The organism is Senegalia massiliensis (genome assembly GCF_009911265.1).
GTDB classification, from domain to species: domain Bacteria; phylum Bacillota; class Clostridia; order Tissierellales; family SIT17; genus Anaeromonas; species Anaeromonas massiliensis_A.
In genome coordinates, this window is the sequence record NZ_QXXA01000003.1 from 1 (window position 1) to 57671 (window position 57671).

General features: G+C 26.4%; 61 protein-coding genes and 2 riboswitches (1 of these 63 running past the window's edge). Of the genes, 16 read left to right on the forward strand and 45 right to left on the reverse strand.

The features are described 5' to 3' along the window. Positions 1-731, reverse strand: a 731-nt coding sequence (locus D3Z33_RS01260; protein WP_160195989.1) for a CapA family protein, incomplete at its 3' end; no start/stop codon positions are given. Between the two features lie 15 nt (positions 732-746). Then, positions 747-2450 (reverse strand): MASE3 domain-containing protein, encoded by a 1704-nt coding sequence (locus D3Z33_RS01265; protein ID WP_160195990.1) that lies wholly within the window; start codon positions 2448-2450, stop codon positions 747-749. A 192-nt stretch (positions 2451-2642) separates the two neighbouring features. On the opposite strand from D3Z33_RS01265, the gene D3Z33_RS01270 reads away from it, so the two are divergent. Further along, a complete protein-coding gene (locus D3Z33_RS01270) occupies positions 2643-3788 on the forward strand; it encodes a fused response regulator/phosphatase (RefSeq protein ID WP_160195991.1) in 1146 nt (381 codons plus the stop codon). An 18-nt stretch (positions 3789-3806) separates the two neighbouring features. Here the strand turns inward: D3Z33_RS01270 and D3Z33_RS01275 are convergent, their stop codons facing one another. From D3Z33_RS01275 to D3Z33_RS01295, 6 genes are all read right to left on the reverse strand, one after another. Next, complete coding sequence (locus D3Z33_RS01275; protein ID WP_160195992.1) at positions 3807-4358, reverse strand: rubrerythrin family protein; 552 nt, start codon at positions 4356-4358, stop codon at positions 3807-3809. Between the two features lie 100 nt (positions 4359-4458). Next, complete coding sequence (locus D3Z33_RS16855) at positions 4459-4593, reverse strand: hypothetical protein (RefSeq protein WP_279279049.1); 135 nt, start codon at positions 4591-4593, stop codon at positions 4459-4461. A 30-nt stretch (positions 4594-4623) separates the two neighbouring features. Beyond that, the gene (locus D3Z33_RS01280) at positions 4624-5541 is read right to left on the reverse strand and encodes an ABC transporter permease (protein ID WP_160195993.1); all 918 of its coding nucleotides are present in this window, start codon (positions 5539-5541) and stop codon (positions 4624-4626) included. Then, positions 5528-6544, reverse strand: coding sequence for an ABC transporter ATP-binding protein (locus D3Z33_RS01285; RefSeq protein ID WP_160195994.1), 1017 nt, complete (start codon positions 6542-6544; stop codon positions 5528-5530). Before D3Z33_RS01285 ends, D3Z33_RS01280 begins: the two co-directional genes overlap by 14 nt. Next, complete coding sequence (locus D3Z33_RS01290; protein WP_431768824.1) at positions 6537-7523, reverse strand: ABC transporter ATP-binding protein; 987 nt, start codon at positions 7521-7523, stop codon at positions 6537-6539. Before D3Z33_RS01290 ends, D3Z33_RS01285 begins: the two co-directional genes overlap by 8 nt. Before the next feature lie 284 nt (positions 7524-7807). Beyond that, positions 7808-9100 carry a helix-turn-helix domain-containing protein gene (locus D3Z33_RS01295; RefSeq protein ID WP_160195996.1) on the reverse strand — a complete coding sequence of 431 codons (1293 nt, stop codon included), beginning with the start codon at positions 9098-9100 and terminating at the stop codon, positions 7808-7810. A 174-nt stretch (positions 9101-9274) separates the two neighbouring features. Between D3Z33_RS01295 and D3Z33_RS01300 the strand changes: the two genes are divergently transcribed. Then, complete coding sequence (locus D3Z33_RS01300) at positions 9275-9988, forward strand: LytR/AlgR family response regulator transcription factor (protein WP_160195997.1); 714 nt, start codon at positions 9275-9277, stop codon at positions 9986-9988. A gap of 314 nt (positions 9989-10302) precedes the next feature. Beyond that, positions 10303-11262, forward strand: a complete 960-nt coding sequence (locus D3Z33_RS01305) for a sensor histidine kinase (protein WP_160195998.1) — start codon at positions 10303-10305, stop codon at positions 11260-11262. 4 nt (positions 11263-11266) lie between these two features. Here D3Z33_RS01305 and D3Z33_RS01310 read toward each other — a convergent pair whose 3' ends face one another. From D3Z33_RS01310 to D3Z33_RS01325, 4 genes are all read right to left on the reverse strand, one after another. Further along, a complete protein-coding gene (locus D3Z33_RS01310) occupies positions 11267-11776 on the reverse strand; it encodes an accessory gene regulator B family protein (RefSeq protein WP_160195999.1) in 510 nt (169 codons plus the stop codon). Positions 11777-12000: 224 nt separating this feature from the next. Continuing rightward, positions 12001-13314 carry a sensor domain-containing diguanylate cyclase gene (locus D3Z33_RS01315; protein WP_160196000.1) on the reverse strand — a complete coding sequence of 438 codons (1314 nt, stop codon included), beginning with the start codon at positions 13312-13314 and terminating at the stop codon, positions 12001-12003. A gap of 113 nt (positions 13315-13427) precedes the next feature. Then, positions 13428-15911 carry a DsrE/DsrF/DrsH-like family protein gene (locus D3Z33_RS01320; RefSeq protein WP_160196001.1) on the reverse strand — a complete coding sequence of 828 codons (2484 nt, stop codon included), beginning with the start codon at positions 15909-15911 and terminating at the stop codon, positions 13428-13430. Positions 15912-15990: 79 nt separating this feature from the next. Continuing rightward, positions 15991-16272: an ArsR/SmtB family transcription factor gene (locus D3Z33_RS01325; protein ID WP_160196002.1), complete on the reverse strand. Its 282-nt coding sequence runs from the start codon at positions 16270-16272 to the stop codon at positions 15991-15993. A 190-nt stretch (positions 16273-16462) separates the two neighbouring features. Between D3Z33_RS01325 and D3Z33_RS01330 the strand changes: the two genes are divergently transcribed. The 5 genes from D3Z33_RS01330 (at position 16463) to D3Z33_RS01350 (ending at position 19230) form a co-directional block, all read left to right on the forward strand. Beyond that, positions 16463-17728, forward strand: a complete 1266-nt coding sequence (locus D3Z33_RS01330) for a DUF1576 domain-containing protein (protein WP_160196003.1) — start codon at positions 16463-16465, stop codon at positions 17726-17728. Between the two features lie 2 nt (positions 17729-17730). Further along, positions 17731-18072 carry a hypothetical protein gene (locus tag D3Z33_RS01335; protein ID WP_130807817.1) on the forward strand — a complete coding sequence of 114 codons (342 nt, stop codon included), beginning with the start codon at positions 17731-17733 and terminating at the stop codon, positions 18070-18072. A gap of 108 nt (positions 18073-18180) precedes the next feature. Next, on the forward strand, positions 18181-18360 hold the full coding sequence (locus D3Z33_RS01340; protein ID WP_130807818.1) for a spore coat associated protein CotJA: 180 nt from the start codon (positions 18181-18183) through the stop codon (positions 18358-18360). Positions 18361-18375: 15 nt separating this feature from the next. Then, complete coding sequence (locus D3Z33_RS01345; RefSeq protein WP_160196004.1) at positions 18376-18645, forward strand: spore coat protein CotJB; 270 nt, start codon at positions 18376-18378, stop codon at positions 18643-18645. Positions 18646-18657: 12 nt separating this feature from the next. Beyond that, complete coding sequence (locus D3Z33_RS01350) at positions 18658-19230, forward strand: manganese catalase family protein (RefSeq protein WP_130807820.1); 573 nt, start codon at positions 18658-18660, stop codon at positions 19228-19230. A gap of 107 nt (positions 19231-19337) precedes the next feature. Here the strand turns inward: D3Z33_RS01350 and D3Z33_RS01355 are convergent, their stop codons facing one another. From D3Z33_RS01355 to D3Z33_RS01395, 9 genes are all read right to left on the reverse strand, one after another. Beyond that, positions 19338-20018 carry an HAD family hydrolase gene (locus tag D3Z33_RS01355; RefSeq protein WP_347561179.1) on the reverse strand — a complete coding sequence of 227 codons (681 nt, stop codon included), beginning with the start codon at positions 20016-20018 and terminating at the stop codon, positions 19338-19340. Then, a complete protein-coding gene (gene ribH, locus D3Z33_RS01360) occupies positions 20003-20464 on the reverse strand; it encodes a 6,7-dimethyl-8-ribityllumazine synthase (protein WP_160196005.1) in 462 nt (153 codons plus the stop codon). The genes D3Z33_RS01355 and ribH overlap by 16 nt, the downstream gene beginning before the upstream one ends. After that, positions 20465-21676 carry a bifunctional 3,4-dihydroxy-2-butanone-4-phosphate synthase/GTP cyclohydrolase II gene (locus D3Z33_RS01365; RefSeq protein WP_160196006.1) on the reverse strand — a complete coding sequence of 404 codons (1212 nt, stop codon included), beginning with the start codon at positions 21674-21676 and terminating at the stop codon, positions 20465-20467. It lies immediately after the preceding gene. A gap of 14 nt (positions 21677-21690) precedes the next feature. Beyond that, the gene (gene ribE, locus D3Z33_RS01370; protein WP_160196007.1) at positions 21691-22341 is read right to left on the reverse strand and encodes a riboflavin synthase; all 651 of its coding nucleotides are present in this window, start codon (positions 22339-22341) and stop codon (positions 21691-21693) included. Next, on the reverse strand, positions 22342-23442 hold the full coding sequence (gene ribD, locus D3Z33_RS01375) for a bifunctional diaminohydroxyphosphoribosylaminopyrimidine deaminase/5-amino-6-(5-phosphoribosylamino)uracil reductase RibD (RefSeq protein WP_160196008.1): 1101 nt from the start codon (positions 23440-23442) through the stop codon (positions 22342-22344). Positions 23443-23625: 183 nt separating this feature from the next. Then, a riboswitch (FMN riboswitch) is annotated at positions 23626-23747 on the reverse strand. A 239-nt stretch (positions 23748-23986) separates the two neighbouring features. Then, the gene (locus D3Z33_RS01380) at positions 23987-24667 is read right to left on the reverse strand and encodes a hypothetical protein (protein WP_160196009.1); all 681 of its coding nucleotides are present in this window, start codon (positions 24665-24667) and stop codon (positions 23987-23989) included. A 121-nt stretch (positions 24668-24788) separates the two neighbouring features. After that, positions 24789-25169: a YbaN family protein gene (locus D3Z33_RS01385; RefSeq protein ID WP_160196010.1), complete on the reverse strand. Its 381-nt coding sequence runs from the start codon at positions 25167-25169 to the stop codon at positions 24789-24791. Positions 25170-25312: 143 nt separating this feature from the next. Then, positions 25313-25888 carry a rubrerythrin gene (gene rbr / locus D3Z33_RS01390; protein WP_160196011.1) on the reverse strand — a complete coding sequence of 192 codons (576 nt, stop codon included), beginning with the start codon at positions 25886-25888 and terminating at the stop codon, positions 25313-25315. Between the two features lie 36 nt (positions 25889-25924). Further along, positions 25925-26326, reverse strand: coding sequence for a Fur family transcriptional regulator (locus D3Z33_RS01395; protein WP_160196012.1), 402 nt, complete (start codon positions 26324-26326; stop codon positions 25925-25927). Between the two features lie 236 nt (positions 26327-26562). Between D3Z33_RS01395 and D3Z33_RS01400 the strand changes: the two genes are divergently transcribed. Beyond that, a complete protein-coding gene (locus D3Z33_RS01400; protein WP_160196013.1) occupies positions 26563-27051 on the forward strand; it encodes a hypothetical protein in 489 nt (162 codons plus the stop codon). A 74-nt stretch (positions 27052-27125) separates the two neighbouring features. On the opposite strand, the gene galE is transcribed toward D3Z33_RS01400, so the two are convergent. The 5 genes from galE to D3Z33_RS01425 all read right to left on the reverse strand — a co-directional run bounded on the left by galE (position 27126) and on the right by D3Z33_RS01425 (position 31110). Next, positions 27126-28142 carry a UDP-glucose 4-epimerase GalE gene (galE, locus tag D3Z33_RS01405; RefSeq protein WP_160196014.1) on the reverse strand — a complete coding sequence of 339 codons (1017 nt, stop codon included), beginning with the start codon at positions 28140-28142 and terminating at the stop codon, positions 27126-27128. Positions 28143-28222: 80 nt separating this feature from the next. Continuing rightward, positions 28223-28999: an acyl-CoA dehydratase activase gene (locus D3Z33_RS01410; protein ID WP_160196015.1), complete on the reverse strand. Its 777-nt coding sequence runs from the start codon at positions 28997-28999 to the stop codon at positions 28223-28225. 10 nt (positions 29000-29009) lie between these two features. Beyond that, entirely contained in the window at positions 29010-29261 is a 252-nt protein-coding gene (locus tag D3Z33_RS01415; protein ID WP_201750389.1) for a DUF3343 domain-containing protein, read from the reverse strand. 10 nt (positions 29262-29271) lie between these two features. Next, the gene (locus tag D3Z33_RS01420) at positions 29272-30564 is read right to left on the reverse strand and encodes a double-cubane-cluster-containing anaerobic reductase (protein ID WP_160196016.1); all 1293 of its coding nucleotides are present in this window, start codon (positions 30562-30564) and stop codon (positions 29272-29274) included. A gap of 105 nt (positions 30565-30669) precedes the next feature. After that, on the reverse strand, positions 30670-31110 hold the full coding sequence (locus D3Z33_RS01425) for a metal-dependent transcriptional regulator (RefSeq protein ID WP_160196017.1): 441 nt from the start codon (positions 31108-31110) through the stop codon (positions 30670-30672). Positions 31111-31208: 98 nt separating this feature from the next. Here D3Z33_RS01425 and D3Z33_RS01430 point away from each other — a divergent pair, with 98 nt between their 5' ends. Both D3Z33_RS01430 and D3Z33_RS01435 read left to right on the forward strand, forming a co-directional pair. Beyond that, a complete protein-coding gene (locus D3Z33_RS01430; RefSeq protein ID WP_160196018.1) occupies positions 31209-31760 on the forward strand; it encodes a manganese efflux pump in 552 nt (183 codons plus the stop codon). A gap of 88 nt (positions 31761-31848) precedes the next feature. Then, on the forward strand, positions 31849-32058 hold the full coding sequence (locus D3Z33_RS01435; protein ID WP_130807836.1) for an alpha/beta-type small acid-soluble spore protein: 210 nt from the start codon (positions 31849-31851) through the stop codon (positions 32056-32058). Between the two features lie 50 nt (positions 32059-32108). Here the strand turns inward: D3Z33_RS01435 and D3Z33_RS01440 are convergent, their stop codons facing one another. The 4 genes from D3Z33_RS01440 to D3Z33_RS01455 all read right to left on the reverse strand — a co-directional run bounded on the left by D3Z33_RS01440 (position 32109) and on the right by D3Z33_RS01455 (position 37607). Next, positions 32109-32612 carry a ferritin gene (locus D3Z33_RS01440; protein ID WP_160196019.1) on the reverse strand — a complete coding sequence of 168 codons (504 nt, stop codon included), beginning with the start codon at positions 32610-32612 and terminating at the stop codon, positions 32109-32111. Between the two features lie 111 nt (positions 32613-32723). After that, the gene (locus tag D3Z33_RS01445) at positions 32724-33449 is read right to left on the reverse strand and encodes a L,D-transpeptidase family protein (protein ID WP_243153386.1); all 726 of its coding nucleotides are present in this window, start codon (positions 33447-33449) and stop codon (positions 32724-32726) included. A 101-nt stretch (positions 33450-33550) separates the two neighbouring features. Further along, positions 33551-35542, reverse strand: coding sequence for a hypothetical protein (locus D3Z33_RS01450; RefSeq protein WP_160196020.1), 1992 nt, complete (start codon positions 35540-35542; stop codon positions 33551-33553). Positions 35543-35546: 4 nt separating this feature from the next. After that, positions 35547-37607, reverse strand: coding sequence for an efflux RND transporter permease subunit (locus tag D3Z33_RS01455; protein WP_160196021.1), 2061 nt, complete (start codon positions 37605-37607; stop codon positions 35547-35549). Positions 37608-37864: 257 nt separating this feature from the next. Between D3Z33_RS01455 and D3Z33_RS01460 the strand changes: the two genes are divergently transcribed. Both D3Z33_RS01460 and D3Z33_RS01465 read left to right on the forward strand, forming a co-directional pair. Next, positions 37865-38440, forward strand: a complete 576-nt coding sequence (locus tag D3Z33_RS01460; protein ID WP_242620541.1) for a TetR/AcrR family transcriptional regulator C-terminal domain-containing protein — start codon at positions 37865-37867, stop codon at positions 38438-38440. A 245-nt stretch (positions 38441-38685) separates the two neighbouring features. Continuing rightward, positions 38686-39090, forward strand: coding sequence for a hypothetical protein (locus D3Z33_RS01465; RefSeq protein ID WP_160196022.1), 405 nt, complete (start codon positions 38686-38688; stop codon positions 39088-39090). Positions 39091-39367: 277 nt separating this feature from the next. Here the strand turns inward: D3Z33_RS01465 and D3Z33_RS01470 are convergent, their stop codons facing one another. The 7 genes from D3Z33_RS01470 to D3Z33_RS01500 form a co-directional block, all read right to left on the reverse strand. Next, complete coding sequence (locus tag D3Z33_RS01470) at positions 39368-40609, reverse strand: ABC transporter permease (RefSeq protein ID WP_160196023.1); 1242 nt, start codon at positions 40607-40609, stop codon at positions 39368-39370. Then, the gene (locus D3Z33_RS01475; RefSeq protein WP_160196024.1) at positions 40609-41523 is read right to left on the reverse strand and encodes an ABC transporter ATP-binding protein; all 915 of its coding nucleotides are present in this window, start codon (positions 41521-41523) and stop codon (positions 40609-40611) included. The genes D3Z33_RS01470 and D3Z33_RS01475 overlap by 1 nt, the downstream gene beginning before the upstream one ends. Positions 41524-41540: 17 nt before the next feature. After that, positions 41541-42215, reverse strand: coding sequence for a LiaF transmembrane domain-containing protein (locus D3Z33_RS01480; RefSeq protein ID WP_160196025.1), 675 nt, complete (start codon positions 42213-42215; stop codon positions 41541-41543). Between the two features lie 39 nt (positions 42216-42254). Further along, on the reverse strand, positions 42255-43817 hold the full coding sequence (locus D3Z33_RS01485) for a MutS-related protein (RefSeq protein WP_160196026.1): 1563 nt from the start codon (positions 43815-43817) through the stop codon (positions 42255-42257). 139 nt (positions 43818-43956) lie between these two features. Then, on the reverse strand, positions 43957-45210 hold the full coding sequence (locus D3Z33_RS17080) for a peptidoglycan DD-metalloendopeptidase family protein (protein WP_160196027.1): 1254 nt from the start codon (positions 45208-45210) through the stop codon (positions 43957-43959). A gap of 348 nt (positions 45211-45558) precedes the next feature. Continuing rightward, entirely contained in the window at positions 45559-46131 is a 573-nt protein-coding gene (locus D3Z33_RS01495; protein WP_160196028.1) for a DUF421 domain-containing protein, read from the reverse strand. A 46-nt stretch (positions 46132-46177) separates the two neighbouring features. After that, the gene (locus D3Z33_RS01500; protein WP_160196029.1) at positions 46178-46951 is read right to left on the reverse strand and encodes a patatin-like phospholipase family protein; all 774 of its coding nucleotides are present in this window, start codon (positions 46949-46951) and stop codon (positions 46178-46180) included. 146 nt (positions 46952-47097) lie between these two features. Here D3Z33_RS01500 and D3Z33_RS01505 point away from each other — a divergent pair, with 146 nt between their 5' ends. Next, complete coding sequence (locus tag D3Z33_RS01505; protein WP_201750391.1) at positions 47098-47811, forward strand: phosphatase PAP2 family protein; 714 nt, start codon at positions 47098-47100, stop codon at positions 47809-47811. 33 nt (positions 47812-47844) lie between these two features. Here D3Z33_RS01505 and D3Z33_RS01510 read toward each other — a convergent pair whose 3' ends face one another. Next, positions 47845-48099, reverse strand: coding sequence for an SHOCT domain-containing protein (locus D3Z33_RS01510; protein ID WP_160196030.1), 255 nt, complete (start codon positions 48097-48099; stop codon positions 47845-47847). A gap of 195 nt (positions 48100-48294) precedes the next feature. Then, the gene (locus tag D3Z33_RS01515; RefSeq protein ID WP_160196031.1) at positions 48295-49572 is read right to left on the reverse strand and encodes an MFS transporter; all 1278 of its coding nucleotides are present in this window, start codon (positions 49570-49572) and stop codon (positions 48295-48297) included. Positions 49573-49918: 346 nt separating this feature from the next. Between D3Z33_RS01515 and D3Z33_RS01520 the strand changes: the two genes are divergently transcribed. After that, positions 49919-51229 (forward strand): helix-turn-helix domain-containing protein, encoded by a 1311-nt coding sequence (locus D3Z33_RS01520; protein WP_160196032.1) that lies wholly within the window; start codon positions 49919-49921, stop codon positions 51227-51229. Positions 51230-51287: 58 nt separating this feature from the next. On the opposite strand, the gene D3Z33_RS16615 is transcribed toward D3Z33_RS01520, so the two are convergent. Further along, positions 51288-52229 carry an FMN-binding protein gene (locus tag D3Z33_RS16615; protein WP_160196033.1) on the reverse strand — a complete coding sequence of 314 codons (942 nt, stop codon included), beginning with the start codon at positions 52227-52229 and terminating at the stop codon, positions 51288-51290. Positions 52230-52413: 184 nt separating this feature from the next. Here D3Z33_RS16615 and msrA point away from each other — a divergent pair, with 184 nt between their 5' ends. Next, entirely contained in the window at positions 52414-52887 is a 474-nt protein-coding gene (msrA, locus tag D3Z33_RS01530) for a peptide-methionine (S)-S-oxide reductase MsrA (RefSeq protein ID WP_160196034.1), read from the forward strand. A 38-nt stretch (positions 52888-52925) separates the two neighbouring features. Here the strand turns inward: msrA and wrbA are convergent, their stop codons facing one another. The 5 genes from wrbA to D3Z33_RS01555 form a co-directional block, all read right to left on the reverse strand. Further along, positions 52926-53540 (reverse strand): NAD(P)H:quinone oxidoreductase, encoded by a 615-nt coding sequence (gene wrbA, locus D3Z33_RS01535; protein WP_160196035.1) that lies wholly within the window; start codon positions 53538-53540, stop codon positions 52926-52928. 85 nt (positions 53541-53625) lie between these two features. Beyond that, positions 53626-54996: a sensor histidine kinase gene (locus tag D3Z33_RS01540; protein WP_160196036.1), complete on the reverse strand. Its 1371-nt coding sequence runs from the start codon at positions 54994-54996 to the stop codon at positions 53626-53628. A gap of 6 nt (positions 54997-55002) precedes the next feature. Continuing rightward, a complete protein-coding gene (locus D3Z33_RS01545) occupies positions 55003-55677 on the reverse strand; it encodes a response regulator transcription factor (protein ID WP_160196037.1) in 675 nt (224 codons plus the stop codon). Between the two features lie 244 nt (positions 55678-55921). Beyond that, complete coding sequence (locus tag D3Z33_RS01550) at positions 55922-56770, reverse strand: YitT family protein (protein ID WP_160196038.1); 849 nt, start codon at positions 56768-56770, stop codon at positions 55922-55924. A gap of 372 nt (positions 56771-57142) precedes the next feature. Then, positions 57143-57327: riboswitch (cobalamin riboswitch) on the reverse strand. A gap of 70 nt (positions 57328-57397) precedes the next feature. Continuing rightward, on the reverse strand, positions 57398-57671 hold the end of the coding sequence (locus D3Z33_RS01555; RefSeq protein ID WP_160196039.1) for an anaerobic ribonucleoside-triphosphate reductase activating protein. Its footprint extends 407 nt past the window's final position; the window shows 274 of its 681 coding nt (coding positions 408-681); the start codon falls outside the window, past its right edge; its stop codon occupies positions 57398-57400.

A 57671-nucleotide genomic window follows, 5' to 3' on the forward strand; every position in this document is an offset into this window, starting at 1 on the left:
CCCCAATGTATAAAAACCACTACTTTATCTGATACATTTTTAGCCTTTTTGATATCTTCTTGCATTTTATCCTCATCAATTAAATTAACCATATTATCTAACTCGTTAGAGTTTAATCTACTATCATTTCCATTTAATCCATAAGTATATGATAAAAATGATAATGTAATATCATTCTTTTCTTTTAATATAAATGCTCTATACTCTTCTTCACTAGTACCTATATAATCTATCCCATTATTTTCTATGTTTTTTATAGTATTTACTATTCCTATTTTACCAGTATCTAAAGAATGATTATTTGCAGTTGTTAATATATCAATCCCCGAATATTTTAAAGCATCTACAGTAGAATCTGGACTATTAAATGAGGGATAACTAGATATAGGCATTTCACTTCCTGCAGTAGTAGTTTCAAAATTGGATATTGCTATATCTGAATTTTCTAAGTGGGGTTTTACATTTTCAAATACTCTTTTAAAATCATATTCTTTTGTATTATTATTATATGCAGATTTAAGTTGAGCACCATGAAACATAATATCACCTGTAGCAGATAGTGAAAGTTCACTATATTTTTCTATTTCTTCTTCTACTATATTATTTTCATCTTGTTCTTGATTCTTACTTTCATTCTGTTCTAACTTTTCACTATTATCTAAGTCTGAACAACTAACAGTTATTGTAACAGTAAAGATAATTATAAACAAAGTTAATAAAACTTTTTTCAAATATATCACTTTCCTTTATCTTTTAGTAAAGTCCATAATGTACATGGTAATATCATCTTCCATATGAGCTTCTCCCCTAAATTCAGTTAAATCATCACATATTTTTTTCAAAAGCCCCTTAGAATTGAGATAATATTTATCTTTAATTAAAACTTTAAGCCTTGAAAGACCATATTGTTCATTAGTATTATTAGTTTCTTCTATTACACCATCAGTGAAAAATAAAATTCTATCTTCTAGTCCTAATTTTATTGTTTCATTATGGTAATCAGGTACGAAAATACTTCCTAATTTACAGATTGGAAATCCATCTTTAAGTTCTAACAACTGTATTTTTCCATCATTTTTAATATGAATAGGATTACAATTAAGTCCTGCTGAAGAATATGTAAACTCACTTGTCTCTATATTTAAAACTCCATATAACATAACCATGTGAGTTTCTTCTGGAAAGTCTGATTCATTAAATACTTCATAAAAATCCTTTAACACTTCTTTAGGATTCAAATAAAACTCCTTATCTTCCTCACCTTCAGCATCAAAAGGTGTTAATACTCTATCTGCAAATATAGTAAGCATTGCAGAAGATACACCATGTCCTGATACATCTATTAAAAACATACCTAAATTTTTTTCATCTATTTTAAAATACTTATATGAATCACCACTTAACTTACCCCAAGGAATATATTCAGAATAAAATTTAACACCTAAATGATTCTCATATTTTTTAGGAACTAATGCCATTTGTATTTGTTTTGCAGCATCCAATTCTTTTAACATCTTATTATTCATATTTTTAAGCTTATAATTTGCTATAGCCATTTCCTTTGTTTTCTGCTTTGCAATATCTTCAAGTCTAATTACATGATTGTTAAGTTGTTCTCTCATTTCAGAAGCTTTCCTATATGGATCTTTAATATTTTCAATAAACAAAACTCTAAATATAAGGAAATAAGAAATAACTTTAAATACATGTCCTAATAAATTTATACTATCATGTACATTTATATACATAGTAAATGTTATTTCAGATGCTATTGCTATAGTTATAGCTATTAACATATGTTTAGTTAATATGCTATTTTTTTCTTTACTAGTTTTATAAATCAAATACATACTTACAACTAAAAGTAAAACCACAATATATTCTAAGACTATTTTTGTACTAGTAAGTCCTGTCTTTTCATCAAAAAAAGTAGGAATTATACTTGAATTGTATATAACTAGATAACCTAGTACAATTGTAAAAATAGTACTTAATAAAATAAAGTATCTTTTATTTATTTTAGATATAGTTTCTTTCTCAAAAATATTTGCAAATAATAAACCTAATGCCATTATAATTCTTGCAAATATCCAGAATGCTGTAGCTTTTTGTGATAAATTTTCAGTTAAAAACATAGGCATACCATTATAGGATAAGAAATGCATTATATCTAAAAGACCTACTATATAGAAAGTATTAGCAAATATAACATTTCTTATGCTATTAGTGAAATCATAAATATTATATAATGCTAAAAATATAGAAAATGATACTAACACACTTAATATTTCAAATATTGTATGTAAAACTAAAAATAGTTGTTGATCTAAAAAAACATTAAATAAACTACTAAATCTCACAAACATTATAATAATCATGCATAATATTGCAATAATTATAGTGTGAAATTTAGTGCTACTTGTATCTATATTTAATTTCTTTGCGAACATTTACTGCCTCCCCAAATCTCAAAATTATATACCCCCACTAATACTACATTTATTATATCAGAAAAAAATACAGAACAACAGTTTTTTAAAATTAAATTTTATACTTAATAAACTTTATCAATTGATAATTTAATGTTATAATTAATAATTAATGGCTATTTAATTGCAATATTATAACATAGGGGGAATGTTATGAGAAATGATGTAATTATTATAGAAAATAAAGAAGACAATATTAATATTATTGAAAATTTAATTTATGAAGAACTGGGAAGAAAAAGTACTTCTGTACATTTAGGTGTAACTGTTGAGAAAATATTATATATTGTAAAAAATAATTATATTGACTTAATAATTTTAAACTTAGATTCAACTTTAAAAGATATATTTAAAATCTTGGATAAAATAAATTATTTAATCAATAAACGCGAATTTAATATTCCAATAATTGTCTATTCTAATTCATTTAATAAAGATACTGTTGAGAAATTATTTGAATTAGGTGCAATAGATTATTTCATTGACCCATTATCTTCAGATGAAAAATTGTCAGTTCTTTCTTTTAAAATAAAAAATGCATTAAAAAATTATAAATATAATAAATATCAGCTGAAAATTAATGCTGAAAATAAAAAGCAATTGAGATTAGGTACTATACTTCAAAAATCTTTAATGTTTAAATATAAAGAACTTCAAAATATAAAAATTTCAGGAAGATATATACCTTCAACTGGTTTAGGTGGAGATTGCTATGATTCAATAGAAACAAACGGTAAAACATGGTTTATGATAGCTGATGTTATGGGACATGGAGCAAGTGCTGCCATGGTTTCATTTATGGTAAAAGCACTTTTTAATCAATTAGCAACTATGTATAAAACTCCTAAAAAGTTATTAGAAGAAATAAATACTACTTATTATAAAATGTTTGAAAATAAAAGCGATATTATCTTTTCTATATTCATAGGTACAATTTATAAAAATAAATTAACCTATTCTTCTGCTGGTCACCCTTATCCCATCTTTTATGATCATGAAACTAAAAATACTCAATTTCTATCCAATAATAATATATTAATAGGTATCACCCCAAATTCAAATTTTTCTCAAAAAACAAGAATTATAAATGAAGGAGATATTATATTTTTATATACTGACGGTTTATATGAACAAATTCCTGATATGCGTGATATAAATTTAATAAATATGTATATTAAAACTAATAAAGATATTCTCATAAAAAACCAAGAATTATTTATGGATAATATAATAAAGCAATTCAATGATACTGAACAATTTGAAGATGATGTAGCTATTTTAACAGTAAAAAAGAAGTAAGGATTCCTTACTTCTTTTTTACTTTGTAAATGCTGTAAATTTTTCTCTTTTTGCTCCACATATAGGACATACATCTGGAGCTCCATCTATAGCTGTGAATCCGCACACATCACAAATGTGTACATCTTCTATATCATAATCTTCACCTTTATCTACTGATTTTTTTGCTTCTAAATATAATCTTTCATGTACTTTTTCTGCCTCAAGTGCATAATGCATTGAAGTTATTGCTGATCTTTCTTTTTGCATCTTAGCAACTTCTAGGTATGCAGGATACATTTGATGAATTTCAAAATGTTCACCATCTGCTGCCCCTTGTAAGTTTTCAGAAGTAGTCCCTATGCCAAATCCACCCATTGATGCAACTAAATGATCACCATCTACATTTGCAAGTGCAGTAAAGTGGTTAGTAGCATGTACTTCTTCTGCATAAGATATTGCAATAAATAACCTTGCAACATTTGGGAAACCTTCTTTTTCTGCTTTATCAGCCCATATTCTATATCTCATATGTGCTTGAGATTCCCCACCATAAGCAGATCTTAAATTTTCAGCTGTCATTTCATTCATAATAAAACTCCTCCCTTTATTGTTAATAATATATCTTGCCAATAATCTTATACCCAGAATATCTTTATAAAAACATATATAATATTAAATAGCTTCATATTTATTTGCCTTGGTTTTCTAAAGTATAATCATACATTGTAATAGCATAATCTAAAGAAGATATACTACCTGTTATGGAGGTTAAACTTGTTCCATTATTATATAATGATCTTATCCCTCTAGAATCAAAATTCATTCCCACTAGCTTTGTATCTAATTCTAGAAATCAGTTCAACTCACCTCTTAACTTAGGGTTTAGTACATATTTTAGTATTTTAAATATTGCAGTTATTAAAAAGTAAAGAAGAGCTATCATAATCCCCATTGCCATAACTACTTTGATTTCACCTAATTCATAATTTTTAAACATCACATATGCAAGACCTGGATATGCAAACATATACTCTACTAATACAAGAGTAGATATTATAATAGTTGCTATAGCTGAAAATGAATCTAATAAATCCATTATGGCATTTCTAAGTACATGAATATATATTATCCTCCTATTTGAAGCACCTTTACCTAAAGCAGTTTTAACATAATTTTTTTCAAAATTTTGATCTATTGAAAGTGATGTTATCCTAGCAATATAACTCATAGGTATAAGAGTTAATGCAAGTATAGGAAGAATCATATGCCTTATTTCACCATGTCCTGCAGCTGGTACTAATTCTATTCCATTTCTATATAATATTACAGCTAAAAATTGTAATACTAATATCAAAAATACATCTGGCATAGCAAGTACTGTAAGAGTAGACAATGTCTTTAAATTTGAAGAATATCTCTTTTCTCTTTTGCTATCAAATATTCCTTTAAGAATTCCAAATACTATAGCAAAGAAAAGAGAAAATGAAAGTAAAATTACTGAATTTTTAAAGCTTGATTCTACAAAATTAAATATAGATTTATTTGTATTACTAGTTCCAAATGTGCCTGATAAAAGAGTTTCATAATAGTCAAATACATTTTTAATAATTGCTTTAAACTCTATATTTGTTTCAAAACTTTTTTCTCCTAAAGGAAGTACTATAAAATTATTGGGGGTTAAATTTAATAATGCAAGTATAAGTGTAAGGGTAACAAACCCTATTATTAGATTTAAAAGTATGTTTAATATAAGTTTTTTATTTATATTCAACTTTCTCTCCCCCTTTTGAATTTTCTATTACTTTTTCCTCTAAAAAACAAGCTGATTTATGATTTTCTCCAACTTCTGTAAGTTTTGGCTCTAACTTTTCACATATATCCATCTTATATAGACAACGGGTATGAAATACACATCCAGAAGGCGTATTTATAGGGCTTGGTATTTCTCCTTTTAATATTATCCTTTTTTGCTCTATTTTAGGATCAGGATGTGGAAATGCTGATATGAGTGCTTCTGTATATGGATGTTTTGGAGAGTTATATATATCATCTACCTTTCCTATTTCCATTAATTTTCCTAAATACATAACACCTACAGTATTAGATACATGTCTTACTACATTTAAACCATGAGCTATAAATAAATATGTTAAACTATATTCTTTTTGTAAATCTGTAAGTAAGTTCAATATTTTTGACTGAATTGACACATCTAGTGCTGAAACTGGTTCATCACATAGTATAAATTTTGGTCTTGTAGATATGGCTTTAGCTATACCTATTCTCTGCCTTTGCCCACCACTGAATTCATGGGGAAATTTTTTCATATCTTTTGATGAAAGCCCTACTATATTAAGTAACCTCTTTACTTCTTTTTCTCTTTCAAATCTAGGTACTATATTATGTATCTTAAGTGGTTCTGTTAGTATATCTTCTATTATCATCTTTGGGTCTAATGCCCATGATGCATCTTGAAATATTATTTGTAAATCCTTTCTCATCTTTCGAAATTTAGCTTTAGAATACTTATATATATCTTCACCTTCTACATATACACTACCACTAGTAGGACTTAGCAACCTCAGCATCAAAAGCCCTGTAGTACTTTTGCCGGAGCCACTTTCACCTACTAATCCAAATGTTTCCCCTTTATTTATACCAAAAGAAATTCCATCTACTGCTTTTAATGTCTTTTCATTTTTAAATATATTTGAATTATTTACATCAAAATATTTCTTTAAATTCTGAACTTCTATTAATTTTTCATTACTCATCATTACTGTCCTCCTCATAATGCCAGCATCTTACAAAATGACCCTTTTTATATTCTACGAGTTTTGGATTATTATCTATACATTTATCCATACGTCTATTACACCTTGGATAAAAAGCACATCCCTTTTCTTTAATTTCTAAATCTGGTACATTTCCTTTAATAGTGTACAGTTCTTTTGCAGGATCATTTAATCTTGGTATACATTTCATAAGAGATACTGTGTATGGATGAAGTGGATTTTTATATAATTCATTTGTATATGAAATTTCTCGTATCTTTCCACTATACATTACCATTATCCTATCAGCTATATTTGTAACTACTCCTAAATCATGTGTTATAAATAATACTGACATATTTAATTCACTTTTTAAATTCTTTATAAGTTCAAGAATTTCAGCTTGTATTGTAACATCAAGTGCTGTAGTAGGTTCATCTGCTATTAAAAGTTTTGGATTGCAAATAAGCGCCATGGCAATCATTACCCTTTGTCTCATACCACCACTTAGTTCATATGGATATGAATTATATCTTTTTTCAGGTTCTGGTATATCTACTTTCCTTAAAAGTTCTATAGCCTTTTCCTTTGCATCACTGCCCTTTATATTAGTATGAATTTTTAATACTTCTTTTATTTGATAACCTACCTTTAACATAGGATTTAGCGAAGTCATAGGCTCTTGATATATCATAGATATATCTTTTCCTCTTATATGTCTAAGTTCTTTATTCTTTTTTTGTAACAAATCTTCTTTTTCAAATATTACTTTGCCATTTACTATTTTACCTGGTGGAATAGGTACTATTCTCATTATAGATTTGGCAGTTACAGATTTTCCACTACCTGATTCACCTATTAAAGCTACTATCTCTCCCTTTTTTATGTTAAATGATACATCATCTACTGCATGAATAGTTTTATTTTCTAATTTAAAGTATGTTGTAAGATTTTTTACTTCAAGTAAATTTTCCATAATATCGCCCCTTTTCCTATACTTCTTATATTCTATAAAAGGTTTAATATTCCTTTTTTATTTAGGTTGTAATATATTCTTAATATTTATAGTATTGAAACCTTTAACCTCTTACTCTACCATTATCATTATTCATAATTTCATATAATTCCAATATATAATGGTTGTTATTATAAATATCTGAAATTTTAAATTCTAATCCATTTACTCCTATTCGACCTAATAATATAACTGCACCTATAATTATTGTTAATATAATTTTTTTTAATATAGTTCATCCTCTTAAATTAATATTTATTTTCTATTTCATAAGCTTTTCCAAAAGCTTTTAGTGCCTCTTTTATTTTATTGTTATCCCTATAAATCTTACCAAGCTTTAGATATATGTTAATTAATTTATTTTTATGTTCCTTATTATGTTCTAATAACTTTATTGCTTCTTTTATATTTTCTATAGCTCCTTCATAGTCTTTCTTATCTACATAATAGTCTATATAGTGATTTAAACCTTTTATTATATGTTTTTGTATATTATTTTCTTTACTAATATTTATTCCTTCTTCTAAACATTCTAATGCTTTTACTTCTTCTTGGTTTTTCAAGTAATATTTATATAATTCATATAATGTAGTAGATAATTCTTTTAATTTTAATTTTTCTTTTATTTCTTTTGCTTTCATTAAATGATTATATGCTTTCTCAAATTCTTCATTTTCTAAATAAATGTGACCTAAATTGTTTTCTATAAATGATGTGAGTTTTTCATCTTCTTTATCAGTAATAATTCTTTTTGATTTTTCTAATATTTCTTTTGCTTCTTCGAATTTTCTTTCATCCATAAGTACCGAGGAGTATTTAAGTAAACTATAGCTATATCTTGTTCTATCTTTAGTTTTTTCATCTATTCTACAAGCTTCTTTAGCATATTTTAGTGCTAATTTATTTTCACCCATTTCATCATAGCAAGCTGAAATATTAAATAATATATCACTCTCTATTTTTAAATCAATTATATCTGATTTACTATAAAATAACTGTGCTTGATTATATTTTTGAAGTGCTACTTCATTTAATTCTTTTTTATAATATATATTTCCTTCTTTTATATACGTTCTTGCAAGTCTATTGTAATCTTCTATTTTACTAAAATAGTAAACGTTTTTATCAAGTATATCCAAAGCTTTCTTGTAGTCTTCATTTTGAATATAATAATCTGATACCTTTAAATTAGATATACCAATGATATAAAATAGGTTATACTCTTCTGAAAATTCTGTTATTTTATTATGTAAATCTTCTATTTCTCCTTTGTCATCTAATTCTATAAATACTTCTAATTCTTTAAGCCATAGATTACAGTAATTTTCAGATTGAGCTTTTTCTGTTTCTAACAAATACTCTAATGTAGTATCTAATTTTTCAGCTAAGTATTTTAATAACTTCATACTAGGACTTACTTTACCATTTTCCACTTGACTTAATTGAGCATTAGTTACAAAATCTCCACCTAACTCTTTTAAATATAATCCTTTTTCCCTTCTAAGCCTTTTTATCTTTTCTCCTACTTTCAATATTTCCATAAATTTCACCTTACTTAATTTTATAATTTTATTTAATTAAATTTTAACATTAATTTAAAAGTATAGAAAGTATTTTTTAACGGTTAGTTCTAAAAAACTATTTTGTTTTTATTTTTATTTTTCTTATGATATAATTACAATATAAGGTAATATTAGAAAAATAGAGGTGAAACAATGCTAAATATAGCTATTTGTGATGACGAAAATGCCATATGCAATCAATTAGAAAACATTCTATTAGATATTAGTCCAAAATATAATATAAAAATTGAAATAGATATATTTTATACCGCTGAAAAACTATACAAAAGTTTATTAAATAAAAATAAATATGATTTAATTTTTTTAGATATTGAATTAAAATATATGAGTGGAGTCGAATTAGGAAGAAAAATAAGAGAAGATATAAATGACCAACTTACTCAAATAATATATATTTCAAGTAAAACTTCATATGCTATGGAATTGTTTTCTATAAGACCTTTAGATTTCTTAATTAAACCAATTAGTACGAAAAAAGTGGACACAACATTTAGCACAGCCATGAAATTAATAAAAAACAAAAATATTTTTTTTAATTATCAAAAAGAAAAAGTATATCATCGTATTCCTATAACAGATATACTCTATTTCGAAAGCAATAATAGACGAATAAATATATATACTTTAAATGGAAAAGATTCTTTTTACAGTACTTTAAAAGAAATTTTTAATGAATTAAATGATTATGGATTTGTATTTATTCATAGATCTTATCTTATCAATATAAATCATGTAAAAATCTTTAAATACAATAAAGTAACTTTAACAGATAATACAATCCTAAATATTACTCAAACTTTTAGAAAAAACTTAAGAGAGTTGCAGATGAAGATAGGTGAAATTTAATGAACACTATTAATTATGTCTTATTTTATCTTATAGTAAATATTTTATATGTATATACCATATTTAGATTTATGGGAGTTTTTTTTGAACGAGAAAAAATAAAGAGAAAAGAAGTATTTTCTTATTTTATTTTTTATATAGTAATTTCTTTTATTTTTTTAGTCTTTAATATACCTTTACTTAGTTTAATTACAAATATAATTTCTTTTTTTCTACTATCTTTAAATTATAAGTCAAATTTTAAAAAGAAAGTTATCTCTATATTTTTTATAATTTCAATAATGATGTTTTCAGAAATTATAGTTACTTTGTTTATGGTTAATATAGATTTATCTATTTTTAAGTCAATCTATCTAGATATTTCTATTATAATTTTTAGTCGAATAATAAGCTATCTTATCGTATTAATATTTGAAGGAGCTAAAAATGTAAAAAACAATATAGAATTACCTAATATTTATTGGTTTTCTGTCTTTTTTATTCCTTTAAGTTCTATGTATTTAACATTGTTACTTTTTCAAAATAGTAATTTGAATAAATATGAATTATTAATCTCCATACTAATATTATTTATAATCAATATAGTTACTTTTTATTTATATGATATGTTAACTAGAATATATAAGGAGAAAATACAAAATGAATTATTAGAGAAACAAAATCAATATTATGAAGAACAATTTAAAATTATGAATTCTTCTTATAAAAAATTAAAAGCTATAAGACATGATTTAAAAAATCACCTTATAGCTATAGAAGATTATATAATTCATAATAAAAAAGAAAAAGTACTAAAATATATAGAAAAAATTAATACTTCATCTTATGATAAAAGAGAGTTCGCCCATTCTGGTAATGTAGATATTGATAGTATATTAAATTATAAAATTCAATATGCCAAGTCAAAAGGTATAAGTATAGATTTAAATTTAAATATACCATATGATTTAAATTTAGATTCTTTTGATATGATTATAGTAATTGGCAACTTAATAGATAATGCCATAGAAGCAACTTTTAAATTAGAAAATGATAAAAGATTTATACATATTAATATATTTTATGATAGAAATATACTTCATATGCACTTTAAAAATAACTTTGATGGTAAGATTATAAAAGAGAAAGAAAAAATCCTAACCACAAAAAAAGATAAGTTTAATCATGGTATAGGACTTAAAAATGTTAAATATATATTAAATAAATATGAGGGGGACTTAGATTGTAGTTATGATGATAATATATTTTATGTAAAATTATTATTTTATTTATAAATATTTATTGTACTTTTCCAAATAAAATCATTATTGAGAGTATAAATAAAGATATAGATATTGTAAGGGCAATATTATTAACTTTTAATATTAATAACATCAAAACTATAGCTAATTCTAAAATACACATCATTTTTGATATGATTTTATATTTCTTTGCTTTTTCTTTATTAGAAAAATTATTAATATCTTCTACTGGAGATAGTAATACTATAAATGATGATATGATTACTAAAAATAATATAATATAATTTGATGATGGAATATATTTTATAGATATCATTGCTATTATAGTTACAGCCAGAGAAAATATATAGCAATTTAAATTGTTACCTGCATCATATCCTCCTGCATATGAACGAATTGGTTCATAAGAAATAATAAAAATTATACTCTCTAGAACTCTATCAAATAATATTCCAATTACAATTATAGTTATAATATTTACTATCATAAGTATAATTCTTTTTAGTATAAGTCTATCAGGGCTATTAATGCTATTTTCGATTTTCATATTTTAATTCCTTTTAAAAAGTTATTTTTTATTTAGTTAATATAATTATATGATAAAAATATCCATGATATCTTCAAAATGTAATAACTCGTATTCTCCATGTCATAACTCATAATTATTTATATTCCTATATAAAGTATTTCTACCTAATTACACAAACTAATTATAAAAAAAGCTTGAACTATTTAAAAGTTCAAGTTTTTTATGAAAATATAGTTGAATGTTTAATTTCTAACTTTTAAAAGAAGATGATTTTTTCTCTTATTTTTATATTTATCTGCATACATATTTTCATCAGCAGTTTTCAAAACTTTTTCTATAGGCTTTTCTCCAATTTTTATTAAATCCCAACCAATAGAAATACTCATAACAAATTCATTATGAATTTTGTTATACTCTCCAACAGAATTTTTAATTCTATTTACCAAACTATTTATATCCTCTTTTTTTATATTGTATAATATAATAGCAAATTCATCTCCACCTATTCTTGCTACTGTATCACCTTCCCTAAGATTACTTTTTAATATTTTTGCAGCATCTTTAAGATATTTATCTCCCATTAAATGTCCCTTACTATCATTAACTTTTTTCATATTATCAAGATCAGCCATTACAATTCCAAGAGTTTCATATCCTAATTCATTGATTAATCTCATTTCTTTTTCAAAATAGAGTCTATTATACAATCCTGTTAATGAATCTTTTAAGCTAAGTATTGAAAGTTTTTTATTAACTTTTTCAAGTTCTATTGTTTTTTCTTGTAATTGTTGATTATACTTATTTAATTTATAAAAAAGAGTTTTATATGGCTCTTTTAAATTTATAAAATTTAAAGCCTTATATAAAAGATAATAAGAAATTATTTTAAATATATATCCTAATGAAATATATATATTTTCTTGTCCTAAAAAGTTAATAAAAAAACTATTAGAAATTAAGAGTGAAACCATGGAACTCATAAGTATATAATACATCTCATTATGAAAATACTTTTTATATTTAAACATAGTTATAATACTTAAAGATATTAATATAATTGCAAAAAACATTATTACAAAGGTAGAAGGGTTAAAAATATTAGTCACAAATATAATAAATAGGGAAAATATACTTACACTTAAATATATTAAAAAAAATAAATGTAATCTAAATTTAAAATGAAAATTTAGAAATGATACAAAAAGAGATATTGATTGAATTATTCTCGATATAAGCCATAAATTTATATGAATAGACATAGAATAATTAAATATACCTATATTAGGATTAGTTAAAATGTGTAATATATCAAAAAAGGCTACAAAACCATAAGAAAGTCCTAAAAAAGTAAAATAGTGAGTTTGCGAAATTTCATAAGTATTTAATGCTATTATAGCCATTGACATTCCAATTATTATAGCAAAAATATTTGATATAACTTGAAAAAAAATAAAATTTTGAAAAGATATATATACATATATAATTATTAATAAGCCTAAAATTAATATAGAAAAAATTCTGTTATTTTGTTTTAATATTATATCTTTAGATGTCATAAGATCACCCCGTATAGGTCTAAAGTCCTATTAGTCTTTAGTGATTTATACCCATATAATGTTCTATATAACAAAAATTAAGAGCATTTTAAAAATGCTCTTAATTTTAATAGTTAAATAAATAGATTAACATCTGAGTTTTCTGCTGCACCTAAATAATTTGCAACTCCACCTATTTCTACTCCATCTATAAGTTCTTCTCTTTTTATTCCCATAACATCCATACTCATTGCACAAGCTACTATTCTTACACCATTTTCTTGTGCTTTTTTTATTAACTCTTCCAGTGAATCAATATTTTTATCATTCATTACTTTTCTAATCATTTTTGATCCCATGCCAGCCATATTCATACGAGACAGTCCTAATTTCTTACTTCCTCTAGGCATCATTTTTGAAAACATTTTATCCATAAAACTTTTATCTGTTTCTACCTTCTCATCTTTTCTTAAAATATTTAATCCCCAGAATGTAAAGAACATGGTAACTTCTCTACCCATAGATGCTGCACCATTTGCAATTATAAAGGAAGCTATAGCTTTATCTAAATCTCCACTAAATACAACCATACTTTTATCTTCTTTAGGATTTATTACTTCTTTATTTTGAGTTTTTACAATTGAACTACCCTTTTTTAAAATAGCTAAAAATGAATTTTCTTCTTTTTTAGTTGATATCAAAGTATTACCTGTTCTTTCTGCCCATGTTTTTATATCACTCATAAAGCCAGGATCAGTAGCTTTTACTTCTAATATATCTCCCTCTTCTAATTCTTTCATTTTATTAAAAACTTGCATAATAGGTCCTGGACATTGAAGCCCACAAGCATTCAATTTTACCGTTTTTCTTTCTGTGTCCTCTGTATTCTCTAAATTTCCAGCTTCATCATAATTAATATCTGCGCTACATGCTTCAGTTGAACAATTATCATCATTACAATCCATACAACTAAAAGTAGAATATCCTCCATTTAGATTCATTACATTTTTAAATCCATTTTGTTTTAATATTCTAGTTGCAATATATCCTCTTACTCCTATAGCACAATAGACTACTATTGTTTTATCTTTATCTAATTCATTTAATCTTTTTCTTAATTCATCTACAGGTATATTAATAGAGTTATCTATAAAACCAAGCTGTCTCTCAATATCTTCTCTAACATCAAGAATTATAGTATTACTAATATCTAAAGTTTCTATCTCATCATAGTTTATAACATCTACATCACCTTTTAGTATGTTTTCAGCTGTAAAACCTGCCATATTTACAGGATCTTTGGCCGATGAATAAGGTGGTGCATAAGCAAGCTCTAATTTTTTCAAATCATAAATAGTACTATTAAATCTAATAGCTGTTGCAATTACATCTATTCTTTTATCTACTCCATTATATCCTACAATTTGAGATCCTAATACTTTTCCAGTTTTATCAAATATCAATTTTATTGTCATTGGTATTGCCCCTGGATAATATCCTGCATTTGATTTCGAATGTATTAGTGCAACAAAATAATCCTCTTTATATTTTAAATTATTTTTCTTTAAGGTTTTTTCATTTATACCAGTACTAGCTATAGTTAAATCAAATACTTTTGCAATTGAAGTTCCCTGAGTCCCCTCATATTTTTCATATCTACCTACAATATTATTTGCAACAATCCTACCTTGTTTATTAGCAGGACCTGCAAGTGGTACCATTGTCTTGCTTTTTGTATTGAAATCAATTACTTCTACAACATCTCCTAATGCATATATATTATCGTCAGAAGTTTTTAAGTATTCATCAACTATTATTCCACCACGTTTATTAGTTTCAAGTTCTGCGGTTTTTGCAAGCTCTGAATTAGGTCTTATACCAATTGAAAGAATTATCATATCCGTTTCAATTTTATCACCACTTTGTAAAACTACAGTTGTACTTCCATCATTCTTATTTATAAATTCTTTAACTCCATCTTCTAATACTAATTTAACCCCTTTACTTCTTATATGATTATGAGCTATTTGAGCCATTTCATAATCTACAGGAGCCATAACTTGATCTGCCATTTCTATAATAAAAACCTCTAGTCCTTTATCATGAAGATTTTCTGCCATCTCAAGTCCTATAAATCCTCCACCAATAACAGCTGCTCTTTTTGGTTTTTTTGTATCCATATATGACTTTATTTTATCTGTATCTGGTATGTTCCATAATGAAAAAATATTCTCTGCATCTATTCCTTTTATTGGTGGTCGTAAAGGTGTAGAACCTGGTGAAAGAACTAAAACATCATAACTTTCCTTATATTCTTGGTTATTATCTAACTTTTTTATAGTGATTTCTTGTTTATCTCTATCTATACTTATGACTTCATTTTTAACTCTTACATCAATATTAAATCTAGAATTCATGTCCTCTGGAGTTTGAAGTAATAAATTATCTCTTTCTTCTATAGTACCTCCAATATAGTAAGGAAGTCCACAATTTGCAAAAGAAATATATTCTCCTCTTTCTATCATTATTATTTCTGAATCTTCATCCATTCTTCTAAGCCTTGCAGCAGTACTAGCACCACCTGCTACCCCACCTACTATAACTATTTTTTTTGACATTTATATTTCCTCCTATAATATAATATTTGCATATTTGAATAATACGATTATATTGTTAAAAATAATGCATTTATAGGCATTATTTTATAATTGAACTTATTATTTTTTTTGCATCTTCATCTATAACATAATAATTTATCTCAGTACCATTTCTCTTTCCTTCAATAATACCTGCAGCTTTAAGTTTTGCTAAATGCTGAGATATTGTGGATTGAGGAGCATTTAAACAGCTTTGAATTGTAGAAACATTCCTACCTTCTTGTTCCATAAGTCCATGTACAATACATAGTCTTATAGGGTGTGCTAGTGATTTTAATATTTCTGATTTTTTATCAAATATATCTTTTTTCCCTAAATCCATATTTATCTCTCCTAATATTAATATATTCTAATTTTATGATATAACAATAAATTTTGCAAGTATTTATTTAAATTTCTTTCTATTTATGATAAAATTAAAAAAGTAATTATGTTAAAAACTTATCTGAGTAAACTCTTCTATATTTTTCCAATATATATTTTAATCAATTTTTCAATATTTGGAGGTGCTTATGAATAGAAATCTATCTATACAAATTGACAAAACCGAAAATTCTATAATAAAATATGTGCTTTTAATTTTACCTATATCATTTATAATCTCTGCATTTCTTTTAGATGATATTGATACAATAATAAAGGGACTATACAATATCATGTGGAGCGAAGACATACTTTTAACTGACTATTTAGAAATAGCAGGTATTGGTGCTACTTTAATAAATTCATCATTAATAACATTTTTTAATTTATTTCTTCTACATAAATTAAAAGTGCCTATAAATGGTACAGCTATTGCTGGTGTATTTATTGTTGCAGGCTTCTCATTTTTTGGCAAAAATATATTTAATGTTTGGCCAATATATATAGGAACTTTTATTTATTCAGTTTATCAAGGTAGAAAATATCGTTCTGTTATATATATATCAATGTTTGCTACATCTCTTTCTCCAATTGTAAGTCAATTATCATTTGGACTTGGTCTCCCTCTCATAGAGGGAATTGTCTTAGGATGGCTTTTTGGCATAGGAATTGGTTTTATAATAACTCCACTTTCTGCACATTTAGTTCGTGCACATGATGGTTATAATATTTATAATGTAGGCTTCACGGCAGGATTTATTGCTACAGTTCTTATAGCAGTACTTAGAAGTTATGGTTTGGATATCAGTACACAATCTATATTATCTTCAAAATATGATACTTTCTTGAAAGTTTTTTTACTTTCATTTTCTATAATACTAATATTAATAGGTTATTTATTAAATAAGAAAACGTTTAAAGGATATAGAGAAATATTCGAGTACTCAGGAAGACTCGTTACAGATTTTATTTTGCTCATAGGAATAGGAAATACTTTTGTAAATATGGGACTTATGGGTGTAATTTCAATTATTTATGTTATAATATCTGGAGGAGCAATTAACGGTCCAATTGTAGGAGGAATTTTAACAATAATAGGTTTTTCTGCATTTGGTAAACATCCAAAAAATACTATACCAATATTACTTGGAGTATTTGCTGCAGGACTTTTGAATATTTGGGATATAAATTCAACAGTTGTTATAATTGCTGGGTTATTTAGCACAACACTCGCGCCTATTGCTGGTGAATATGGTCCTTTTGCTGGATTTATAAGTGGGTTTCTTCATCTAGCTGTAGTAATGAATGTTGGAGTAGTTCATGGTGGAGTAAATCTATATAATAATGGATTTTCTGGAGGAATTGTTGCATCTGTTCTTGTTCCTATATTAGATACATTTTCGAAAGGAGATTGAAATTGAAGCATGATATTAAAAAAATAAGTAAAATAATTGACGAATTAACCACTTTTTGTCTTATACATGGAGCAAATAATATTAATATGAATGTAGAAAACAGTAAAGAATATTTCAAAATATCTTTTTATGTAGATTGTTTGGATTATAAAGACAAAAGAGTTTCTCGACTTGAAAGATTGTTAAATGTACCAAGACAAACAGAAATGGAAGAATTTTATTGGGAATTAACTGGTGAATCAGATCATGATTCAGAACTTAGTATAGTAGGAATGATGATTGACAAAGTTGAATTTATACATGAAAATGAGTCGCTTAAAATAATTTTATACAGATATAAATAACTCTCTATATGCAGGAGAGTTATTTTTTATGCCTTTTTTTGGTCACAAATATATATCAATAAGAGTATTATATATAGAAACAAGTTTAGCATAAGGAGTTGAATTTGTATGGACGATAAAAAATATAATGAAGAATATGAGAGACCAAATTATAGGTTGGCTCGTGCTTATGTGCCTTACCAGAAAATGTGTAAAGTATATGATTTAAAAGAGGCATTATGTAAAGGAACACTATTTCCTGAACTATATATGCCATATGAAATCCATAATAAAAAGAAAAGATGCTAATAGGAGGTGCAATTTATGGATTCTAGACAATTAGAATTATTAGAAGAGATTATGCAAGTAAGCTTTGGTTTAGTTGAAACAAATCTTTATCTTGATACTCACCCTGCAGATGAAAAAGCTTTAATGCTTCATAATACATTTTCAAAACAATATCGTGATTTAATGAAAGTTTATTCTAGAGAATATGGACCATTAATGTATACGGGTATGAGTATGTGTCCTTGGCAATATATAGATTCACCTTGGCCATGGGATATTGAATACAAAAAATGCAAATGGGAATAAGGAGGTAATTTTATGTGGATTTATGAAAAAAAGATACAATATCCTGTAAGAGTAGACTCCTGTAACCCTGCACTTGCAGCTATGATATTAGAACAGTTTGGTGGGGCAGATGGAGAACTATCAGCAGGTGTAAGATATTTAACTCAAAGATGGACTATGCCTACAAATCAGGCAAAAGGAATACTTACAGATATTGGGACTGAAGAACTTGCTCACTGGGAGATTATTGGTACAATTGTCTATAAGTTAGTAAAGGATGCTCCTATAGAAAAAATTAAAGGAACACCTTTTGAAGCACATTATGCAAATCATGGTAAAAGCCCATTCCCTCACAATGCAGCAGGAGTACCATGGACTGCTACATTCTTAAATTCAAAAGACGACCCTATAGCAGATCTTCATGACGATATGGCAGCAGAAGAAAAGGCTCGTGCAACATATGAACATCTTATAAATTTAAGTGATGATCCTGGTGTTAGAGATACCCTAAGGTTTTTAAGGGAAAGAGAAGTTGTACACTTCCAAAGATTTGGAGAAACTTTAAGAATAGTTGAAGATCATAAAAACAGCAAAAAATATTATTAAATTTAAATAAAATTTAATATCTAAAATATTAAAAATCTCTCTTAACAAACACTACTTGTGACTTATTTGTTAAGAGAGGTTTTTATAATATTTTAAAATCAACATAGCTAGAATATATATTTTAGTTCTTTTATACTATCTATTCTAATATCAGCTTCATCTAATTCACCAGGTTTATGAAATCCATAATTACAGCCTATAGTTAAAATATTATTTTTCTTTCCTGCTTCTATATCCTGAAATCTATCACCTATCATAACCATATCTGTAGGATATTTCTTCTTTAAAATAGCTAATATTTTATATTTAGGAGTATAATGATATTCTTCAGAACAAGCCATTTCTACAAAGTAACTATCTAATCCAAATATTTCTTTTGACTTATCTCTATAACCTATACTACAGTTACTAAGAAATACTAAATTATATCCCTTATCTTTTAAATATCTAAGAGTTTCTATTGCATGTGGATATAATACTGCTTTTCCAGAGTTTATTTGACTCACTATTTCTCTACCTATTATTTTACTTGCTTTATCTCTAATATCTGGATCAATGTTTGGCATAAACTCTTCCCACATTGCTTTGCTACTAAATCCTAGCCAATATGAAATTTCTTCATCATTCCATTTTTTCTCTGGAGCTTCACCTAAATTAACTAGATAATTATAGGATTTTCTAAATGCAGGTCCATAAATTTTTATACTATTATGAATAGTACCATCATAATCTAAAAATATTGTTTTTATATTTTCAAATATATTGATTTTCCCTATATTTCTCTTAATAAATTTGCCATTTCTATTGCTGTAATAGCTGCTTCAGACCCTTTATTTCCTGATTTTGTCCCTGCTCTTTCTATAGCTTGCTCAATAGTATCGGTTGTAAGTACTCCAAATATAACAGGTAATTCTGTTTCTAAAGATACATTTGCAATTCCCTTTGAAACTTCACTTGATACATAATCAAAATGTGGTGTAGCTCCTCTAATTACAGCACCTATACATATTACACCATCATATTTTTCTGACTTAGCTAACTTTTTAGCGACTAAAGGCATTTCAAATGCTCCAGGTACCCAAACAATTTCAATATCTTCTTCTTCAACCCCATGACGTTTAAAAGTATCTATAGATCCAGATAATAATTTACTTCCTATAAATTCATTAAATCTTCCTACTACTATAGAGAATTTTAACCCTTTAGCAATTAAATTTCCTTCGTATGTTTTCATTTACTTTTCCTCCTTAAAATTTAGCATGTGACCCATTTTTTTCTTTTTAGTTTTTAAATAATATTCATTTCTTTCATTATGATTCATCTGAATAGGTACTCTTTCTACAACTTCTATTCCATATCCTGAAATTCCTGATAACTTTTTAGGATTATTAGTCATAAGTTCTACCTTTCTTACACCTAAATCAGATAATATTTGAGCACCAATACCATAGTCTCTCATATCTTCTGGAAAACCAAGAGCTATATTAGCTTCCACTGTATCCATTCCTTTATCTTGTAGAGCATAAGCTTTGATCTTATTTATCAAACCAATTCCTCTTCCTTCTTGACGCATATAAAGTAATATTCCTCTTCCTTCTTCTTCAATATTTCTCATAGCTGCAGCAAATTGATCTCCACAGTCACATCTAAGAGAACCAAAGGCATCCCCTGTTAAACATTCTGAATGTACTCTTACTAATACTGGATTTTCATCAGATACATCTCCTTTAACTAGAGCTACATGATGTTCTCCATTTAGTTTATTAACATATCCTACTATTTTAAATTCTCCATATTTAGTAGGCATAAAAGCTTCTGATGCTCTTTCTATTAAAGATTCATTTTTTCTTCTATATTTAATTAAATCTGCTATAGTTATTATTTTTAAATTATGTTCTTTTACATATTCCATAAGCTCCGGTACTCTAGCCATTGTTCCATCTTCATTCATAATTTCACATATAACACCTGCAGGATATAAATTAGCTAACTTTGCTAAATCTACTGCTGCTTCTGTATGACCTGCTCTTTTTAATACCCCACCTTCTTTTGCTACTAAAGGGAATATATGTCCTGGCCTATTAAAATCATTTGATGTTGCAGTAGTATCTATTAATTTTTGAACTGTCATGGCTCTTTCTTCTGCTGAAATACCAGTGGTAGTTTCTGTAGAGTCAACAGATACTGTAAAAGCTGTTTCCTTTGGATCTGTATTTACAGATACCATTGGATAAATATCTAACTCATTAACTCTTTCTTTTGTCATAGGAGTACATATAAGACCTCTACCATATTTAGCCATGAAGTTTATTTCCCCAGCAGTTGCTTTTTCAGCTGCCATTAATAAGTCCCCTTCATTTTCCCTATTTTCATCATCTACTACTACAATCATTTTTCCCGCTTTAATATCTTCAATTGCTTCTTCTATTGTATTAAATTTATACATTTTGTCACCTTCCTTTATGCAAATCCATTTTCTTTTAAAAAATTTATATCTATTGAACTTTTTGGTTGATCCAACTTTTCAAATGTAATAAATCTTTCAATATATTTTCCAACCATATCACATTCTAAATTTACCTCATCACCTACTTTTTTACCTAATAATATAGTTTCTTCTTTAGTTAATGGTATAATTGAAACTTTGAAAATATTATCATCTACTAAAGCTACTGTTAAACTAGTTCCATCAATAGCTATAGAACCTTTATTAATGATATACTTCATAAATTCAGAGGTAAATTCTATAGAGACCCAAGTAGCATTATCTTCTTCCTCTATATCTTTAATAATACCTACTCCATCTATATGTCCAGATACAATATGTCCTCCAAATCTATCTCCTAATTTCATTGCTCTTTCAAGATTAACTCTACTTCCAGTAGTTAAATTTCTTAAATTACTACGTCTCATTGTTTCAGGCATAACATCTATAGTAAAACTACTTTTATCAAAATCCACAACTGTAAGACATACTCCATTAGTACTTATGCTATCACCTAGCTGTATTCTTTCTAAAACCTTCTGTGATTTAACAGTTATTTGAGCTGAATTAATACCCTTTACAACCTTATCAACTATTCCTATTTCTTCTATAAGTCCTGTAAACATTTATCTATCTTCCTTCCTTAAATAACCTTCAATTAAAATATCTTCATTGAATTTTGACATAGTCATATCTTTTAGAATAAATGCATCATCTATATAGGCTCTACCTTGTCCTCCAACTGGAGTTTTAGCATTCTTTCCTCCTATTATTTTAGGTGCTATGAAGGATAGTATTTTATCTACAATACCTTGTTCTAATGCACTATAGTTCAAAGTAGATCCTCCCTCTAATAGAATACTGTCTATCTTCATTCTAGCTAATTGACTCATCAAATCAGTTAAATCTACCTTCCCATTTTTTAATGGAGTAATTATAACTTCTCCACCTTTTTCTTTAATTAATTGTATTTTTTGATCATCAATTTTTTCAGTTGTAGCTATAATTGTTTTTGATTTTGATTTTATATTTAATACATTAGCATCTAAAGGAACTCTTCCATTTGTATCTACAATTATTCTAATAGGATCTAAATATCTATCATCAAGTCTTGTTGTAAGTCTAGGATTATCCTTTAATACAGTACCTATACCTACCATAATGGCAGATACTTTATGTCGTATTTGATGTACATATTTTCTAGACAATTCATTAGTAATCCACTTTGAATCTCCAGTATATGATGAAATTTTACCATCTAAAGTCATTGCTGTTTTTAGTATACAAAATGGCTTATTCTGAGTTATATACTTTATAAAAATCTCATTTACTTTTTTTATTTCTTCTTCTAAAACTCCTACTTTAACCTCTATACCATTAGCTCTTAAAATTTCAATGCCTTTTCCTGCTACTAAGGGATTAGGATCTTTCATCCCAATGATTACTTTTGAAATACCTTTCTCAATAATTTTATTTACGCAAGGAGGAGTTTTTCCAAAGTGAGAACAAGGCTCTAATGTAACATACATTGTAGCATCCTTCACATCTTCTATAGCATTATTAAAAGCATTAACTTCAGCATGAGGACCACCATAAAGTTCATGATAACCTTCTCCAATTATTTTTTCATCTTTTATTATTACTGCTCCCACTAAAGGATTTGGGCTAGTATATCCTTCACCTCTTTTAGAAATTTCTATGGCTCTTTTCATATGTTTTATCTCCATTTACTCCCTCCCAACTCTTATCATTAAAATATTCCTTTTTTATTATGTCCTTTCTTAAAACTATTAATTATTATATTATTTGAACAAAAAATAAAAGCTCTGAAGGTTCACCTTCAGAGCTTTATAAAAATCATATATTATATATAAACACATCACAATAATATATAAACTTATATTTATTAATTATATCTTCTTCCATCCAGACTTTACTGTCGGTCTTGGAATTTCACCAAGTCAGCCATATTTTCATATGGGTCGCGGACTTTACCGCCGGTCGGGAATTTCACCCTGCCCTGAAGATCTTATTTAATTTTATGTTTAAAATATATCATTGTTAATTGGTTTTTGTCAAGGCAAATCTTAAAAAAGTTAGCTGTTATTATATTGTATCTTCATTTCTAAACTCTAATATATTTTAGATTTATTTATTATTTACCCACTCTATTAAATAATTTTACTTTATATTATCTACTACATATATCGTTACTTTTTATATAAAACAATATCTCTTTCTGATTGAAGTAAAGATTATTAAAAATTATGCTTATTTTAATTTATTTTCTCTTAATTTAAATCCATATATAATTATTAAGATAATAATAGATATACTTATCCAAATTAAAGATAAATCTATAAGGCTATTAGATTCAATTATCTTACCATTATCATATATTACTTTATTTTTATATGAAACTTGACTTTTTTCATAATTATAACTAAAATCTTTTTTTCTTCCATTACTATTTATAAAAACTTCTATTGAATATGCTTCCATAGCAGTATCTTTAGATTCATTTGGATAAATTACATCTAATTTTTTCATATTATTAGAAGTTAATTTATAAATCCCCCAAACTACTTTAAAGTGACTGTCTTCTTTATTCATTGATGCAATTATATAATCTCCTTCTTCTAATTTCCCATTTTCATTATTTTCGTCAAAATTAGAATATGTATTTACTTTTTCTACTTTTATATTGTCATCTTCATTTAAAAAAGCTCTTCTTTTTAATATGCTTATAATTCTATTTAATGGAGTCATTATTTGTCTTGATACTTCTACATTCATATATTCATCTTCTATATTTTTAATTTGCCCTACAATTAGTGCATCTTGGTCATTATTCATAAATCTATATAAAGCATCTGCTGCAAATACAGTGCCTTGTGATATTATCATAGTTACTATAAATATTATTAAAAAATTCTTAGTCTTTCTTTTCATATACTTATCCCCCAAAATTTATATATTTATAATTATATTATAAAAGTTCCGCTTATATAGTTATATTTTATGTGTTAAAAAAAATCACTACTTTTAAAAGCAGCAATTTTTATATTATACATTATATTATATTTTTATCTGCTCCAGCTGTTTTTCTTGTCCAAATATATATGCTTACTATGCTTGCTATAGTAAATAACATAATCCTAAATATTAGTTTATCCAAAACAAATATCACAGAAAATCCTATTGTAAGCCAGATTAAAAGTATTGCTTTTTTTTTAGCTTTTTTAGGTATGCCTTTGCCACTCATATAATCAGCTACATATGGAGCTAAGTATTTGTTATTTAATATAAATTCATACAACCTATCACTACTTTTAACAAAACAAGCTAAAGATAAGAGTAAAAAAGGAGTCGTAGGAAGAACTGGTAATATTATTCCTATTGTTCCAAACATTAAACTTAAGCTTCCTATTATAATTAAAATTATTTTTTTCATCCTATTTTCCTTTATATTTTTTTACTAATCTATTACACTCTCAGTATACTTATAATAATTTTCATTCGTGTTTATTGTATCATATTTTCTTAAATATTAAATTACAAAAAACCACTTTTCAATTGAAAAGTGGTTTTAAATTATTAATAATTTGATTGTTTTATTTCAAAATATGCTTCTGGATGGTTACAAACTGGACACATTTTTGGAGATTTTTCTCCTACATGTACATGACCACATTTACGACAATACCAACTTTGCTGATTTTCTTTTTTGAAAACTAATTCTTCTTTAACATTATCATAAAGTTTTAAATAACGTTCTTCATGATCTTTTTCTATTTCTGCTATTTTTTTAAATGCAATTGCTATTTTTTTAAATCCTTCTTCTTCAGCTATTTTTGCAAATTCAGGATATATAGCAATAAATTCTTCATGTTCTCCATCTGCAGCAGCTTTTAAGTTTTCAGCAGTAGTACCTACTTTACCTGCTGGGTATGTAGCCGTAATTTCAACATCTCCACCTTCTAAAAAACCAAAGAATATTTTTGCATGTTGATATTCATTTTCTGCTGTTTGTAAAAAGAAATCTGATATTTGTTCATATCCTTCTTTTTTTGCTTGTTTTGCAAACATTGTGTAACGATTTCTTGCTTGAGATTCTCCAGCAAATGCTTTTAGTAAATTTTGTTCTGTTTTAGTTCCTTTTAAATTTGACATTTTAATAAATTCCCCCTTAATTATATATATTTAACTCTAAAGACAATTTTTACATTTACCTTTAAAGTATAAATGCTTTTCATCAATTTGAAACCCTTTTAAAGTCCCATCTTTTAATTTTATATCTTCTACTTCAAAGTCATATACTCCTCCACAATCAGTACATTTAAAATGTCCATGGAATTTAATATCTGCATCATATCTTGTTTCATTCTCTTCTATTGTAATCATTGTAACAATGTCATTTTTCATAAATAAACTAAATGTGTTGTATATTGTTGTTTTAGATAATGTAGGTATTTCTTTTATTAAATCATTATATATTTTTTCTACAGTTGGATGATTTTTATTTTTTGATAAATATTCATATATTTTTATGCGTTGTAGTGAAGGTTTTATACCGTGTTCTTTTAAATAATCACTTGTACTAATCTCCATAATTTTTCCTTCATCTCCTTACATCGCTATTTGTTGTAATTATTTTAAATTTGTAACGATTACAATATAATGATAATATATTCTTATTAGTTTGTCAAGTATTTATTATACTTTATAATAAAATTACATACATTTCAAATTTCTTACCTATATAGTGACTTAATTTTATAATAACTCATATTATATTAAAAGATACAGATTAAAACTCAAATAATATTATACAGGAGGTATGTATTATGGAATCTTTCAAATCCTTCTCTGGAATTGTTGTTATGATTGATCATTTTTGGAGAGGTAGTTCTAATAAAGTAGGCTGTAATAAATTAGTTTCTGTACAAAATCCAAGTAGACAATTAGTAAATTTTGTGGTATCACCAGATACTTATTTTGTAAATAAAGTAATGGTGAATATAGGAGATAGAGTAAATGTGTTTTATGATGAAAACCAACCTACTCCTCTAATATTTCCTCCACAATTACAAGCATTAGTTATCAGTAAGCCTTCACAACTTCAAAATGTAAAAGTAGATTATTTTGATAGAAATTTAATAAGTAGTGATGGGACATTACAATTAAATGTTTCTCCATTTACTCAAATAATATTAGAAAATGGTCAAGTATTTTTAGGAGATATTACAAACCGAAATTTAATTGTTGTATATGGCCCTACAACAAAAAGTATACCACCACAAACTACACCTTATAAAATTATTGTAATGTGCTAGTATATAAGATAAGAACTGGTATACCAGTTCTTATCTTATTATAAATAATATACCTGCTCATACATCCATATTGTTTACTTCTCTTCATATCCCTTAGGATTTTCACTTTGCCATTTCCATGAATCCCTACACATATCTTCTAATGTTTTTTCACTAGACCAATCTAATTCTTTTTTTGCCTTTTCTGGATTTGCAAAGCAAGTTGCAATATCTCCTGCTCTTCTTTCTTTAATCTCATAAGGAATTTTTACTCCTGTAGCCTTTTCAAAATTCTTTACTACATCAAGTACACTATATCCCTTTCCTGTACCTAGATTATATGCATCTACTCCTGTTGTATTTAATACTTTTTCAAGTGCCTTTATATGTCCTTTGGCTAAATCTACTACATGTATATAATCTCTTACTCCTGTTCCATCATGAGTATCATAATCATTACCAAAAACAGATAATTTTTCTCTTTTACCTACTGCAACCTGAGTAATATAAGGCATCAAATTATTTGGTATTCCAGTTGGATCTTCACCTATTCTACCAGATTTATGAGCTCCTATTGGATTAAAGTATCTAAGAAGTGATATACTCCAGTCTTTATCTGATATATAAACATCTCTTAATATTTGTTCTATCATAAGTTTTGTACTACCATATGGATTTGTTGTACTAAGTGGTAAGTTTTCTGTTAAAGGGGACTCATTATTCATACCATACACTGTAGCTGATGAACTAAACACTATATTTTTCACATCATATTTATCCATAAGTTCACAAAGAATAAGAGTTCCTGTTATATTATTGTGATAATATTTTAATGGTATTTCTACTGATTCTCCTACTGCTTTAAGTCCTGCAAAATGAATTACTGAACTTATTTCATTTTCCTGAAATACCTTTTCTAAATTTTCTCTATCTAATAAATCTACTTCATAAAAATCAAAATCTTTATTTGTAAGTTCTTTAATTCTCTTTAAAACTTCAGGTTTGCTATTAGAGTAATTGTCTACTATTACTACTTCATAACCATCATTTAATAGCTCAACAACTGTATGACTTCCTATATAACCTGCTCCTCCTGTTACTAGTACTTTCATATTATCCCTCCAAAATTATTATATATATATATAATATCATAATTTTAATATATAATTAAAAAAAGATAGTTAAATAAACTTTAACTATCTTTTTTATATAAATTCCAACCTATAACTGCTGCTCCTAAAGCTCCAATTATTTGTGTATCTTCTGTTGAAAATATACTTTGCCTTAATTTAGTTTCTAATATATTTTTAAGCTCTTTACTTTTTGCAACTCCACCAGTAAATGCAATTTGCTCATTAATATTAACTCTATTTAATAAAGAACATGCTTTGTCAGCAATAGAATAAAGTATTCCAGTGGCTATTTGTTCTTTTGGTTTACCTTGAGCTAAAAGACTTATTATTTCTGACTCAGCGAAAACAGTACACATACTACTTATATTGACAGGTTTTTCATTTCTACAAAAGTCATCAATATCATTTACATCTATTCCTAAATTATTCAAAGTCACTTCAAGAAATTTCCCTGTACCTGCTGCACATTTATCATTCATTATGAAATTTACTACGTTTCCCTTGGAGTCTAAATTTATAACCTTACTATCTTGTCCCCCAATATCCAATATTGTTCTGATATTAGAATTTAAACTATATGCACCTTTAGCATGACAACTTATTTCAGTTATAGTTTTATCAGCAAAATCCATGGAAATTCTACCATAGCCTGTCCCGATTATTTTAGAAATATCATTTTCACAAAGATTATTTCTATCAATTAGTATTTCAAATGCATTTTTTGATGATGATTTAGGACTCCACCCAGTAGGTACTATCAACATATCTATTATATTGCCATTATATAATACAGCCTTTGTAGCCACAGAACCAGTATCAATTCCTATACTATACAAATAACCACCTCTATTTAAACCAATTTCTAGCTTTTTTCTCTATAGTATGAATTCCACTTACTTCTATATCTTTATTTTGTTCTACAATTTCTTCTACTAAATATTGTAATTCTGGATCTATAATTATAGATATACCACAACATTTACTTAAACTTCTAGGAGTAGGTGAAATAATATACTTTATAGATTTTTCTTTTAATTTTTTCTCTAAAGCTAAACCATCACTATGTGAAGGAAAAAGTATATAAGTTTGTTTTCTCAAAATATCACCTTTATATTGCTAACTCTTTATTCATACTTATCATTTCAAAGAAAGCCTCAAGTCTAGTATTAATCTGACCTGCATCTTGCATACTATAGTCACTTTCTATCATCATTACTGGTATGCCTTCTTTATCTAATGCATCTTTAACCTTTTTATATTCAATAGCATAAGTATGACAGAAAGGAAGAGAATTATATATTACTCCATCAGCATTATATTCTTTATATAATCTAATAATATCTTCTATTCTACCTTCATTTGGACTAAAACATGCACAATTTATCCCCATATATCTATCTGAAAGTGCTTGAAGTCCACTATCTAAATCTGTTATATTCTCATCTACAAGTCTTTCAAAATATTTTGTACCAGTACACGCCTCTTCACAAACTACTGCACCACCACTAGTTTCAATTAAATGATGCATCTTCCAGTTTGGTATAGCCATTGGTGTCCCTGTAAGTAATATTCTTGGAGTATCATCTTTAAATACTGATATATTTTTTTCTATTCTTTCTTCTAATTCATCACAAAGTTCATTTGTTTTTTGTATAAATCTATTTGGGTCATCATAAAAAGCCACTTGAGTAATTAAAAGAGAGTCTTTACCACTAATAGGTAGTTTATCTGACTTTCTTGCATCATATAATCTTTGCAATACTCTTCTTTTATCATTGACAAGTTTTATTTTTTCTTTTAAACTTTCCAAAGTAATTTTATTTCCAGTTAAATCTTCAACTTTTTCCTTAAAAGTGTTTATTTCTTCTTTAAAATGAGTATAATCTTTTTCTCTTTTCATTTGTGGTAAATCCATCACATGCATTGGTGTATATTCACCTAGTATTTCCCAAGCTTTTTTCTTGCCATCACAAGTAGTCTCACCTACAAGCATATCAGCAGATTGAAAATATGGACATGTTCCACTTAATTTAGCACCTACTGAAGCTTTTATAAGAGGACACATATTTCTTGGTAAAACCTTTTCACCATCAGGAACCCAAAAATCAGATCCACCACATAATCCAACCCCTATTCCATCTGCAGCCATTATAACCTCATCAGGAACAAACACACAAAAACTTCCGAAGACTTTACCTCCATCTTTTCTATGCTCATTCAACTCTTTTATTCTTAGACCATGAATTTCAGATACTACAAAATTAAAATAATTCATCCCTTCTGCTCTATTTTCTTGTGTCATATAAATATCACCATAAAATTCTGGCAATACTTCACATAATTGATCATGCTTTTCTAAATCCATATCTAGTGAGTCCCATAATTCTCTATAATCTGCCATTTTATTTCCCCCTATATTATATAATCTATTCAGATTATATAATATCTAAGAAAATTAATTAACAATTATTCATAACTTTGATACTTAAAATACAAAGTATTTATTTTATCTATACTCCAGATCATCTTCATCTAAAATGCTACTAATATTGTATATATTGAATTTTTCTCTTATTTCTGGATACTTCATAAAAAAACTAACTAATTTTTCTATTGATCTTATTGTATCAATACACAAGTAATGCTCCATTGCTTCTGCTTCTGCTTTTTCATCACATGAAGAACCTATAATATCCACAAATTCTCTTAAAATTCTATTTCTCTCAACCAAAAATTTTCCTTTTCTCTTTCCTTTTTCTAATACTTCAATTTTTTCATAAGGTTCATATTTTATATAATTTAACTCTTTTAGTTTTTTGAGTCCCTTAACAACCGATGGCATAGATACATTTAATGTATCAGCAATATCCTTATTTCTAATATCTTTTTCCTTTAATGATAGCCTATATACTTCTTCTAAATAGTCTTCTAAACTAGGTGACAACATATAATCACTCCTTTACTATAAATTAATTTAAATATCATTAATATTTATTATACCCATTCTAATATGATTATTATATAAAGAAATTAGGGGGTTAAATCTTGCAAGCATTAAACATTATAATAATCTCTATAGCATTAGCACTTGATGCATCTGGTATCGCTTTTTCTATAGGTATAGATAGAAAACTAAAGAGATATGATAAATTATTCTTTATATTTAGTTTTAGTTTTTTTCAATTTCTTTTAGCATTTTTAGGAGGATATTTTGGATGTCTATTTAATATTTATGTATTTAAACTTTCTTCTATGATGGGCGGAATAATTATAATGTTAGTCGGAATTTTCATGATAAAAGAAAGTTTAGATGATAATACTAAGTTAGTAAAGTTCACTTTTATAATAAAAATTGCTCTAAGTATTTCTGTAAGTATAGATGCTTTTGTTATAGGATTTTCAACATTCAGTTCTATAAATTCTATGTTTATTATATTTGATTATTCAATAATTATTGGTTTAATTACAACTTTAATGACTAGTATAGCTTTTAATATTAGTAATAAATTATCTAAAATAAATTTTATTAAAAAATATGCTGATCTATCTTCAGGAACAATTTTAATATTATTCGGACTTAAAATGATTTTATTTTAAATATGGTTAAAATTACCTCGTTTAAAAATGGATGCATTACATAAAATATTATTGCAACATAAAAACATATGAAGGTGAGGGAAAACACATGGCTAGAAACACTTCAAACAAATTAGTAGTACCTGAAGCTCGTCAAGCTCTTAATCAAATGAAAGCTGAGATAGCTAGTGAATTAGGTATGGCTAACTATGAGTCTATGGATAAAGGTAACTTAACAGCTAGAGATAATGGTTATGTTGGCGGATATATGACTAAGAAATTAGTTGAGCAAGCTCAAAGAAATATGAGTGGAAAATAATACTTTATAAACATACTAAAAGATAGGTGAATATTCACCTATCTTTTTTATTATTCAACAGGAGTAAATGTTCTTGATCCTAGTTCTTTATTTAACATAAATAATCCTTGTGGACTATCTCCTATTCTATCTAATTTTGCTATTATAGTTTTCATAGTAGCTTCTTCTTCTACTTGTTCATCTACAAACCAATTTAAAAAGCTTATAGTAGCATAATCACTTTCTTCATGAGCTAGTTTCATCAAATTGTTAATTCTTTCTGTAACTTTCTTTTCATGTGCAAGTGCAGTTTCAAATGCGTCTTTTATTGATGAAAATTCATTTTTAGGTTCTTCCATTGAGCTTATTTTCACTCTACCATCTCTATCATTGATATAATCATAGAATTTTTTTGCATGGAATCTTTCTTCATCTGCTTGAACCATAAAGAAGTTTTCAATTCCTTCAAAATCTTCATCTGCACAATATGCACCCATTGCTAAATAATAATTTGCTGATTCATATTCAAAATTCAATTGTTCATTTAAAGCTTTTAACATTTTTTCTGATGCCATTTGTAATTCCTCCTTAAAATAAGTGTTTTATTATTACCAATTATATGTATACCCAAAATATTGGTTTTAACTCTAGATATTAGTATAACATATTATTTGAAAAACATTAAGTTATTCCATTAATATTATATTTAGCTTTCTATACGTCTCATAATTTATAAAATGTGTAGAATCAAGATTATTATCTTTCTTAAAATTAATTACAGCAGTCTTCATTGTTTCACCATATATTCCATCATTTCTTCCTTTGTAATAGCCTTTTAATTTTAATCTTTTTTGCACTTCCAATACATCACTTCCTCTATCTCCTGGCTTTAGAATTCTAAAACCATCTCCAAAAATTCCATATGCCCCTTTGTTTATAGTGACTCTAGTATTATAATTTACTATATCATATAATTCATCTATGTCTTTATTATTCATCCTAATACATCCATGAGATGAATCTAGCCCAATAGATGTTGGTTTATTTGTTCCATGAATTCCATAATTACCCCATGGTACATTTAGTCTCATCCAGCGAGAACCAAAGCCACCACCCCATACTGCTTTTTCTATTATTCTAAAATTACCTAAAGGTGTGGGAGTATTTTCTTTGCCTGTAGCTACTGTATATTTTTTCAATACATCTTTAGTGTCTAAATCTATAACTTTTAATTCTTTACTATCTATATTAATAAGTATCCATAAATTATCATAATCAGAGTTATCCTGGTTATATACTTGATAGTCTGCTTCAAAGTTCATTCCTATCTTATATGTAATCTTATTTCCTAATATTATTACAATAAACAGACAAAAAATAGCTACTATTATGTGGTATCCTCCTTTAAACAATAAAATCCCTCCCGTATATAAAATATATGCAAGAGGGAAATATTTTATTTTATCCAGAATAATTTATTTGAATTTTTAAGAGCTTTGTCATAATAAACAATTTAATTGAATCCAAATAACCTAATCAATTTCTCCCAAAAATTTAAAGTCTCTTTTGGTTCTTCATTATCTTTATCTATTTCTTCTATTTGAATAGGTTCTGTTTTAATTACAAATTGTACAGATTCTATATTATCATTCTTTTTTGAAACAAATGAAGTTGTTTCACTTTTATTACTAGTAATTTTTGATTGTATATCATCAATTTGATCATTAACTTCATTATCCATATTAGATGTCTCTTCCTTAAGTTCATTTGTGCCTTTTGATAACTCTACTGTACCATTATATACATTGTTTACTCCATTCATTAAATCTCTTGTCTTATCATAAAACCTATTAGTACCATTTGTTAAATCTCTGCTTCCAGATGATAGTCTATTTACACCATTAACAATTTCAGAATGCCCATTAACTATTTCTGAAAGTCCATTTGTGTATTCATTAATACCACTATCAAGAACTGTATATTTTTCTACTAGAGTATCTATTCCATCTGATAGTTTTGTCATGTCAACTAACATACTGTTAAGTCTATGACTAAGTTCTATAATTGCTCCATCAAATTCTTCATATTGAGCTTTTAAAATTTTAGATCCATCAGATATCTCAGATATAGATTCAGAAACTCCATTTAAATAATTTTCTGTTCCATAAATAGCTGAATTATTTCCATTAAGCAAATTAACAATGTTAGTAAGCTGATCAATTTGATTCTTGAGCTGTTTTGCTTGTTCACCATATTCTGGATTGTCTTTAATGTTATTATAAGACTTTGTTAATGACTCAATTTGTGTATTCAATTTATTAATTGTTTCTGTATTACTTGACTTCAATACATCTATATTTAACCCATTACTTTTCATTACACCTTTATATTGACTATAATTGACACCAGATTTGAGCGACTGTATACCTGAATTAATATCATTTATACCTTTTTTTATCCTTGATGAAGCATTTATCAAATCTTCAATCTCTTCGGTGGTAGTTGATACTTTAGACAATCTTTCTTGGATATCTAAAAGTGTATATTTTACCTGTTCAGAACCTTTTACAAGAGAAGAGGATTTATCATTTAATTTGTTAAGTCCTCCTTGAACTTGAATAATTCCATCTTTAAGTGAGCTAACACCATTATCCATATTATATGAACCTTTTTTCAAGTCTTTAGTAGCAGATTCTAGCTTGTCAGTACCATCATTTACATCCGAAGATCCATCTTTTAAATAATCTGCACCATTATTAAGTTTTTCTATTGCTTCTGTTAGTTCATTAATATTATCCATTATTTCACTATCATCTATATCGGTGTTAATATTTAATTGAATACCATTTATATTTATAGCATCCATTTCAAATTCAGTAACATCTGCAGCTACAGAAATATCTGCCCCTTGTCCTGGAAGAATTGTATATGTTAATTTTTTATCCTTCCCTACATTAGCAATTGTTGCTCCTTCTGCTTCGATATTACTATATTTTGATGTATCTAATGTTAACTCAGTCTGTAAAGCATAATTCTCATAAAATATTTTATTAAACTCTTTATTTTGTCTGATAACCATATCTATCTTAAGATAACCTGATTTACCAGCAAGTTTCTCTGCAGTATATTCTTTACCATCTAAATAATATTTAATAGAAATATTCCATGGCAGTGTATTTCTTTTAAGCTTCCCCTCATAATAAAGCTTTTTATTATTATTTAATATAGTAATTTCATTATTTTCCATATTAATTTTTTCTTTAGAAGTCATATTACGAATACTAGAATAATCTCCATAGTCAACAATTTTGCCTTTTTGATCAAATATATTCACAACATAAACCCCATCAATGTTACCATTAGTATCAAGCATGGCATAAACTACTTCCTCTTTACCTTTATAATCTACTGCTAAAGAAGTAGAAACCATAGAAAAAATTAAAACAACAACAATTAATAAGATAAATGAACGTTTTTTCATAGAAAAATATAAATTTAATTTCATTTTTTTACTCCTTTCTAAAAAACTTAACTCCTATAGTAGTTCTTTCAATAAATGTGTCTAATAAATATAACAACCCTGGCAATACAAAAAATACTATAGCCATTGACATAAGTGTTCCACGTCCTATTAATAAACCAAGTTCTTGTAAAACTCCATGTGATGTAATATAAGCAAGTAAATATCCAACAATTACTAAAGCAGTACCTGATGTCAGTATTGATACTGTAACTGAAGATATAGTTTGTTGTATAGCTTCTTGTTTCACAAGTCCTGATCTAAATTCAAGATAACGATTAGTCATTAATATTGCATAATCTACTGTAGAACCTAATTGTATAGAACCTACAATAAGATAGGCAAGATAAAACAATATAGAATTTGAAAAATACGAAATAGATAAATTTATCCATATTGCTGTTTCAATCCCAAGAACAAGGATAATTGGTATTGCTAAAGACCGAAAAGTTAATAGCAATACCAAGAATATAGCTATAATTGCAATTAAGTTTACACGGATATTGTCATCTGTTATTGTATCTTTCAAATCATACGTACTTACACTTTCTCCAGCAAGATACCATTCATTAGGATAATAGTCTTCTGCTGTCTTTCGAATTTCTTTAACTACTTTAAATGCTTTTTCACCTTCATACTGAGTTTCAACTTTCAATACCATACGACTATATTTTTTAGAAACAAAGTTTTCAAGAGTATTTTCATCTAAATACTCATAAGGAACCTCAGCTCCAACATTATCAACATAAGATATAATATTATTTACTTCTGTAATATCTTTTAAATCATCACTAAGATTTTTCTCATTAGCTGTATCTCCACGTGGTACCATTAACACCATTGTGTTAGCCTTTCCAAAAATATCATTTATTTTTTCCGTGTCTTTACCTAATTGGGTTGATTTATCAAATATATGCTCAGAACCATAATAAAAACTATTATGTGTTTGTGCAAGATATGCTGGAACAACTACTATACAAAAAATAATTACCATAGGTATCATGATTTTTCTAACTAATATTCCAAATTTATTAAACTCAGGTAATAAAGGACGATGCCTTGTTTTTTCAAATACCTTATAAGTCAATAAAACTAAAACAGGTAATAATGTAAATACAGTTAATATACTAAACCCAATCCCTTTAGCAAGAGATAATCCCAAATCAGGTCCAATTTTAAATCTCATCAAAATTAATGCTGCAAATCCTATTATAGTAGTAATACCACTAGATAAAATAGATCCAATAGATTTATATAAGGCTTGTAACATAGCTTCTTCAGCACTTAATCCTTGTTTACGAAACTCTTCAAAACGATGTAATAAAAATACAGAATAATCAAGAGATATAGCTAACTGTAATATATTACCTGCACCATTTGTTATAAAAGAGACTGTACCAAACATAAGATTTGATCCTGAGTTAAGCAAAATAGCTACACCTATTGTAGTCAGCAAAATAACAGGCTCAAACCAGGATGTAGTAGTGATAATTAAAATTAAAAAAAGTAAAGGAATAGCAATTTTTACTATTCTAGAAATCTCATTGACAGTAGCTTCAGTGGCAACTGCATCATTAACTGCAGATCCTGTCATTGCATTATCTCTACCAATTAAATCACGTATAGAGTTAACTGATTCAACTCTATTCTTTTCATCAATAGTGACTGTATATAATGCATTATTATCTTTATAATAACTCTCTATGATTTCTGAGTCTTGAATTATAAGAGGTTTTCTAATATTTACAGAGTCATTTAGCCAAATTACATTGCTGACACCATTTATATCAAGTAATTTTTCTTTATAATCTAGTGCTTCAGCAACAGTGACATTTGATATCATAACTCTAGCATTTGGAATTCCTCCTTCAAATTCATCTTCCATCACATTAATGGCTTGAGTAGATGGACTATCCTCTGGAAGATAATCATTAATATTATAATTAACTTTTACCTGCCTACTAAAAAAAATACAAAGAATGCTAAAAACTAAAAATATAAATACTATCAATTTTTTATGATTTAACATTCTTCTAAAAAACACTTCCATATTAACACCTCACCTAATAAATCATGAATTAAAAAACATTCCTTATCTAAATTAATATCGTCTTATTAATTTTCAAATTTAATCTTCAATAAACTATGCTGCCTTATAATAGATTATATATACTGTTTTAAATGATGAAAATGGATAATTTAATTGACTTTGTATAAAAACCGGACAACTACTATATAATTGATGGTCAAATTAATTGATAAAATAACTCTACAGTTATATAATAAATACAAATGAGGTGATACATATTGAAGTATAAAACAACAAGTCTAATGACCAAAAGAGCCCTTGCCTCTTCACTTAAAAAATTTATGGAAAAACGACCTTTAAATAAAATTTCTGTCCGTGAAATAGTTGAAGATTGTGGTGTAAATCGAAAGACTTTTTATTATCATTTTTCAAATATATATGATTTAGTAAGATGGATGTTTGAAGAAGAAGCAATTGAAGTAGTGAAACAATACGATTTAATTACTGACTATAAAGATGCCATTCTATTTGTTATGAATTATGTAGAAAAAAACAACCATATATGTAATTGTGCTTTAGATGGACTTGGACGAAATGAACTAAAGCACTTTTTCCAAAAGGATTTTCTTTCAATTGTAGGAAATATTGTTGAACAGCTTTCTGAAAATATGGATGTTCCTTCTGATTATAAAATATTCATTATAAACTTTTATACTGAAGCACTAGCAGCTCTTTTAATTAGCTGGATTCAAGATAAAGATCACAAAGATAAAGAAGATATGGTTAAATATATTTCCATTACACTATATGAAACTATCAAGCAGGCTCTTAAAACAGCAGAAAGAGAATTATAACTACAACCTAATATCGAAAGTATTAATATTAAAAATAGTAAAAAATAAGTTTAATATAGAATATTCTATATTAAACTTATTTTCCTTTATTGCTATAAATATAAGATATATAGCATTAGTCCTTGTAACTAAAAGCATTTTTCTACATATTATATAATAGCTCATAAAAGAAGCTATATAACTATTAAAAATAGTATAATATTGTAATTTATAAATTTTAATCCCTACGAAAGGAGATAATTAAAATGCCTCATAACTTTGGATATATGTTTAATAGAATTCTTTATGATGACTATGTTTTAGATGAATTAGAAAAGCATTCAAAAAAATATGAGAATATATCTGATAGAGAACTTATTTATGAAATAGAAAAAGTACAAAAAGAAGTTCCTAATGAAGTTAAATTGCATCATATGAAAAACTTAGAAGCATTATCACAAATGAATACCTTTTCTCAACAAAGTTCATCCGATAATCTTCCTTACCTGAAAAATTTAATAAAAGTAGATGAGAATGTTCCTAGTTCATCAAGACTAAGTAGAAGCCAATATGTTAGTGGTTCAAGTCTATTACTTTGGTTTTTATTAGTAGTTGCTCTCTATAGAAAACCTTTTGGTAGGAGAGGTTTTGGTAGAAAAAAATACTATTAATTATAATAAACTATAAAAAAAGAGAGAGCTTTAAAGCTCTCTCTTTTTTTATAGTTTATTAGCAGTCTCCATATCCTCCGTAGCATTGGCAAAATAATACTACAAGTAATAAGAAGAAAAATAATAATTCACTATCAACTCCACAACCTCCAAAGATACCTTTATTATATCCAGACATTAATAATCCTCCTTTTATAATACCTTATATTAGCTTATAAATTCATAAGCTTAATAATAATATATGAGGATTATACTTTAAAAGTTACTATTATACTTTTTATTGACTTCTCATTATTTTAAATACATCTTTTAATTTTACTCTATTTCCATACATAAGGGTACCCATTCTATATATTTTAGCTGCAATATATCCTACTAATAAAGTAGAAAGTGTTAATAATAATAATGATATTATAACTGAAATATTTGAAACACTACCCATAGAAACTCTTACAAACATAGCCATAAATGAACTAAGTGGTACAAATGAAGCTACTTTTAAAAGCATACCTTCAGTATTCTGCATTCCAAACATTGAAATCATAAATACAGCTACAAATATTATTGTAATTGGAGTTGAACTTGCACTTATATCTTCTGTACGAGATACGAGAGCTCCAAGTGCTCCAAATATAAATGAATAAAAAAGATATCCTAATATACCAAAAACAGAAAAGAGCAACAACACATCTGAAGGTATATCAAATATGAAATCTAATGCACCATTCCACGCTTCACTATTTAACTTATATACACCAATTGCTGTACCAAGTATTATTCCAAATTGTAATACACCTGCTATAGCACCAGCCATAACTTTTCCAAATATAAGATAAGTTGTATTTGTACTTGTTACTAAAATTTCCATTGTTCTATTACTTTTTTCACTTGCAACTGATGTTGCTATAACTTGACCATAGAATATTATCATAAAATATATTCCAAATACTAATATATATGTATAAAGATAATTACTTGCACTATCTTTACCAAGTATAGTAGTATCTGATTTTATTTTAGGGTTTATTAATTCTTCAACTTCATTATATTCTATATCTTTTTCATTAAATCCATTTATCCTATATGATGTAATCAAGGCCTGTTCAAACATAGCTGAATCAGGTGTTCCTAAAAGTTCATTGTTTTTTATAACTCTTATATATTCATTAGGAGATTTTATTATATAGCCAGATTCAATTTCTCCAGAATTTACTTTTTCTTTAAGTTGATCTTCCGATTCAAATTTTTTCAATTCTCCAGCAAAGAAATTCTCTTCTAATATTGTGCTCTTTTGAAACTCCCCGCTATTATCTACATATCCAAATTTAGCATCCTTTGTTATATCTCCATCTCCACCTCCATCTACATCACCTTCGTCAGATGAAAATAAATCTTTGATAGTGGGTACTGATAGCCCAATAGCTAATATTAAGAGTATTATTATTGTTGAAATTATAAAAGTCTTCTTTTTTATAAGTCCTAATAATTCAAATTTAAGTACTGTCAAAAAGTTTTTCATTATTTTTCACCTACTTTCTCAACAAATATATCTTCTAATTTAGGTTTATAGGATGAAAATTCTTCTATATCAATACCTTTTTCTATAATTCTTTTCAAGAAATCATTTTTTGAACTATTATGTACAAGTTCTAATAATAAGTATTTATTTCTTTTTTCAATTACTCTAACTACATCATTTATTTCTCTACTTATTACTTTATTTAATTCTTCTAATGTTAAATTACTTGCACTTATGGTAAGTCTATTATTTCCATATTCTTTTTTTATATCATCTAAATTTCCTGTAAGTACTATATTCCCCTTATCAATAAGAGCTATTTCTTTACAAAATTCTTCTACATAACCCATTTGATGTGATGAAAATATAAGTAATTTTTCACCTCTTATAAGTTCATTTATAATATCCTTTAATATTTGTGAATTGACAGGATCAAGACCACTAAAAGGTTCATCTAATATAATTATATCTGGGTTTGTAAGAAATGTTTCTGCAAGTTGTACCTTTTGCTGATTTCCTTTTGATAATGTTTCTAAATTTTTATTTTTATATTCATCTACACCTAGTCTCTCTAACCAATAAAGAGTGTTTTCTTTAGCTTTAGCCTTTGTAAGACCTCTAAGTTCACCTAAATAAACTAATTGCTCAAATACTTTTTGTTTTGGATAAAGACCTCTTTCTTCTGGTAGATATCCAATACTTTGTTTTTTTGAATTGAATTTATTTCCATTTAGAATTATCTCTCCTTTATTAGGATCAAATAAGTTCATAATAATTCTTATTGTAGTAGTTTTTCCTGCACCATTTCTCCCAAGTAATCCTAATGCCTTACCTTGCTCTACATCAAATGATATTCCATGTAATACTTCTTTCTTACCAAATGTTTTATAAATATCTTTTACTTGTAATTTCATATATTCACTTCCTTTAATTAACTATTTCCATAATCTTTTATATCAAATCCACCAAAAAGCACAATACAATTAACTCTCAATTTTGGTAAATTTTTATTTCCTTTATTTTTAGTTTCATTATCCCATCCACCAAAGAGTGGCAATCCTTTAACTTCTACATTCCAACCTTCTGGTACAAATATATCTAAGCCACCAAAGGCAATAAATAAATCTATTGTAGCTAACTCATCATTATTTATAGTAGCTTCTCTTAAGTCTAAATCTATCCCACCAAATAATACAGTTGCAGAACCTCCTTTAAAATTATTTGAAGTATTTTTTAAATTTAGTCCAGAAAATATTGCAACAGGTCTTATAGTACCCCTTTCGTCTTTATTCCATTTATCTTTAGATGGGAATATTAAACTTATACCAACAACTATAATAATAATTGGCCAAAATTCCAAATAATTAAATACATCAAATAAATCTAAATTTCTAAGTTGAAATAATATACCTATTATTAATACTATAGCTCCCCCTACCTTTGAGGATTTATTAGTAATTAAACTAAATAATCCTGACCCTATTAAAACTATAGGCCAATAAGTAAAAATAAAATTACCTATATCTAAGTCTAAAATATCATTAGAGTTTAAAAATAATACTATTCCTATTAAAATAATTATAACACCTATTATCTTTCTATTCATACCCTCACCTCTTAATTTTATTTTTAATTTTAATTAATACTATTCTATTTTCTCTAATCTTTTATCAATATTTTCTAAAAGATCTTTTGGGTAACCAATAAATTTTAATATTTTAACAGCATTTCTTGTGGGAGATATACCTTTTCTAAGTTTATAATCAAATTCCATTCCTTCATCTGTCATATTTTCCATGAAATAATATCTTATGTAATTATGTATAAGTGGAATTAAATTTAAATCATGTGTTGCAACAACAGTAAATGCATTTTGTTTGTCAATATAGTTCAATATTTCAGCTGCTGCATTTATCCTTTCAACTGGATTTGTACCTTTAAATATTTCATCAATCAAAGCAAGTGTTGTAACTTCACTTTCAGTTGAGTTTATCATCCTTAATATTGCTTCTGCTTCAGCAAAGTAATAGCTTTTTCCTTCCCCAATATTATCTTGTAGACTAATAGAACTAACTACCCTATAAAATGATGATATATATTCTTTAGCTAAAACTGTATATATCGTCTGTGATAATATAACGTTTACACCTATTATTCTTAAAAATGTTGATTTACCACTCATATTTGAACCTGTTAAAACCATTCCTCCTTTTTCAAAGTTTACATCATTTGGTATAGGATCTTCAAGAAGTGGATGAATTACATCCTTTGATTTCATTACCCTTTTTTCATAAGTAAATTTAGGTATCGTATAATACTCTAAATTATCTCTATATAATGATATTGAAACATATGCATCTATTTCACCTATCAAATTATATAATTCTATTATTTCTTTATTATATTTTTCTACCTGATCTACAATTGAAAAATAGTTTCTTTCTTTTACTAAAAATAGTATGTTTATATAATCTGCAAATACATCTAAACCTTCAACAGTTGTAATCATTTTTGATTTCTTACCTATTTTTCTAGTGGTTTTATATAATCTATTAATTTTTTCACAATAATTAGGAAGTCTATTCTCCAATACATTTAATAAACTGCCACTTACCTTTATCATATTACCTGTATATTCAATAGTTTCTATTTTATCTCCTATTTTTCTACCTGCACTGTAATGTAAAAACATATTCAGTGAAGATATAACTCCAAGAATTAAAATAGCATTACTTCTAAAGTTTGGAATTAAAAATATGGATACTATGCTTAAAACAGAAAATATAGTAAATAAATTGTAGATTATTTTCATTATAAAATTAGTTTCTAAACCTTCTTTTAATATATAAATAATATCATCATCTGTTCTTTCAATTCTATTTAATTCTTCGTGAACATCTCTTCTAAAATCATTATACCTATCAAATATAGATATAACCTCTCCTCTTTTCTCTAATTTTTCTTTATCATATAAAGGTTCCCTCAGAATAGAATACAATTTTTGCTCTCCTGGGGTTGTAAGAGTTCTATCAATATTTGAATATACTTTATTCATATTTAAGTCTGCCCAAGTACTATGATCTACAAAGTCATTTTCTTTTTTAATGCTATTAAACATTAATTCAATAGTTTTAAAATTTCTTTTTCTATTTATATTATATGTTAATTTCTTTTTCTTTTTAAATATATTTTTAATCTTTTTTATCATTAATTCAACTCCAATATCTCTGTTAATTATATACTTCTACATAAATATCTATTTTCCTTCTAAACTATTATATTATATTTTTTTAAAATATCAATGCTCTATAAAAAAATGACAAGCATATGCTTGTCATTTTTTACATTTATCTTACATAACTTAATGGATTTCTATAATTTCCATTTACTCTAATTTCAAAGTGTAAATGTGGTCCTGTTGAATTTCCTGTACTTCCTATTCTTGCTATTGCTTGTCCTTGTCTTACAAATTGTCCAGGACTGACTAAAAGAGAAGAATTATGTGCATATAGAGAGGTTGTACCATTATCATGCGTTACCATAACAGTTTTTCCGTATCCACCTTTCCAACCTGAGGAAAGAACTATACCATCTCTAGTTGCTACTACTGTAGATCCACTTGGAGCTCCAATATCTATACCTGTATGCATTCGCACTGTCCCAAAAATAGGATGAGTTCTATTACCAAAAGGTGATGTTACCCTATTATGTCCAGGTACTGGCCACTTATAAGCTCTTGTTGATTCAACAGGAGGCTTTGAATTAGTATTAGATGAATTATCATTTCCTTGATTTCCTTGGTTTTCCTTATTTGCTTGTTCTTGCTCAGCTTTTCTTCTTGCTTCTTCTTCAGCTTTTTTCTTAGCTTCTAACTTTCTTCTTGCTTCTTCTTCTAAACTTCTAATTTCTTGAGCTATTTTCTGAGAATCTTCTTGTAATTCTTTATATTGCTCTTCACTTACTTGAATGCTTTGGTCTAGTTCTTTTACTATTTCATTTTTGCTTCTAGATGCTAATTCAAGTTCTTGCTTTTTTTCTTTTAATTTAACTGTTTGAAGCTTTAGTTGTTTTTCCTGTGAAACCAATTTATCTTTTTTTGCTTCTACTATTTTTTTCTCTTTTTCCATTTCTTTTAAAAGTTCATGATCATTATCAGTTACTTTCCTTATTGTATCAAACGTTTCAATAAATTCTCCTATAGATTCAGCAGACAAAAGAATATGTAAATAGCTTACATTGTTACCATTCTTATACATTGCTCTTAACCTTTTGTTTACTAATTCATTTTTAGCATCTATGCTTTTTTGAGACTCTTCAATTTCCTTTTTACTGTTCTCTATATTAGTTCTAACATTAGATATGTTATTTTCTAATGAACTTATATCTGAACTTGCATTACTTATTTTAGATTCTAATTCCTTTAATTCACCTTCTACACTTTTCTTTTCTTTTTTCGTATTATTTAAATCGTCTTTAACCTTATTCATTTCTTGTTGAGTTTTATTTAAATCACCTTTTTTACTATCTACATCAGCATAAACAAATGATGCGTTAAGTAGTATAGCTGCACATAATACAGCAGATATTTTTCTGAAATTCACTGAAATTCCCCCTTGAGTAGTTTAAAATTTATATATGAAGTTTATAACGGATATTTATATTTCATTTTCATTACATTATATCAAATTCTGAACAAATATATAACCTCTAAGTAACAAGATTATAATATTTTCCGATAAAACTATTATATAATTAATTCATAAAAATATCAAATTTAAATATTCTATGTCACATAGTCAATATAACCCTCTGATTTTAGCTTATTTTAGCTATTTAAACTAAATTTGATGTTATAATTTGTCATAAAAATAATATAGGAATTTAGTCCTATATTATTACATGGATATTACAATTTTAAAAATTATTTAGTTATATGTATGATTAACCTATTATTTTAATTTTTTATTTTCAGTATTGTTCATATGTTTATATTTTACTTCTGAAAATATATTATTATTTGTGACTTTATTTTTATTATCTTGAGAACATATTATTTTTTCGAAATCTCCTACTGTTAAAGGTCTATATTCTCTTTTAAGTTCATATCCTAATTGACCATTAGGTTCTATAGTTGCACTCTTGATATAATCTATTTGTGAGATACCTTGTTGTCTAAGCCTCATTTCTAATTGATCAACAGTTAATCTTAACTTCTTTAAATTATCTTCATCAATATTTCCATTATCAATTACAATAATTGATTTACCTGTAATTATCTTTTCCATAAAGTTTAATTTAAGTTGTAAAAATTCTAATATTATAGTAAATAATATAAATATACCTGCTATAATAACTGTTTTTGTTACACTTTTTTCTGCTATAGGTTGCACTATCAGAGAACCTATAGAAATCATTATAATTGTATGAGCTATAGTCATTTGTGAAATTGACTTTCTGCCTGATATCCTCAAGAAAAATACACCTGAAATTAATAGTATTAATGAATTCCATATAAAATCCATAAAAGCACCTCCGTATATAGATATAGTTTACGAAGGTTTTATATATTTATTCAATATTTTTTGCTATATTATAGCCTTCATTAAAATGAGACTCACAAAATTTCTCTTCAAATCTCAATGTATCTCCTGGTTCAAACTCTATAGTTGGTTCTATTACCATAATGTCCTCTTTATCATAATACTCAAACAGATACTCTGGAATCTGATAACCTTTTTTAAATTGTATTATAAATATTCTATCTACCTTATTTTTAATAAAACATTCTAAAAAATTGTTATTTAATATACCACCATCTAAATTGTACCCATCATAGCTACCTTTTTTTAGTTCTTCTTTAAATTGTTCAAAAATTATACTTGAGTTAAAGTTTTTAATTGCTTCATTAAGCTGTGTATTAATTGGACCTATATATGGAAGAAGAGAACTATATTTTATAGTATCTAAAGCTTCTTTTTTAGTGATGTTTGATATGTTTTTAACCACATGATTAGGTACACCATTTTTTATATTTATATAATTCACATAAAAGTCTTTTACATCTTCATTTCTACCTTTAAGTTTACTAAGCTTTTCTATGAATACTTTATTTTCAATCACCTTATCTTTTATCACTTGGTCATCTATTTCTTTTTTATCTATAGAAAGCCATGTTTGTTTTAACTTTTCTATATTGTCTGTATATATGTAATATCCATTAATTGATCCTATGGAAGTTCCAGAAATTATATTAAATTTTATACCTCTTTCCTTTAATCCATAAATTACTCCAGCTTGAAAAGCACCTTTTGCCCCTCCGCCTTGTAAATAAACTCCATTCATTATATACGCCTCCACATTGAAAATATTTACAATCATAAATTTATCATATATAATCATTAAAGACAAATATTCTATTTTAAATGTGTATTAAACATAACTTAGGGTAATATTAAAATGATTATAGTTATAATGAAAGGGTGTATTATTTGCCAAATAATGATTATGAAATAAAAAGTTCAATTTTTCCAATTATACTTTTAGTAATTGGATTTTTAGTAGCAGGAATGCTTTTTTTAGGATTCTCAGAAATTGCAGGTGAAGTTATTGAAAGAGAAGTAAAAAATTTTGATAGTAGAATCATAGATTTCTTTACATCAAATTCTTCTGATTTTCTAGATGACTTTTTCACCACCATAACTGAATTAGGATCAGTTTGGTTTTTAGCTGCTTTAACTATAATTATATCTGGAATATTTTTTATTAAAAATAAAGATAAATTAAATATTCTATTCCTTATAATTTCTGTAGCAGGTGGAGGACTTTTAATAAAATTACTTAAAAATATATTTAAGAGAGAAAGACCTTCAATCATACCTGAAATAGATGCTATAGGTTATAGTTTCCCAAGTGGACATGCAATGGGCTCAATAATTTTTTATGGGTTTTTAATTTATTTAGTTATTAAAAGTAAATTCTCTAAAAAGTTCAAATGGATTTTTTCTATAATATTTACTATTACTTTTATTCTTATAGGTACTAGTCGAATTTACCTAGGAGCACATTTCCCTTCTGACGTAATTGCTGGTCAGCTTTCAGGGGCTTTTTGGTTAATTATATGTATAGTATCACTTGAATGGATAAAATGGCATATAAGACATAATATAAGGCCAGTGGATAATATTCGTAAAATATTTAAATAAGTCATAAAAGGTGATCAAATATTTGATCACCTTTTATGACTTTAAATTTTTCAATTTATTGTTATATTCTTCTTCACTTATTTCTCCAGATGCGTATCTTTCTTTTAAAATATCTATTGCTCTATTTGAGTTATTATTTTTAGAATTATTTATAAACATCTTTACTAAAACTATTACTACTATAACTATTATAATTAGTTTAATAATATCATAAATAATAAACCAACTACTTAATCTTGATCCAAGATTCATCATATCATGAAATCCAGTATCCATAAATCCATCCATTTTATTCCCCACCTCAATCCTTTAATATTTCACCTCTACATATAATATAGTATTTAAATTTAGATGAAATATGAGTTTTATTTTTGGCTTCTTCTTTCTATTAACTTAACTATATCATTTCTCGTATTTTCAAGCATTATTATTTTTACATCCTTTTCTAATCTCTTTTAACCCTTACCCAAAATTCAAAGTAATTTAAAAATCTTTTAAATTTTTATTTTTACTCATTATTAAAGATGCTATAATAATTATACTACCAGATATTATAGGTATAATATAAGGTTTAACTGAATCTAATAATAATCCAGAAATTATAACACCTAATGGCGCTATACCTCCAGCCAATGTATTCATAGTCCCCATAACTCTTCCCATCATTTTGTCTGGAGTCATCCTTTGCATAGCAACTGATATTGGAATATTTACTAATATCATAAATATTGAAAAAGTCATCATCACTATTATAAAATATATAAAATGTATTTGATTGTTTAGATACTTCAATCCACCAATTGTAGGAACACCTATAAATATGAGCATTAATCCCATCATAGCAGTTCCAATTACTAATATTTTAAATTTTTTTTCTCTTTCTGGAAGATTTCCTACGATAATAGAAGTTACCAAAACTCCTAAAGAAAATGACCCTTCAATAACTCCAAATTGTGTAGAAGACATTTTAAGTGTATCATTAATTATAAACGGCATAATTACTGCTAAAGTAGAGTTTATTAATAAATTAAAAAGCAAAGCAAATTTCATAAGAGAATATATGGGCTTAATATCTCTTATAAATTGCACCCCTTCATTTATTTGTTTAAATAAAGATTTTATTCCTTCTGAAATCTCTGTATCTTCACTTTCTTCATCTTGTTCATTATTGTCTCTTATATTATATTTAAAATTAATAAAAAATTCAGAAATTGCTGAACATATAAAAGAAAAACCATTGATTATTAAAAATAACTTTAAAGATACTAATCCATATGCTAAACCTCCTAATATCGGTCCCATAATAGCTGATAAAGATGTAGAAGCTTGAGTATAAGAATTTATTTTAACCAATTTCTTATCTGATACTAAATTAGGTATTGCTGCACCTATAGTTACATCAAAAAAAGTATTAACTACTGATAATAAAAAAGTAGTAGTATAAATGAACACTAACTTCAAACCATATATAGATGATATAGCAACTAAACCAAGTACAATAATACCACTTAAAATATCTAAACTAACAACTATTTTCTTCCTATCTCTTTTATCTGCTATAGAACCAGCTATGGGACTTAAAATTATTCTAGGTACCATGCTTAATAAAATACTAAGAGCAAATGAAGTACCTGACCCAGTTGTTCTTAAAATATATAAAGAAATTGCAAAAGTGTATATATGTGTACCTAACAGAGATACTACTTTCCCTGTTAGGTATAAAATAATATTAATTTGCTCTTTTGAATTTTTATTTTTCATTATATCAACTCCTATCAATACTTTTATTTTAAATTTTACTAATATATTCTTAACATCTCTAATATTATGTCTTTATTATCTTTTGGGCTATATTTGTAATCATTATTCATTACATAAATTTTCATTTTATAACCTCCTACAATAGAATAGAATTAAATTATATTTAACTTATTTTTTCGATAAATATTTATAAAGTTTAATATAGTTTAACTTATAGTTTTATTATATGCTTTATTATATATTTTGTCAACAATTTAGTTTAATTTACTTAAACTTTTTTCATTTCCACTTGAAAGTTAAATATATTTATACTATACTATAACTAAACTGTATTATGGAGGAAAATATGACTACTGGAGAAAAGATTAAATCCTTAAGAAAAGAATTAAAACTCACACAGTCTGAACTTGCTGGTAAGGAAATGACTAAAAGTATGTTAAGTCAAATAGAAAATAATAATGCAATGCCATCAATGAAAAATTTAAAATATCTTGCTAATAAATTAGGTAAACCAATTTCATATTTTTTAGATGAGAATACTTTAAACGAAAACATCCCAATAGAAGAAATTAAAACTAAAATAAAAATAGCTGATGAATATATGAGAAACAGAGAAAATAAAAAAGTTATAGAAGTATTAGATGATATTTTAAATAATTATGATATAAATAAAAATAGTAAATTATATGCAGATATTTTATATAAAAACGGAGCAAGTCAAGTTAATTTAATGAATTTTGAAGTATCAGATAAATATTTAAAAAAAGCAGTGGAAATATATAACCAACATAATTTATATTCTTATGCTGCTAAAGCTTATATGGAATTTTTTGGACGTTATTGGAACGAACAAAACTATAATAAATGTTTAAATATATTAACTGAAGCTTATGAATTATATATGAATTCCACTACAGAGGACATTACTTTTCATTTAGAATATTTATCTAATAAATCTTTAATATTATCTTCTATGGGTAGGATAAATGAATCTTTTAAACCTATTGATGATGCAATAAATTTATCCAAAGAAACTAATGTCTATTATAATACAGGTGAATTATATAGACTAAAAGGTAATTTAAATAGAGTTATGGAAAATTATGAAAATGTATTACATTATTTTAAAAAAGCAAAATTATTTGCTCAATTTACTGATAATGAATTAGATTTAGCTATATTAGAACTTAACTTTAGTGTCTATTATACAGATATCAATGAACCTATGAAAGCCTTAGAATATTTAAAAAGAGCTAGAGAAATGTTTAAAAATACTCCTCACTATCCTAAACATCTATTTCATAATCAATTAGCAATTGTATATTATATGTTAGAAGACTATCAAAAAGCTTATGATGAAATTAATAAAAGTACTTTCCCAGAATTACTCTTTCATAAAGTAGACTATGTAAATATGTGGTTGGGAAAAGTTTATAAAGGCATGATATTATATAAACTTGGTGATAAAAACCAGGCAATTGAATCAATTAATAAAGGAATAGAAATGATGAGTAAAGTGGGAAATTCTAAATATTTATCTTTTGCATACAAAGAATTAAGTAATATATATTCTGAAATTGACGATTATAAAAATGCATTTAAATCTTTAAAGAAATCAGAACAAATACTAAAAAGCTTAAATGGAAATCCTTTCTAAAATAAAAAAATCTCTTAGGTAATTACCTAAGAGATTTTTTATTTATATTCTTAAATTATTATTTTGCACTTTCTAATGCTTTTTCAGCTAGTTCAAAGAAAGATTTAACTTTAATTGATACTCCTGATATTGCATCAGTTGCTCCTTCATCATTTGAATACTCTATAGCTGTTGGATCTTGCTTTTCTATTAAGTATGCTTCAACTTTATCTGCTTGCTCAACCCATGATGCTTGTGCTCCACCATTTTCAACCATTCCATATTCACCATCTGCTGATACTTGATCTTTTGTCTTTTCATTTCCATCATCATCTTTAGGTGCATCTTTACTTACAGCATCCCAATCAGCTGCAACTATATATCCATTTATTACTGTAAGGTTAGCTGTAGCTTTCCAACCACTTTCTTCGCTAAAATCTTCTTCTTCAGCTGTATAATTTCCATCTTTATATTGACCTTCACCAACTGGATCACTCTTTAAAGCTTTTTCTGCAAGGTCAAAGAAAGACTTAACTTTAATTGATACTCCTGATATTGCATCAGTTGCTCCTTCATCATTTGAATACTCTATAGCTGTTGGATCTTGTTTTTCTATTAAGTACGCTTCAGCTTTCTCAGCTTGTTCTGCCCATGGTGCTTGTGCTCCACCATGCTCTACCATTCCATATTCACCTGATTCTGATCTAGTTACTTTGTCAGTACCACCATCTTTATGTGCTCCATTCCACTCAGCTTCTACTATTTTTCCATCTTCAACTTTTATTGTAGTAACATATTTCCAGCCACTTTCCTCAGAAAAACTATCTTCTTGAGCAAAGTAAACACCATCTTCATAACTTGCATCACCTGATGAAGTTTCTTCATCTGTTGTTTCTTCTTGCTCTTGTTCTGTACCTGTTGAAGTTTCTTCTTCCTCTTTATCGTCACTTCCACATCCAGCTAATAAACTAGCAGATACTAATAAAGCAAGACCTAGTGATAAAAATTTCTTTTTAGACATTTTATAAATCCCCCTCAATGATTTGTTTTGTTTATTATTTCACTTTTTATTATAGTCTATAGACAATTTGTTGTCAATACCCTAGTATTGTTATATATTTAATAGGTTTATTTTTTTTTTGAAATATATTAATTATTGATATTAATATTCTTAAAGGGTATCATAAAATATAGGAGGCGATTTAATGAAAAAAATTGTTTTAGCTGGAGGTTGTTTTTGGGGTGTTGAAGAATATATTAGTAGAATAAACGGAGTAACTGATACTGAGGTTGGATATGCAAATGGTAACCGTAAATATCCTACTTATGAACAAGTATGTACAGGTACTACTGGCCATGCAGAAGCTGTTAAAGTAGAGTATGATGAGAATAATTTACCTTTATACACTCTTTTAAAAAAGTTTTTTAGTATCATTGATCCAACAATTGAAAATAGACAAGGTCCTGATAGAGGTACTCAATATAGAACTGGAATTTATTATATAGATGAAAATGAAAAAGATACTATTTTAAAAGTAGTTCAAGAAGAACAAAAAAAATACCATAAAAAAATTGTAACAGAAATAGAACCTCTAAATTCATTTTATGAAGCTGAAGAATATCATCAAGATTATTTGAAAAAAAATCCTAATGGTTATTGTCATATAGATTTAAGCTAAAATATGGCTTGTACTTAAGTACAAGCCATATTTTAAATTTATTGTTTTAATTTTTTTGTTATTTCAGCTATATGTCTACCTTGAAACTTAGCCCCTTCTAAATCTACATCTGTAGGTGATAATCCACCATCTCCTCCTGCTATAGTAGATGCTCCATAAGGAGTTCCTCCAGATATTTTATCTACTTGGGATAAACCTTCAAAAGTATAAGGAAGTCCACTAATAAGCATTCCATGATGCAATAAAACTGTATGAAAACTAAGTATAGTAGATTCTTGACCTCCATGTTGAGTTGCTGTAGAAGTAAATACTCCACCAACTTTTCCTACTAATGCTCCTTTTGACCAAAGACTAACTGTGCTATCTAAATATGCTTTCATTTGTGCACTCATATTACCATATCTTGTAGGAGTTCCAAAAATTATAGCATCAGCTTCTTCTAAATCTTCTAAGGTTGCTTCATCATATTCAGTAGACATTTGTTTTACACTATCCTTACAACCCATTTTTTCTAATATATCATCAGAAAGTGTCTCTCTAACCTTTACTATCTTTACTTCAGAGCCATCAATTTCTTTTGCACCTTCTGCTACTGCTTCAGCCATTTGCTTTACGTGACCATACATAGAATGAAATACAACTAATATTTTCATATGTCTTCCTCCTTCATACTAAATAATACCCTAATAAATTATACTTTAATCATATGAATAAATTAACTGTATCTAATCATTGTTTTTATTTAGGTAGTGCAATTATAAATTCTGTCCATTCCTCTTTTTCACTTTCTACTTTTACATACCCATCATGAGCTTCTATAATTTCTTTTACTATAGAAAGACCAAGACCTGTGCCACCTCTATCTCTATTTCTTGATAAATCTGTTCTATATAACCTTTCAAATACATGAGCCATATCTTTTTTATCTATTCCTTCACCTGTATTTTTAATTTTAAATATACCATACTTATCATCATTATCTAAATATATATTAACTTTTCCATTTTTTGGAGTGAATTTTACAGCATTAGAAAATAAATTGATTAATACTTGTTTTATTTTATTATTATCTGCTAATACATAAACATCTTCTTTTAAATTACTTTCTAATTTAATATGCTTCTTTGTAAAACTAATTTCAAAACCATCCATTATTTCTTCTATCATAGAATTCAAATCTATTTTACTTAATTCTAATTTCATTTTATGTTCTCTTATATTATTTAATAATTTAAGTTGTTCTACTAACAATATAAGTCTATCTATTTCCTTTTGAAATATATTAATTCTTTCTTTATCAAGCTCCCATATACCATCACTTATAGCTTCCATATGACTTTTTAATATTGATAATGGAGTTCTAAGCTCATGAGAAATATCAGATGTAAGTCTTTTTCTAAGCTTATTTTCAGTTTTTAAGGATTCCTTTAAATAATTTATTGAAGCTGTTAATTGATTTAACTCTTCTATTTTACTTCTAGATTCTACAGATATATCTAAATTACCATGACTTAATTCATTAGTTGTATTTTTAACATCAATTATAGGTTTAGATATAAATTTTGAAAAATATACTCCCAGTGAAATTGCCACAATTATCGAAATTATTGCTGAATAAAGTATAGATTTATTTATTTCCTTTATAAATTCTATTTCTCTATTTCCTACAACTAAAGAATCTGAGTAACCTATTTCTATTTCACCTATCTTTTTATCATTTTCTTTTAAATCTATCTTTTTTACTACATAGTTATCTCCACTATCACTATCCATACCCATCATATCCATCATATGTTCATGCATATTTGAATTATTTCTTGTTATGGATAAAATAACATCCCCCTGATTATTTTTAACTAATATATCAAATCCCTTTGCAACTGGAGAAAATTTTATATTTTGAATTTCAGATTTATCCCAGTTATTTTCCCTATAACTATTTTTTATTAAATCTACAACATCATCTACTCTATTCTGCTTTTGGCTTGTTAAATATTCATCAAATTTACTTGAAAGAGTAATATTTGATATTATAGCAATTGTTATAACTGCTATAAGCGATGCTACTATCATAAGTATCGTTATTCTACCTCTTAGATGATTTAACATGTTTTATCACTCCAAAAATTTATATCCAACCCCATATACTGTTTTTATATATTTATTGCTTTTATCTTCTATTTTGTGTCTTAGATTTTTAACGTGTGCATCTATTGTTCTATCATAGCCTTCATAATCATAACCAAATACTTTTACGATTAATTCATCTCTTGTAAATACTTTTTGTGTGTTTTCCACAAACAATTTAAGTAAATCAAACTCAGTTTTGGTTAAATCTATAATATCATTTGACTTAGTAACTTCTCGACTCTCAAAATTAATATTTAAGTCCCCAATAGTTAAAATATCATTTTTTACATCATTTTTTTCTATTCTCCTAAATATTGCTCTTATTCTAGCTAAAAGTTCCTTTGGACTAAATGGCTTTACTATATAATCATCTGCACCTATATCTAGGCCATTTATTCTATCTTGCTCCATAGATTTTGCTGTAAGCATTATTGTAGGAACTTGTGACTTTTCTCTGATTTTTTGTAATATTTCTTCACCTTTTATATCTGGTAACATTAAATCTAAAATTAAAAAATCTATATTTTCATTTTCATATATATTAAATGTTTGTTTTCCATTATACGCAGTATATACATTATAACCTTCTTTTTCTAAATAGGCTTTTATAACTTCTACTATTTCCTTTTGATCATCTACTACTAAAAAGTTTTTTTTCATATTAACACCTCTATCCAAAGTAATTGTACAATAAATTTACTGAATTTAAAAGAAAAAAATATTGGACAAACATATAGTCGTCCAATATAGTCATAAAATATAAAGTTAAATTAATAATTATATATAGGATATAGCTACTAAAAACTTATAATTGACAATTTAGTCCATCATTTATCCCTATAATTTATAAAGACTTTATACTAAATTACTATTATTATAAGGTGATTTTAGTAGGTTATATTATCTAATCATTAAAATTAAATCCTTCTCCTAAAACTTCATGAACAAAACCTACTGTAATAAAAGCATCTGGATCTATGTCTTTAACATAACCTTTTATTTTTATATATTCCTTTCTATTTACAACAGTATTTATTATTATTTTATTTCTTCTTGAATATCCTCCATCTGCTGAGTATAATGTTGTACCTCTTTTAATATTCTCAATAATATATTTATTTATTTCTTTATTTTTATTGCTAATTATCATTATATTCATTTTCTTATTAAATCCGGCTATTACATTATCTATAACGTAAGCATTTGCTATAACTCCTAACAATGCATATAAGCCTAGCTTAGGTCCAAAAGTTAATCCAGCAAATATTGTTATAACAAAGTCAGCTAAAAGTAATGCCTTCCCTATGTCTAAATGTAAAAATTTGTTTATTATTTTAGCTACCACATCAGTTCCTCCTGTAGATGAGTTCTGATAAAATATTATCCCCATACCAATTCCTTGGATAATAATACCATAAATAAGATTAATTAATAAATCATCAATTATAGCTCCATTTATAGGTATAATTATCTCTAATATATATATTGCTCCAGATAATAAAAAACTAGAATATATCGTATAACCTCCAAATTCTTTTCCTATGATTAGAAAACCAAGGGTAAATAAAATTATATTCGCTAATGTCATAACAATCCCTATGGGAATGATTGGAAATACTTTGTTTATTACCATAGCAAGACCGGTAACTCCACCTACAGCAAGATTAGCTGGAATTAGAAAAAAGTACAAACCAATTGCCATAATCAAAATACCAGTATTAATTAAAATAAATTTTTTTATATTAAATTTCATATTTTTTACTCCATAAATTATTTTCTTTTAATGTTTTAGTTAATATTTTACTAATAAATTTAGGTCCTTGTATCATTTTCTTTGTATGATAAAAGGCTGTTTTGCCTGTAATCCCTTGAACTATTACTCTAGTATTCTTGTCTATTCATATACCCATATTAACTCCTACCTTTCTATTTGGTGAATTTCATAATTATATCAATACTTAAATATTTCTTTTATAATACTCTTCTAATAACGAATATATCAAACTAATTTTCCTTAAAAACTTTAAAAAATAAAAAACCTTTCTAAAGAATAGAAAGGGATTATCAAATATAGCAGAATTAAACTGCCATTTAAATAACACCTCCCCATCCTCGTGAGTAATAATCAGCGTTGCTACTGTTGGCAGGTCTCCTGACTTAGGAATTACAAGCAATACACCTTCCCGTGTTTTCACACAGTGGTTTTAGTAAAACTCTATCCATTACAGTGGCGGGACCGTGTTGGTATTTCACCAAACTTCCCTTTTAAACAATTTCATTACAAATTGTACCAATAGTCTTAATATTAAATTTTAAGTAAAATATATCATCTTTATTTTTCATTGTCAATAAAAAATAAATAATATTTATCTTATTTCTTCTAACGTATTATACAAACATCAAATGAATTTTCTATAATACATTTAATTTCTTGTAGTTTCTCTAGTTTATAAGAATGATATTTATTTATTCCACCTAAAATTGTATCTCCATCTCTAAAGTTTTGTAAAATATATTTTTGAGAGCCATTTAAATGTTTAGCTATATCCAATATGTTATATTCACTTATCAACTCTTTACATACAGTAGTTCTAAATTCATAATCTATATTTGAGTTTTTTATTACCTTTATACTTTTTTTTATTTTATTTATA

What these genes read in the sequence shown, in the direction of transcription:
- D3Z33_RS01265 (WP_160195990.1), bottom strand. Translation starts at nt 2,450, where the DNA reads ATGTTCGCAAAGAAATTAAATATAGATACAAGTAGCACTAAATTTCAC.
- D3Z33_RS01270 (WP_160195991.1), top strand. Translation starts at nt 2,643, where the DNA reads ATGAGAAATGATGTAATTATTATAGAAAATAAAGAAGACAATATTAAT.
- D3Z33_RS01275 (WP_160195992.1), bottom strand. Translation starts at nt 4,358, where the DNA reads ATGAATGAAATGACAGCTGAAAATTTAAGATCTGCTTATGGTGGGGAA.
- D3Z33_RS16855 (WP_279279049.1), bottom strand. Translation starts at nt 4,593, where the DNA reads ATGAATTTTGATTCTAGAGGGATAAGATCATTATATAATAATGGAACA.
- D3Z33_RS01285 (WP_160195994.1), bottom strand. Translation starts at nt 6,544, where the DNA reads ATGAGTAATGAAAAATTAATAGAAGTTCAGAATTTAAAGAAATATTTT.
- D3Z33_RS01295 (WP_160195996.1), bottom strand. Translation starts at nt 9,100, where the DNA reads ATGGAAATATTGAAAGTAGGAGAAAAGATAAAAAGGCTTAGAAGGGAA.
- D3Z33_RS01300 (WP_160195997.1), top strand. Translation starts at nt 9,275, where the DNA reads ATGCTAAATATAGCTATTTGTGATGACGAAAATGCCATATGCAATCAA.
- D3Z33_RS01305 (WP_160195998.1), top strand. Translation starts at nt 10,303, where the DNA reads ATGGTTAATATAGATTTATCTATTTTTAAGTCAATCTATCTAGATATT.
- D3Z33_RS01310 (WP_160195999.1), bottom strand. Translation starts at nt 11,776, where the DNA reads ATGAAAATCGAAAATAGCATTAATAGCCCTGATAGACTTATACTAAAA.
- D3Z33_RS01315 (WP_160196000.1), bottom strand. Translation starts at nt 13,314, where the DNA reads ATGACATCTAAAGATATAATATTAAAACAAAATAACAGAATTTTTTCT.
- D3Z33_RS01320 (WP_160196001.1), bottom strand. Translation starts at nt 15,911, where the DNA reads ATGTCAAAAAAAATAGTTATAGTAGGTGGGGTAGCAGGTGGTGCTAGT.
- D3Z33_RS01325 (WP_160196002.1), bottom strand. Translation starts at nt 16,272, where the DNA reads ATGGATTTAGGGAAAAAAGATATATTTGATAAAAAATCAGAAATATTA.
- D3Z33_RS01330 (WP_160196003.1), top strand. Translation starts at nt 16,463, where the DNA reads ATGAATAGAAATCTATCTATACAAATTGACAAAACCGAAAATTCTATA.
- D3Z33_RS01340 (WP_130807818.1), top strand. Translation starts at nt 18,181, where the DNA reads ATGGACGATAAAAAATATAATGAAGAATATGAGAGACCAAATTATAGG.
- D3Z33_RS01345 (WP_160196004.1), top strand. Translation starts at nt 18,376, where the DNA reads ATGGATTCTAGACAATTAGAATTATTAGAAGAGATTATGCAAGTAAGC.
- D3Z33_RS01350 (WP_130807820.1), top strand. Translation starts at nt 18,658, where the DNA reads ATGTGGATTTATGAAAAAAAGATACAATATCCTGTAAGAGTAGACTCC.
- ribH (WP_160196005.1), bottom strand. Translation starts at nt 20,464, where the DNA reads ATGAAAACATACGAAGGAAATTTAATTGCTAAAGGGTTAAAATTCTCT.
- D3Z33_RS01365 (WP_160196006.1), bottom strand. Translation starts at nt 21,676, where the DNA reads ATGTATAAATTTAATACAATAGAAGAAGCAATTGAAGATATTAAAGCG.
- ribE (WP_160196007.1), bottom strand. Translation starts at nt 22,341, where the DNA reads ATGTTTACAGGACTTATAGAAGAAATAGGAATAGTTGATAAGGTTGTA.
- ribD (WP_160196008.1), bottom strand. Translation starts at nt 23,442, where the DNA reads ATGGAGATAAAACATATGAAAAGAGCCATAGAAATTTCTAAAAGAGGT.
- D3Z33_RS01380 (WP_160196009.1), bottom strand. Translation starts at nt 24,667, where the DNA reads ATGAAAAGAAAGACTAAGAATTTTTTAATAATATTTATAGTAACTATG.
- D3Z33_RS01385 (WP_160196010.1), bottom strand. Translation starts at nt 25,169, where the DNA reads ATGAAAAAAATAATTTTAATTATAATAGGAAGCTTAAGTTTAATGTTT.
- rbr (WP_160196011.1), bottom strand. Translation starts at nt 25,888, where the DNA reads ATGTCAAATTTAAAAGGAACTAAAACAGAACAAAATTTACTAAAAGCA.
- D3Z33_RS01395 (WP_160196012.1), bottom strand. Translation starts at nt 26,326, where the DNA reads ATGGAGATTAGTACAAGTGATTATTTAAAAGAACACGGTATAAAACCT.
- D3Z33_RS01400 (WP_160196013.1), top strand. Translation starts at nt 26,563, where the DNA reads ATGGAATCTTTCAAATCCTTCTCTGGAATTGTTGTTATGATTGATCAT.
- galE (WP_160196014.1), bottom strand. Translation starts at nt 28,142, where the DNA reads ATGAAAGTACTAGTAACAGGAGGAGCAGGTTATATAGGAAGTCATACA.
- D3Z33_RS01420 (WP_160196016.1), bottom strand. Translation starts at nt 30,564, where the DNA reads ATGGCAGATTATAGAGAATTATGGGACTCACTAGATATGGATTTAGAA.
- D3Z33_RS01425 (WP_160196017.1), bottom strand. Translation starts at nt 31,110, where the DNA reads ATGTTGTCACCTAGTTTAGAAGACTATTTAGAAGAAGTATATAGGCTA.
- D3Z33_RS01435 (WP_130807836.1), top strand. Translation starts at nt 31,849, where the DNA reads ATGGCTAGAAACACTTCAAACAAATTAGTAGTACCTGAAGCTCGTCAA.
- D3Z33_RS01440 (WP_160196019.1), bottom strand. Translation starts at nt 32,612, where the DNA reads ATGGCATCAGAAAAAATGTTAAAAGCTTTAAATGAACAATTGAATTTT.
- D3Z33_RS01450 (WP_160196020.1), bottom strand. Translation starts at nt 35,542, where the DNA reads ATGAAATTAAATTTATATTTTTCTATGAAAAAACGTTCATTTATCTTA.
- D3Z33_RS01455 (WP_160196021.1), bottom strand. Translation starts at nt 37,607, where the DNA reads ATGGAAGTGTTTTTTAGAAGAATGTTAAATCATAAAAAATTGATAGTA.
- D3Z33_RS01465 (WP_160196022.1), top strand. Translation starts at nt 38,686, where the DNA reads ATGCCTCATAACTTTGGATATATGTTTAATAGAATTCTTTATGATGAC.
- D3Z33_RS01470 (WP_160196023.1), bottom strand. Translation starts at nt 40,609, where the DNA reads ATGAAAAACTTTTTGACAGTACTTAAATTTGAATTATTAGGACTTATA.
- D3Z33_RS01475 (WP_160196024.1), bottom strand. Translation starts at nt 41,523, where the DNA reads ATGAAATTACAAGTAAAAGATATTTATAAAACATTTGGTAAGAAAGAA.
- D3Z33_RS01480 (WP_160196025.1), bottom strand. Translation starts at nt 42,215, where the DNA reads ATGAATAGAAAGATAATAGGTGTTATAATTATTTTAATAGGAATAGTA.
- D3Z33_RS01485 (WP_160196026.1), bottom strand. Translation starts at nt 43,817, where the DNA reads ATGATAAAAAAGATTAAAAATATATTTAAAAAGAAAAAGAAATTAACA.
- D3Z33_RS01495 (WP_160196028.1), bottom strand. Translation starts at nt 46,131, where the DNA reads ATGGATTTTATATGGAATTCATTAATACTATTAATTTCAGGTGTATTT.
- D3Z33_RS01500 (WP_160196029.1), bottom strand. Translation starts at nt 46,951, where the DNA reads ATGAATGGAGTTTATTTACAAGGCGGAGGGGCAAAAGGTGCTTTTCAA.
- D3Z33_RS01510 (WP_160196030.1), bottom strand. Translation starts at nt 48,099, where the DNA reads ATGGATGGATTTATGGATACTGGATTTCATGATATGATGAATCTTGGA.
- D3Z33_RS01515 (WP_160196031.1), bottom strand. Translation starts at nt 49,572, where the DNA reads ATGAAAAATAAAAATTCAAAAGAGCAAATTAATATTATTTTATACCTA.
- D3Z33_RS01520 (WP_160196032.1), top strand. Translation starts at nt 49,919, where the DNA reads ATGACTACTGGAGAAAAGATTAAATCCTTAAGAAAAGAATTAAAACTC.
- D3Z33_RS16615 (WP_160196033.1), bottom strand. Translation starts at nt 52,229, where the DNA reads ATGTCTAAAAAGAAATTTTTATCACTAGGTCTTGCTTTATTAGTATCT.
- msrA (WP_160196034.1), top strand. Translation starts at nt 52,414, where the DNA reads ATGAAAAAAATTGTTTTAGCTGGAGGTTGTTTTTGGGGTGTTGAAGAA.
- wrbA (WP_160196035.1), bottom strand. Translation starts at nt 53,540, where the DNA reads ATGAAAATATTAGTTGTATTTCATTCTATGTATGGTCACGTAAAGCAA.
- D3Z33_RS01540 (WP_160196036.1), bottom strand. Translation starts at nt 54,996, where the DNA reads ATGTTAAATCATCTAAGAGGTAGAATAACGATACTTATGATAGTAGCA.
- D3Z33_RS01545 (WP_160196037.1), bottom strand. Translation starts at nt 55,677, where the DNA reads ATGAAAAAAAACTTTTTAGTAGTAGATGATCAAAAGGAAATAGTAGAA.
- D3Z33_RS01550 (WP_160196038.1), bottom strand. Translation starts at nt 56,770, where the DNA reads ATGAAATTTAATATAAAAAAATTTATTTTAATTAATACTGGTATTTTG.